This is a genomic window from Peribacillus frigoritolerans, from assembly GCF_040250305.1.
GTDB lineage: Bacteria > Bacillota > Bacilli > Bacillales > DSM-1321 > Peribacillus.
On the sequence record NZ_CP158190.1, the window covers coordinates 3,456,517 to 3,514,187 of the forward strand.

The 57,671-nt window shown below is 40.7% G+C and carries 57 protein-coding genes, 1 other RNA gene and 1 riboswitch (2 of these 59 only partly in view); of the genes, 8 read left to right on the forward strand and 50 right to left on the reverse strand.

What is annotated here, in order from left to right; genetic code table 11:
* The 12 genes from ABOA58_RS16875 to ABOA58_RS16930 form a co-directional block, all read right to left on the reverse strand.
* A protein-coding gene (locus ABOA58_RS16875) for a xanthine phosphoribosyltransferase (protein ID WP_350299316.1) crosses the window boundary here: on the reverse strand, positions 1-591 show its 5' portion. Its footprint begins 9 nt before the window's first position; 591 of the gene's 600 nt are visible here — the first part of the coding sequence; the start codon lies at positions 589-591; its stop codon lies off the left edge, out of view.
* A gap of 162 nt (positions 592-753) precedes the next feature.
* A riboswitch (purine riboswitch) is annotated at positions 754-855 on the reverse strand.
* 250 nt (positions 856-1,105) lie between these two features.
* Positions 1,106-2,623, reverse strand: a complete 1,518-nt coding sequence (locus tag ABOA58_RS16880) for a carboxypeptidase M32 (protein WP_350299317.1) — start codon at positions 2,621-2,623, stop codon at positions 1,106-1,108.
* A 132-nt stretch (positions 2,624-2,755) separates the two neighbouring features.
* Positions 2,756-4,672, reverse strand: coding sequence for an ATP-dependent DNA helicase (locus ABOA58_RS16885; RefSeq protein ID WP_434547740.1), 1,917 nt, complete (start codon positions 4,670-4,672; stop codon positions 2,756-2,758).
* Between the two features lie 215 nt (positions 4,673-4,887).
* Positions 4,888-5,088 (reverse strand): cold-shock protein, encoded by a 201-nt coding sequence (locus ABOA58_RS16890; RefSeq protein ID WP_034307871.1) that lies wholly within the window; start codon positions 5,086-5,088, stop codon positions 4,888-4,890.
* Between the two features lie 194 nt (positions 5,089-5,282).
* Positions 5,283-6,431 carry a THUMP domain-containing class I SAM-dependent RNA methyltransferase gene (locus ABOA58_RS16895; RefSeq protein ID WP_350299318.1) on the reverse strand — a complete coding sequence of 383 codons (1,149 nt, stop codon included), beginning with the start codon at positions 6,429-6,431 and terminating at the stop codon, positions 5,283-5,285.
* Between the two features lie 589 nt (positions 6,432-7,020).
* An RNA gene (gene rnpB / locus ABOA58_RS16900) (RNase P RNA component class B) lies at positions 7,021-7,410 on the reverse strand.
* Between the two features lie 80 nt (positions 7,411-7,490).
* Positions 7,491-7,802, reverse strand: coding sequence for a cell division regulator GpsB (gene gpsB, locus ABOA58_RS16905; protein ID WP_061463822.1), 312 nt, complete (start codon positions 7,800-7,802; stop codon positions 7,491-7,493).
* Between the two features lie 203 nt (positions 7,803-8,005).
* Positions 8,006-8,557: a DUF1273 domain-containing protein gene (locus ABOA58_RS16910; protein WP_101222367.1), complete on the reverse strand. Its 552-nt coding sequence runs from the start codon at positions 8,555-8,557 to the stop codon at positions 8,006-8,008.
* Between the two features lie 65 nt (positions 8,558-8,622).
* Positions 8,623-9,183 (reverse strand): CotD family spore coat protein, encoded by a 561-nt coding sequence (locus ABOA58_RS16915; protein ID WP_350299319.1) that lies wholly within the window; start codon positions 9,181-9,183, stop codon positions 8,623-8,625.
* 456 nt (positions 9,184-9,639) lie between these two features.
* On the reverse strand, positions 9,640-10,893 hold the full coding sequence (locus ABOA58_RS16920) for a ribonuclease H-like domain-containing protein (protein ID WP_350299320.1): 1,254 nt from the start codon (positions 10,891-10,893) through the stop codon (positions 9,640-9,642).
* A gap of 36 nt (positions 10,894-10,929) precedes the next feature.
* Positions 10,930-13,206, reverse strand: coding sequence for a DEAD/DEAH box helicase (locus ABOA58_RS16925; protein WP_350299321.1), 2,277 nt, complete (start codon positions 13,204-13,206; stop codon positions 10,930-10,932).
* Between the two features lie 125 nt (positions 13,207-13,331).
* Positions 13,332-14,096: an alpha/beta fold hydrolase gene (locus tag ABOA58_RS16930; protein WP_350299322.1), complete on the reverse strand. Its 765-nt coding sequence runs from the start codon at positions 14,094-14,096 to the stop codon at positions 13,332-13,334.
* Between the two features lie 141 nt (positions 14,097-14,237).
* On the opposite strand from ABOA58_RS16930, the gene ABOA58_RS16935 reads away from it, so the two are divergent.
* On the forward strand, positions 14,238-14,687 hold the full coding sequence (locus tag ABOA58_RS16935; RefSeq protein ID WP_350299323.1) for an Hsp20/alpha crystallin family protein: 450 nt from the start codon (positions 14,238-14,240) through the stop codon (positions 14,685-14,687).
* Positions 14,688-14,756: 69 nt separating this feature from the next.
* Here the strand turns inward: ABOA58_RS16935 and ABOA58_RS16940 are convergent, their stop codons facing one another.
* The 4 genes from ABOA58_RS16940 to ABOA58_RS16955 all read right to left on the reverse strand — a co-directional run bounded on the left by ABOA58_RS16940 (position 14,757) and on the right by ABOA58_RS16955 (position 17,490).
* Positions 14,757-15,395 (reverse strand): YppG family protein, encoded by a 639-nt coding sequence (locus ABOA58_RS16940; protein ID WP_350299324.1) that lies wholly within the window; start codon positions 15,393-15,395, stop codon positions 14,757-14,759.
* 77 nt (positions 15,396-15,472) lie between these two features.
* Positions 15,473-15,841: a YppE family protein gene (locus tag ABOA58_RS16945; protein ID WP_350299325.1), complete on the reverse strand. Its 369-nt coding sequence runs from the start codon at positions 15,839-15,841 to the stop codon at positions 15,473-15,475.
* A 69-nt stretch (positions 15,842-15,910) separates the two neighbouring features.
* Positions 15,911-16,186: a hypothetical protein gene (locus tag ABOA58_RS16950; protein WP_350299326.1), complete on the reverse strand. Its 276-nt coding sequence runs from the start codon at positions 16,184-16,186 to the stop codon at positions 15,911-15,913.
* A 356-nt stretch (positions 16,187-16,542) separates the two neighbouring features.
* Positions 16,543-17,490 carry a DUF2515 family protein gene (locus tag ABOA58_RS16955; protein ID WP_350299327.1) on the reverse strand — a complete coding sequence of 316 codons (948 nt, stop codon included), beginning with the start codon at positions 17,488-17,490 and terminating at the stop codon, positions 16,543-16,545.
* A gap of 142 nt (positions 17,491-17,632) precedes the next feature.
* On the opposite strand from ABOA58_RS16955, the gene recU reads away from it, so the two are divergent.
* Both recU and ABOA58_RS16965 read left to right on the forward strand, forming a co-directional pair.
* Positions 17,633-18,244: a Holliday junction resolvase RecU gene (gene recU, locus ABOA58_RS16960; protein ID WP_350299328.1), complete on the forward strand. Its 612-nt coding sequence runs from the start codon at positions 17,633-17,635 to the stop codon at positions 18,242-18,244.
* A gap of 27 nt (positions 18,245-18,271) precedes the next feature.
* Entirely contained in the window at positions 18,272-21,004 is a 2,733-nt protein-coding gene (locus ABOA58_RS16965) for a PBP1A family penicillin-binding protein (protein WP_350299329.1), read from the forward strand.
* A 42-nt stretch (positions 21,005-21,046) separates the two neighbouring features.
* Here ABOA58_RS16965 and ABOA58_RS16970 read toward each other — a convergent pair whose 3' ends face one another.
* The 4 genes from ABOA58_RS16970 to asnS form a co-directional block, all read right to left on the reverse strand.
* The gene (locus tag ABOA58_RS16970) at positions 21,047-21,586 is read right to left on the reverse strand and encodes a YpoC family protein (protein ID WP_350299330.1); all 540 of its coding nucleotides are present in this window, start codon (positions 21,584-21,586) and stop codon (positions 21,047-21,049) included.
* Positions 21,583-22,239 (reverse strand): endonuclease III, encoded by a 657-nt coding sequence (gene nth, locus ABOA58_RS16975; RefSeq protein ID WP_350299331.1) that lies wholly within the window; start codon positions 22,237-22,239, stop codon positions 21,583-21,585. Before nth ends, ABOA58_RS16970 begins: the two co-directional genes overlap by 4 nt.
* A gap of 22 nt (positions 22,240-22,261) precedes the next feature.
* On the reverse strand, positions 22,262-22,957 hold the full coding sequence (locus ABOA58_RS16980) for a DnaD domain-containing protein (RefSeq protein WP_350299332.1): 696 nt from the start codon (positions 22,955-22,957) through the stop codon (positions 22,262-22,264).
* A gap of 116 nt (positions 22,958-23,073) precedes the next feature.
* On the reverse strand, positions 23,074-24,366 hold the full coding sequence (gene asnS / locus ABOA58_RS16985) for an asparagine--tRNA ligase (RefSeq protein ID WP_350299333.1): 1,293 nt from the start codon (positions 24,364-24,366) through the stop codon (positions 23,074-23,076).
* A 433-nt stretch (positions 24,367-24,799) separates the two neighbouring features.
* On the opposite strand from asnS, the gene ABOA58_RS16990 reads away from it, so the two are divergent.
* From ABOA58_RS16990 to ABOA58_RS17000, 3 genes are read left to right on the forward strand one after another with little or no spacing between them, the layout of a single operon-like run.
* On the forward strand, positions 24,800-25,588 hold the full coding sequence (locus ABOA58_RS16990; RefSeq protein WP_350299334.1) for a fumarylacetoacetate hydrolase family protein: 789 nt from the start codon (positions 24,800-24,802) through the stop codon (positions 25,586-25,588).
* A complete protein-coding gene (locus ABOA58_RS16995; protein WP_350299335.1) occupies positions 25,585-26,373 on the forward strand; it encodes a fumarylacetoacetate hydrolase family protein in 789 nt (262 codons plus the stop codon). The genes ABOA58_RS16990 and ABOA58_RS16995 overlap by 4 nt, the downstream gene beginning before the upstream one ends.
* 17 nt (positions 26,374-26,390) lie before the next feature.
* Positions 26,391-26,777, forward strand: a complete 387-nt coding sequence (locus ABOA58_RS17000) for a 5-carboxymethyl-2-hydroxymuconate Delta-isomerase (protein WP_350299336.1) — start codon at positions 26,391-26,393, stop codon at positions 26,775-26,777.
* Positions 26,778-26,855: 78 nt separating this feature from the next.
* Here ABOA58_RS17000 and hpaB read toward each other — a convergent pair whose 3' ends face one another.
* Positions 26,856-28,328, reverse strand: coding sequence for a 4-hydroxyphenylacetate 3-monooxygenase, oxygenase component (hpaB, locus tag ABOA58_RS17005; protein ID WP_350299337.1), 1,473 nt, complete (start codon positions 28,326-28,328; stop codon positions 26,856-26,858).
* A 165-nt stretch (positions 28,329-28,493) separates the two neighbouring features.
* Here hpaB and ABOA58_RS17010 point away from each other — a divergent pair, with 165 nt between their 5' ends.
* A complete protein-coding gene (locus ABOA58_RS17010; RefSeq protein WP_350299338.1) occupies positions 28,494-29,363 on the forward strand; it encodes a LysR family transcriptional regulator in 870 nt (289 codons plus the stop codon).
* Between the two features lie 167 nt (positions 29,364-29,530).
* On the opposite strand, the gene ABOA58_RS17015 is transcribed toward ABOA58_RS17010, so the two are convergent.
* The 20 genes from ABOA58_RS17015 to ABOA58_RS17110 form a co-directional block, all read right to left on the reverse strand.
* On the reverse strand, positions 29,531-31,096 hold the full coding sequence (locus ABOA58_RS17015; RefSeq protein ID WP_350299339.1) for a solute symporter family protein: 1,566 nt from the start codon (positions 31,094-31,096) through the stop codon (positions 29,531-29,533).
* Positions 31,097-31,099: 3 nt separating this feature from the next.
* Positions 31,100-31,438, reverse strand: coding sequence for a DUF485 domain-containing protein (locus tag ABOA58_RS17020; RefSeq protein WP_350299340.1), 339 nt, complete (start codon positions 31,436-31,438; stop codon positions 31,100-31,102).
* 426 nt (positions 31,439-31,864) lie between these two features.
* Entirely contained in the window at positions 31,865-32,848 is a 984-nt protein-coding gene (hpaD, locus tag ABOA58_RS17025; RefSeq protein ID WP_350299341.1) for a 3,4-dihydroxyphenylacetate 2,3-dioxygenase, read from the reverse strand.
* 29 nt (positions 32,849-32,877) lie between these two features.
* Complete coding sequence (hpaE, locus tag ABOA58_RS17030; protein WP_350299342.1) at positions 32,878-34,392, reverse strand: 5-carboxymethyl-2-hydroxymuconate semialdehyde dehydrogenase; 1,515 nt, start codon at positions 34,390-34,392, stop codon at positions 32,878-32,880.
* Between the two features lie 78 nt (positions 34,393-34,470).
* Complete coding sequence (hpaI, locus tag ABOA58_RS17035; protein ID WP_350302905.1) at positions 34,471-35,391, reverse strand: 2,4-dihydroxyhept-2-ene-1,7-dioic acid aldolase; 921 nt, start codon at positions 35,389-35,391, stop codon at positions 34,471-34,473.
* Between the two features lie 106 nt (positions 35,392-35,497).
* The gene (locus tag ABOA58_RS17040; protein WP_350299343.1) at positions 35,498-36,175 is read right to left on the reverse strand and encodes a GntR family transcriptional regulator; all 678 of its coding nucleotides are present in this window, start codon (positions 36,173-36,175) and stop codon (positions 35,498-35,500) included.
* Positions 36,176-36,458: 283 nt separating this feature from the next.
* Entirely contained in the window at positions 36,459-37,643 is a 1,185-nt protein-coding gene (locus ABOA58_RS17045; RefSeq protein WP_350299344.1) for a pyridoxal phosphate-dependent aminotransferase, read from the reverse strand.
* A 19-nt stretch (positions 37,644-37,662) separates the two neighbouring features.
* Positions 37,663-38,139: a DUF5590 domain-containing protein gene (locus tag ABOA58_RS17050; RefSeq protein ID WP_048681612.1), complete on the reverse strand. Its 477-nt coding sequence runs from the start codon at positions 38,137-38,139 to the stop codon at positions 37,663-37,665.
* Positions 38,140-38,157: 18 nt separating this feature from the next.
* Positions 38,158-38,328, reverse strand: a complete 171-nt coding sequence (locus tag ABOA58_RS17055) for a YpmA family protein (RefSeq protein WP_064505144.1) — start codon at positions 38,326-38,328, stop codon at positions 38,158-38,160.
* Between the two features lie 151 nt (positions 38,329-38,479).
* On the reverse strand, positions 38,480-41,260 hold the full coding sequence (gene dinG, locus ABOA58_RS17060) for an ATP-dependent DNA helicase DinG (protein WP_350299345.1): 2,781 nt from the start codon (positions 41,258-41,260) through the stop codon (positions 38,480-38,482).
* A 161-nt stretch (positions 41,261-41,421) separates the two neighbouring features.
* A complete protein-coding gene (gene panD / locus ABOA58_RS17065) occupies positions 41,422-41,805 on the reverse strand; it encodes an aspartate 1-decarboxylase (RefSeq protein WP_048681619.1) in 384 nt (127 codons plus the stop codon).
* Positions 41,806-41,830: 25 nt separating this feature from the next.
* Positions 41,831-42,679 carry a pantoate--beta-alanine ligase gene (gene panC / locus ABOA58_RS17070; protein ID WP_350299346.1) on the reverse strand — a complete coding sequence of 283 codons (849 nt, stop codon included), beginning with the start codon at positions 42,677-42,679 and terminating at the stop codon, positions 41,831-41,833.
* The gene (gene panB / locus ABOA58_RS17075; protein WP_350299347.1) at positions 42,676-43,512 is read right to left on the reverse strand and encodes a 3-methyl-2-oxobutanoate hydroxymethyltransferase; all 837 of its coding nucleotides are present in this window, start codon (positions 43,510-43,512) and stop codon (positions 42,676-42,678) included. The genes panC and panB overlap by 4 nt, the downstream gene beginning before the upstream one ends.
* A 342-nt stretch (positions 43,513-43,854) precedes the next feature.
* Positions 43,855-44,835, reverse strand: coding sequence for a biotin--[acetyl-CoA-carboxylase] ligase (locus ABOA58_RS17080; protein WP_350299348.1), 981 nt, complete (start codon positions 44,833-44,835; stop codon positions 43,855-43,857).
* Complete coding sequence (locus ABOA58_RS17085; RefSeq protein WP_350299349.1) at positions 44,820-46,004, reverse strand: CCA tRNA nucleotidyltransferase; 1,185 nt, start codon at positions 46,002-46,004, stop codon at positions 44,820-44,822. Before ABOA58_RS17085 ends, ABOA58_RS17080 begins: the two co-directional genes overlap by 16 nt.
* A 13-nt stretch (positions 46,005-46,017) precedes the next feature.
* Positions 46,018-47,157: an N-acetyl-alpha-D-glucosaminyl L-malate synthase BshA gene (gene bshA / locus ABOA58_RS17090; RefSeq protein WP_137015988.1), complete on the reverse strand. Its 1,140-nt coding sequence runs from the start codon at positions 47,155-47,157 to the stop codon at positions 46,018-46,020.
* 4 nt (positions 47,158-47,161) lie between these two features.
* Complete coding sequence (gene bshB1, locus ABOA58_RS17095; protein WP_350299350.1) at positions 47,162-47,875, reverse strand: bacillithiol biosynthesis deacetylase BshB1; 714 nt, start codon at positions 47,873-47,875, stop codon at positions 47,162-47,164.
* Complete coding sequence (locus ABOA58_RS17100; RefSeq protein ID WP_137015992.1) at positions 47,859-48,284, reverse strand: methylglyoxal synthase; 426 nt, start codon at positions 48,282-48,284, stop codon at positions 47,859-47,861. Before ABOA58_RS17100 ends, bshB1 begins: the two co-directional genes overlap by 17 nt.
* A gap of 18 nt (positions 48,285-48,302) precedes the next feature.
* Positions 48,303-49,103 carry a 4-hydroxy-tetrahydrodipicolinate reductase gene (dapB, locus tag ABOA58_RS17105; protein WP_350299351.1) on the reverse strand — a complete coding sequence of 267 codons (801 nt, stop codon included), beginning with the start codon at positions 49,101-49,103 and terminating at the stop codon, positions 48,303-48,305.
* Positions 49,096-49,455 (reverse strand): nucleotide pyrophosphohydrolase, encoded by a 360-nt coding sequence (locus ABOA58_RS17110; RefSeq protein WP_350302906.1) that lies wholly within the window; start codon positions 49,453-49,455, stop codon positions 49,096-49,098. Before ABOA58_RS17110 ends, dapB begins: the two co-directional genes overlap by 8 nt.
* 165 nt (positions 49,456-49,620) lie before the next feature.
* On the opposite strand from ABOA58_RS17110, the gene ABOA58_RS17115 reads away from it, so the two are divergent.
* Positions 49,621-50,493, forward strand: coding sequence for a YitT family protein (locus ABOA58_RS17115; protein WP_350299352.1), 873 nt, complete (start codon positions 49,621-49,623; stop codon positions 50,491-50,493).
* A 103-nt stretch (positions 50,494-50,596) separates the two neighbouring features.
* On the opposite strand, the gene ABOA58_RS17120 is transcribed toward ABOA58_RS17115, so the two are convergent.
* The 9 genes from ABOA58_RS17120 to ABOA58_RS17160 all read right to left on the reverse strand — a co-directional run.
* Entirely contained in the window at positions 50,597-51,271 is a 675-nt protein-coding gene (locus tag ABOA58_RS17120; protein WP_350299353.1) for a zinc metallopeptidase, read from the reverse strand.
* Between the two features lie 85 nt (positions 51,272-51,356).
* The gene (gene ypjB, locus ABOA58_RS17125; protein WP_101222408.1) at positions 51,357-52,142 is read right to left on the reverse strand and encodes a sporulation protein YpjB; all 786 of its coding nucleotides are present in this window, start codon (positions 52,140-52,142) and stop codon (positions 51,357-51,359) included.
* 119 nt (positions 52,143-52,261) lie between these two features.
* Entirely contained in the window at positions 52,262-52,858 is a 597-nt protein-coding gene (locus ABOA58_RS17130; RefSeq protein ID WP_350299354.1) for a DUF1405 domain-containing protein, read from the reverse strand.
* Between the two features lie 177 nt (positions 52,859-53,035).
* Positions 53,036-53,803, reverse strand: a complete 768-nt coding sequence (locus ABOA58_RS17135; protein WP_137016001.1) for a menaquinol-cytochrome c reductase cytochrome b/c subunit — start codon at positions 53,801-53,803, stop codon at positions 53,036-53,038.
* A 56-nt stretch (positions 53,804-53,859) separates the two neighbouring features.
* Entirely contained in the window at positions 53,860-54,534 is a 675-nt protein-coding gene (gene qcrB / locus ABOA58_RS17140; RefSeq protein ID WP_034307974.1) for a menaquinol-cytochrome c reductase cytochrome b subunit, read from the reverse strand.
* A 3-nt stretch (positions 54,535-54,537) separates the two neighbouring features.
* Positions 54,538-55,044 (reverse strand): ubiquinol-cytochrome c reductase iron-sulfur subunit, encoded by a 507-nt coding sequence (locus ABOA58_RS17145; RefSeq protein ID WP_057276295.1) that lies wholly within the window; start codon positions 55,042-55,044, stop codon positions 54,538-54,540.
* Positions 55,045-55,204: 160 nt separating this feature from the next.
* Positions 55,205-55,666, reverse strand: coding sequence for a YpiF family protein (locus ABOA58_RS17150; protein WP_350299355.1), 462 nt, complete (start codon positions 55,664-55,666; stop codon positions 55,205-55,207).
* A gap of 162 nt (positions 55,667-55,828) precedes the next feature.
* A complete protein-coding gene (locus tag ABOA58_RS17155) occupies positions 55,829-56,380 on the reverse strand; it encodes a ReoY family proteolytic degradation factor (RefSeq protein ID WP_350299356.1) in 552 nt (183 codons plus the stop codon).
* A gap of 41 nt (positions 56,381-56,421) precedes the next feature.
* Positions 56,422-57,671: the 3' portion of a tetratricopeptide repeat protein gene (locus ABOA58_RS17160; RefSeq protein WP_350299357.1), read on the reverse strand. The gene runs 22 nt beyond the window's last position; only the last 1,250 of its 1,272 coding nucleotides appear in the window; its start codon lies off the right edge, out of view; the stop codon is at positions 56,422-56,424.

Genomic DNA, 57,671 nt, shown 5'->3' on the forward strand with positions numbered 1-57,671 from the left:
GACGGCTGCTCCTTCCTTTTCCTCAGCGAACGTTATCTCACCGAATTTCAACTCAGCAATTCGTGCAAGTGATTCCACTTGGAAACCTTGTTCCCTAAGATCCTTACCACCACTTTGAAATGCTTTTTCAATCACGATGCCGATTCCGGCCACTTCTGCTCCAACCTGCTTACAGATTTCCACCAAGCCCCTGGCTGCCTGTCCGACCGCAAGGAAGTCATCGATGATCAAGACCTTATCTCCAGCTTCAATATATTTATTGGAAACCGTAATGGTATTGGTTTCTTTTTTTGTAAAGGAATGAACGGATGCCGTCACTAAATCATTTGTTAAAGTAAGTGATTTACGTTTACGGGCAAAAATGAGCGGAACTTCCAATTCCAAAGCAGCCATCAAACCAGGACCAATGCCTGATGATTCAATTGTCAGCACTTTCGTGATTTCCTTGTGTTCGAAACGTTTAACGAATTCTTTACCAATTTCTTTCATTAGCAAAGGATCCATTTGATGATTTAAGAATGAATCTACTTTTAAAATATCTTCTGATAAAGCTTGACCCTCGGACAAGATTTTTTCCTTTAAAAGTTGCATGAAGGTTCCTCCCAATCTCGGATGTTTATTGACCCAAAAACCATACAATTATTTCCCGGCATATAAAAAAGCCCAAGAAACATTGCGGCACTTTTTTGGAGTGAAGCAATACTTCTTGGGCACGAATGAAAAATGAATCAGCAAAAGCCTTCATTTACGCAACAAGATCTATTACTCACCCATAGTCGAATTATTTACGGTAATCCGGTAGAAACTTGCAGGCCATATCCCTGCTATTATACGAGTGAAACATTATATTTTATTAATATATGAATTATACCAACGCTGACCCTATTTGAAAAGTAATTTTTAATAAAAAACCGAACTTTAAATTAGAAAAATAAATCATTATTCGTATTATTAGAAAATTGCGAAATCACCAAACCTAAATAACTTGGATTTCCTATCAAAAAAACATCATATTCCATTTTACTGGTATTATACCATGCGTTTTTGTAGCAACCCATAAAAAAGAAGAAGGGCTTGAGATTAATCCAAGTCCTTCTTCTTTGATTCATTTGATTTTATAAACTTCTTTATATTTATTTTCAAGATACTTTATCAAATACTGAACATTCAAGCCTTCCCCTGTCGTTTCTTTCAAAATCTCCAGAGGCTTTTTTGTTTTTCCGTATTTATGTATTTTTTCATTAAGCCATTTCCTGATTGGTTCAATATCACCCGCTTCCAACAGTTCATCAAAATCAGGCAAATCTATAAGCATCGATTGCTTGATTTGGGCTGCATACATATATCCCAATGCATAAGAAGGAAAATAACCAAAGCTGCCATCTGCCCAGTGTACATCTTGCAACACGCCCATTGCATCATTTTCAGGCACAATTCCCAAATAATCCTTGTATTTTTCATTCCAGACTTCCGGTAAATCCTTCACTTCAAGTTCCCCATTAAAGAGGGCCTTTTCCAGTTCATACCGAATCATAATATGTAGAGGATACGTCAGTTCATCTGCGTCAATACGGATGAACGATGGTTTTGATTCGTTAATGCCCCGGTAAAATTCATCCAGCGTCACATCTTGGAATTGTTCGGGAGCATATTCTTTTAATAAGGAAAATTTATTTTTCCAAAAGCTATGGTTCCGTCCAATGAAGTTTTCGAAAAACAAAGATTGTGATTCATGGATCCCCATTGATGTCCCGCTATCGAGAAGTGTTCCGGTTAACTCTTCGGCGATATTCTGCTCATAAATGGCATGTCCACATTCATGAATGGTACCAAAGATTGCCCCCCTAAAATCATTTTCATCGTATCGGGTCGTCACCCGGACATCGCCCCTATTTATTCTAATTTCAAAAGGGTGAACTGTTTCATCAAGCCTGCCAGCCTTGAAATCGTATCCTAGCTGTTTTAAAATTTCCAAGTTGAGTTGATGCTGTTTTTCTTTTGGAAATTCTTTATATAGGAACGCTGTTTCCGGTCTATGTTCGCTTTTTGCTATCTGTTTTACCAAAGGTACGATCCTCGACCGAAGCTCACTGAATACGCCATCAAGTATATCTACAGTCATGCCTGGTTCATATATGTCTAAAAGGGTATTATATTTCGTCCCTTCATATCCCCAGTACTCTACGAACCTGCGGGTATATGCTACAATTTGCTCCAGATAAGGTTGAAATAAAGAAAAATCAGCTTTTTCCCTTGCCTCTTCCCATGCACTTTCAGAACGCGATTGTAAAATGACGAATTCCTTATATTCGTTCGCAGGAATTTTCTTATTCCTTTCAAACTCTTTTTTACACTCTTGTACCATCTTATTCATCGATTCACTAAGAATGGCTTCATCCATCGAAAGTTCTGCAATGAAGGATTCCATTTCCTTACTTGTGCTCATATTAAACACTTCGGATGAAAGCATACCGATAACTTCGGAACGCTGCTCAACTCCCTTTTTAGGTGCACCTGTACGCAAATCCCAAAAAATTAACGCGAGAGCTTCATTATAAGCCGAGATTTTCTTTACATATTCTTTAAACTCTTTTTCTATCAGTTCTATACCCTTTTTTTTCATATTCACTGCTCCTTCCAACTACACTTTACCATATTATACAAAAGACTTTCATATTAGAACCACTCCGATTAATAAATTCAAATAAAAAGAGCCAAGGGATTCCCTTGGCTCTCATTATGAATTGGGTTTTATTTAAATCGTTACAGGAAGAATGGATACAATCTTCTCTTTCACATGTTCCGAAAGATCCTTTTCAATCAAAATCTGAACGGTTCCCGAATCATTGCTCGTCCTGATCAAACGCCCTATTCCCTGGCGCAATCGAAGGAGCATGTATGGAAGATCCACTTCTTCGAATGCATCGGTAACCGAGTTACGTTTGGCTTCGAAAACCGGATCGCGAGGCGGGAATGGAAGCGAGTGTATCACTACATTTTGTAATGAAGGTCCTGGTACATCAAGACCTTCCCATAAATGATAGGAGAAAAGGACAGATTGCTCATCCTCTTGGAACTTCTTAACAAGCTCGCTGATTTCCGCTTCCCCTTCAAAATAAAATGGATAAGATGATATTGGGCAGTTTTCCTTGAACCATTGCAATTCTTCTTTTGAATGGAATAACACTAGTGTTCGACCTTCATTTTCCTCAATTGTCTTCATTGTATATTGAAGTTTTGCCAATTGATCTCCATTTTCGAAGACCGGCATGTTCATTTTCATGACTTCATCGTAATCAAATGGTGATTCAACGGAAAAGCTGTCATACTTTTCTATCCCTAAACTATCTGCAATATATTGGAAGGATTTATTGTCCGATAATGTTGCCGATGAAAAAATGTAAGGGATTTTTTTCGAGAATACCTGTTCAGACAAGATATCCTGCACAAGCCTTGGCATGATGACCAATGTTTTGGTCATTTCATTTTCTTCAAACCAGGAAACAGCCTGTTCATCCTTCACAAATAGAGAAAGTGAGTAGCCCAGCTGCTCTAAATACTCTTCCGTCACTTTTAAATCATAATCATTGATCGTGTACATTTCCGCTTCAAAAACAAGGTTCTCCTCTAACTCTTCAACCTTTTTATGAAGCTTTTGAGCAAAGTTTGTTATTTCTTTTGACATCGGGATTTCATAACGATTAGATCCGCTGACATGTATCGCTTTTTCATCCAACAAATCAAAAAATTCTTCATTGATATCGATTAAGTCCTCGATGATGTATAAGGTTTCTTCACGAACCTGATTGGCTGTAAGCAATTCCAGAACCGAAGCAAGGGTTTGTTCCCCAACTTTATAAGTTAAAGCCTTTTGAGCAGCAAATTCCAAAAGATGACCTTCATCAAAGACAACGCAGCTATGATCAGGCAGTAATGGTAACTGTCCTTCACGCTTACGCTTTTCCTTAGTCCATACATGTTCCATGAAGAAGTCATGTGAACAAATGATCAAATCACTTGATTTTCGATAGTGGTCCCGTGATAGGGTTTGCCCACAACGATGGCGTTTATCACAAGTAAAACAGTTTTGAAGCTGATCCCAGCCAACTTTAGACCAGTCTTCATCATTTAAATATGGATACTGTTTACGGTCTCCATATGCTGTATAGGCGTTCATGGATGAGTTATCATGAACAAACTTGGGAAGTTCATCATAGAGCTGATCTATCCCTTCTGAATCCTCATGATTCACAGCATAATCCAATTTCTTAAGACATACATATTGATCGTGATATTTGGCAAGCCGAACATCCACTTCAATACCTAAAGCATTCTTGATTTTCTGGATGTCGCCTTCCTCTTTGACAAGCTGTTCAATCAACGTTTCATCTGCACATGAAATAATTGCCGGTTTATTCGTATATCTCGCATAACAAATCGCATATAGTAAATAGACCAAAGTCTTACCGGTCCCTACCCCTGCTTCAGCAAAACTTACATTTTTTTCTTTAAAAGCTTTTTCTAACTGAAAAGCCATGAAGATTTGTTCGTCACGCAGCTCAAATCCTTTTTCGGGAAGAATATCGTAAAAAACATCACCGATCCATTCTGAAAGCTTATCGTAAAAAGAATCTTCCTTTGTTACCGAAAAAGGCAGTGTTTTAAGCATCATGGTCTCCCCTTTTATCTATCATCATTATATAGAATCCGAATCATTATTATCTTAGGCAAAAGTATATTATCCTTTATTTCACATTAGTAGTCAAGATTTTTACCTATTATCAGAATGAAAGGTAATATGTATGTATGCATGCTGTCTGGTTGCCCGATTCGTAAAATAAAAGACAGGCTCCAAGAGAGCCTGTCTGTAAGTAATATAGGGTTGAATTAAGCTTTGTTTACGTTTGATGCTTGTGGTCCACGTTGACCTTGTTCTACATCAAATGTAACGTCTTGGCCTTCTTCAAGTGTTTTGAAACCTTCGCCTTGGATAGCTGAGAAATGTACGAATACATCGTCTCCACCTTCACGTTCGATGAATCCAAAACCTTTTTCTGCGTTAAACCATTTTACTTTACCTTGTTCCATTTTTGTTGCCTCCTAGTGTGTTCTCCACACATTATATTACTATCCTTGCTCAAAAGAATATTAAGGTATTCCTTAAATCTGAACAAAAATAATTCATTATTAGAATAACAGAAAAGGAAATGATAAGCAAGACTGGAACCTATTATGAATAAATCGTCCTGACTAGCAAAAATCCTCCATTATATTCTACCTACTCATTCACCTTGAGGCTGCCTTGGCGGCCTTTTCCCCCAATATTGATAAAGGTCAGCACGGATGAAACCATTGAACAATTTCCTTTTTTTCGTTGCAGGCTTACCGTAATGCTGTTCGAAGTCAGGATTGGAGGTAATCATGTATACCGACCATGTATCAAGCTTCTTGAAGGCTTGGCCCATTTCCCTATACATCTGCTCTACCGCTTTTTTCTCACCTAGACGTTCTCCATAAGGCGGGTTCCCGACAATGACACCATACTCTTTCCTGGTCGAGATATCCCTTACCTGCATTTGTTTGAATTCAATCAAATCACCCAGACCGGCTTCAAAACTATTCGCTTTAGCTATATCGACCATTCGATGGTCAATATCACAACCGGTTATGTCCAAGTATTGATCATAGTCGGCTAAATCTTCAGCCTCAATCCGCGCTTCATCCCAAACCTTGCTGTCCATCCATGACCAGGTTTCAGAAACGAATTCCCTGTTAAACCCAGGTGCTATATTCTGCCCAATTAAGGCCGCCTCGATGGGAATCGTTCCAGATCCACAAAATGGATCTATGAAAGGTTTATCCGGTTTCCAATTGGTCAGCATGATTAACGCAGCCGCCAATGTTTCTTTTAGGGGCGCCTCTCCCTGCCCTGTACGATAACCCCGTTTATGCAAACCAGCACCTGAAGTGTCTATGGTAAGTGTCACTACATCTTTTAAAATAGACACTTCAATTTTAAACAAAGGACCTGTCTCTGCAAACCAAGATACTTGCTTATATTTACTTTTCAATCTATCAACAATCGCCTTTTTTACAATAGCCTGACAATCAGGGACACTGTATAGCTTTGACTTAACGGATTTTCCACTCACGGGGAACTCGACATCGGCTGATAAGAAATCTTCCCAATTCAAGGCCTTTGTTTTTTCAAACAACTCATCAAATGAATATGCTTTGAATTCTGCGACTTTAATTTTCACCCTATCGGCACTGCGCAGCCATAAATTAGAGCGGGCAATGGCGGATTGATCCCCTTTATAGGTGATTTTACCATTTTCGACTTGACAATCGTAACCAAGATCCCGTACCTCCTTGGCAACAATTGATTCCAATCCCATTGCTGATGTTGCAATTATATCGAATTGTTTCATTAATCCTGCACCTTCTTTCCATTAATCCAAATCAATGGCACCTTTTCCCGAATTTCTTTCATTTATGTATTTAGAAACAGGCATTGATTTTTTACATGTAAACCTTATGGTCCACCGCGTTTTTATATTTCAGTAAGCCAATGTTTGCCTAGCTTATATCATGATCATGTAGCGTATTAATAACCGTGAAGTAAAGCTTTACTCAATACCTTAGGATACACGCTGCCATCCAACCAATTATGTATGCTTCCCATCCATTGTCCTGAATTTTGAAGTTCTATCTTGATACCTTCATATTAGGGCTAACAGAAGAGTTAAGGAACCTTTATAAATAGGATACCCAGAATCAAAGAAATGCTTAACATTCCAACACTATTTTTAAAAACGTTACCGACAGACTTCATTTAAGCCATTTCCCTAATCATTCGAACGCAATGAAAAACTTGCCAAGTTTTAAGTTTAACACAGCCGTGTTTCAGAAAACGAAAAATAAATGGAAATGCCCAATCTTTTTATAATAGTGCATTCTCCATAAACAAAAACTCCCCTTTTAAAAGGAGAGTTGTGCTTTTGGTGTTATATGATAACGTTCTGTAAGCCATGTTTTGTTCCTCAGTACTGCAAGCGACTCGCGTCTCGTACTTCGGCGGTAATCATCTATCTACAGAAGCAAGTGCTTCTGTCCTTCTCCTCGTTCAATTCCAAGGAAGAAAGCGCCCCTACCATTAATTTGGGTTTCTCGCTCGTGGGGTTTACCTCGTTCCACCCTTTACATTTCTGTAAAGGCTCCGTCACTGTGGCACTTTTATAGGTATTCATGCCATATCCAAAAGGACTTAGGCATTTTCCCAGCCGTCAGCAATCCAAGATTGCTGCCCAAGCTTATTTTTTCGCCAGGCACGAACACTACGGACATCGCAGTCCGTGCGAGCATGGACTTTCCTCTACTGCATAAATGCAGCAGCAATTACCCAAACGTTAACATAACATAATTGATTATACTCCATTATTCACGAAAACACAATACCAAAATCATTTTCACTTTTTCAATGCAAAATCTCAGTCAAAAAGCTTGTTACCAAAAACGTGCTTTTCCAAGTTGGATAACCGTTTAAGGATATCAAAGTTAGTGGTTCCCGGAGTGGCACTTGGAGCAGGTTGATTTGGACGTTTTGTACTCTCTTCGGCTTGTTTTTTCAATTTAAGATTTTCTTGTTTTAGATCTTCAATTTCCTGATGGAACACTTCATAATCTTTAATGATCAGATCCAGGAATTGATCCACATCTTCAGGTTTATAACCGCGCATGGCTGTTTTAAAATCTTTTTCAAGAATATCTTTAGCCGTTAATTTTATCTTATCGGATAGCATAAGACTTCACCTCAATACTTTCGCCAATACAATCGACTTTTTATTATTTTTTCAAATCTGCTTGGGTTTGTCAACGAAACACCATTTTGTAAGCTTACTGTTTCAGAGAACGATATGTAATCCCATTAAATCTGTATCTAAATTTCATCATAATATGATTATGCTTTAGAAACAACTTTTAATCCATAATTATTTTCACTCCATCATTCTTCGGACCAGCTGGCTTCTTCCGCAGCCAGTTGCAGATCATCAAAGTTTATCTGAAAGATGGGGTATGGCTGTGTTTCCGCCTTTTTCATTGCTTCGAAATAAGGATATCGGGCTGATCCTTCTTTTTCAGCTTCGAAAATGATGAGCATGGCATCGCTTTTATGGACCATATACCTATTTTTGGTTTTCAACTGTTGTGGCCCTTCATATGGTTTGTTGAAAATGGACTCAACAAAATCGGCACGGGCCAATATGGATCGGTAGTAATCTTGATTCGTCTCGTTCCATGACTCTTCCTGTTTCAGGAAAGGAGTAAGCACCCCTAATTTAAGCTGATGATATTCTTCCTGTAATTCGAACACCACTTCGGCACCCCATAGTTCCGTACCCAACTGCCCTGAGATGATCACCCATTCCAGCCCGTCTTCCACCAATGGCAGGAGACGCTCCTTCATCGCTTTCTTTATATATTTTACGGCTTCATGGTCATTTTTGAATATCCCGAATTCAAAAGCTTTGTAGCCCGTCATATACAAAACCTTCATCGCTAGACTAATCTCCTTTTAACATGATTATGTATGAAAACAAGGGCTTAATAAGCCCTTATTTTTTAGTATCCGAAATGCTTAGGTGGACAGCATGGGTTTTGCGGCGGCCTTCCACAAATCAAGTGTTGATTATAGCACTCGTTCACCACGGATTGAGTATGCGGGAAATAATGCTTAAACGTGTTCACATGTTTATTGACATTTGTAGTATGTGATGGATGAACGACAGGGATCACTGTGTTCGATACATTCGTATTGACATATTGCTGTGTTGGAGAGACTTGCGCTGGGGCAACTTGAGATGGAGATGTTTGTGTTGGACCATATTGCGCTGGAGATACAGCAGATGGACTATAGGCTCCCATTACGTTAGAGTTTTTACCAGCTGACGCTCCCATTACGTTGGAGTGTTTACCGGTTGATGCGCCCATTACTCCAGGTGCGTTCCCGTATGCTCCCATTACATTGGATGCTCCCATTACGTTGTTGGATGCTCCCATTACGTTGTTGGATGCGCCCATTACATTGTTGGATGCGCCCATTACATTGTTAGATGCACCCATTACATTGTTGGATGCTCCCATTACATTGGGGTTATTTCCTCCACAATTACGAAAATACATTTATAATACGTCCCCTTTCATCATGATAAGTTTAGTCTTACCATTACAGACTATGAAAAAAAGGGGATACGTGTACTGATGAAATGACCTATTTATACAGAATAAGTATAAAACGATGTATGGCTGTCAATAAGTACACTATCATTATTATATCTGGCTAACCTTCAAATGAAATGAGGAATATTCTATAAAAAGGAATAGAGACTGTCTTTTAATGAAGTAAACAAAACTATCGTTAAACAAAGGACTACAAAAAATAGAAATAAAGTCGTTTTATACATTTCTCCGCTCCGCTTTCACCTTAATTTTATATGATGTAAAGGCATGAAATGAACGCTTCGGAATTTCACCCTCAACTCTTTCCATTTTACACACAATAGTTGAAGGCTACAATAATTGTATACATATTTTTTATTTTCGGCCTTTTGCACTAAAAGAAGATTCTCGGTCCTTATCTTATACAGAAATATCCTTTGATTCCTCTTTCTTTTCGAGCCGCCGGATCCTCTTTTCCAATTCCAACTGTTTTTTCCCCAGGGCGGTCCCTTCCCTAACCATCTCTTGATGTGCGATTATTGAACATTTTAGAGCATGACCGACGTCCTTAAATTGATGTTCGTATAATTTTGCACATTCAATCTGTGCCTGTATCCTTATTTGCACATTCCCTTTTAAGGCGACTTCCTTCCAAATTTCCAAAGCTTCAGCGAATTGTTTTTGCTTCTTTTTCTGGAAGGCCAATGCATGGCCAGCTAATATCCGATCTTCCTCATTACCCGATTCCAATATTTTTTGATATGTCTCAACTGACTCCTCTTTTTTCCCCAAATAAGCAAGCCATCGTGCAATTTCCATTGACTCTTCCGTATATCCATCGATTTGGAGGATTTTTCGGGACAAATGAATATACAAAGTGATCAATGATAAGATATCCAATTCATTATGCTTCATGATTCCAAACAGTATTTCTGGATTCTTCCTCTCAACAAAATCAAAATAAATCATCGGTGCCAAATATCCAGGAATATCATCCTCCCTATGTACACCTAGAATATCTGTTTCGACAGCTGATAATTTCACTCGTTCCAATTTGTTTCTCCATAGGCGTCTTGAAGCATGATACAAATCGAAATGTCCGAATTCCGGTAGTTTCGGTACATGTTCCTTTACCAAGGTATGTCTCGTTTTTAGCTGGGGCCAATCAAAGGATTTACCATTATATGTGACAAGCGTTTCGTAATTGATGTTTTCCAGAAAGCTTTGATAAAGCGGTATTTCACTTCCAGGCTGCGGAAGGATATGTTGCTTCACGACTACTTCTTCACCTTCTAAATAGGCATACCCTAGTAAAAAAATGGTATTGCCGGCTCCGCCTCCTAGCCCTGTCGTTTCCGTATCGAAGAAAAACAGATCTTCACTTTTAACGCCCCTGGCGGAAAGTGGATGCTCCAATGAAGTTTGATTCCACTCTTTTACGACCTTTTTCAGCTCGGAAAATTCATATAACCCGTGTTTGTGATTTATAGGGTAACGGACTTCCCTAATGAAACAATAGTCATCGTCGAAATGAAAGGAAACGGTATCGTTCTCCAGCCACTTTTCAAAGTAAGGAATTTCTTCATTCAATGTCTGGTCTTCTTCTACTGGAGAAGGATGTTTTCCTAGGTTCATATGCGTTTTCATACGGTTCAATTTATTTTTTAAAGACATGAAATTACACCTCTTTTCACATATCACTGCAATCTATTAATGTTTTTGCTTACAAAATTGACCTAATAATTGTTTGGCATCACTCTTGGCTGTTTTCGTTGCGGATTCCGTACCGATACAGGAAGGACAGCCGCTTTCACAAGTGCAATTTTCGATCATTGATATTGTTTCCAGCAGAATGACTTCAGAGTTTTCATATACTTTATCACTTAACCCTATGCCTCCCGGATAACTATCATAGATAAAAATGGTCGGTTTTTCATTATGTGCTGCCTTAACCTGCGGATAAACATGAATATCATGCGGATCGCACATAACGTATAGCGGAATCATGTAATTCAGCGCATGCGACGCACCTATCATTCCTTGTTCTATTCGATTTTCGTCCCACTTGAATATATCAGGATCCATGGAAAGCATGGCCGAACTAGTGTGCAGTTCCATCTCAGGGAGACTGATTGGACCTGAACCAATATTTTCATGAGTTTCGAATTTGATTTTTTTGAAGATCGTGGGCATCGCCCTGATTGCGACATCACCAAAAGCAGCTGTTGTGGAAGCGAAAGTTCGCTGTTTATCGACTTCCAATACAGACAATTGGACAGCAAGGTTAGCATCCGTATAATAGTCCACATTGACTTCACGTACATAAGCCTTCTTTTCATCCCAATCAAGTTCTTCCACCTGAAATTGAATTCCCTGGTGTAAATAAATGGCTTCATCGTGAAGAAGGGTCATTGCACTGAACGTATCCATTTCCCCTATGACCCGATTAACCGGTGCATTCGTTTGGTCGATGATCACGACATTTTCCTGTGCCGCTGAGCGCAGGCTGATATTGCTTGCGGGAAAAGCATCATTCATCCAATGCCATTTGTCCCCATTCAGGTGTAAGACCCTTTCTTCCGTAAGGAATTCAAGAACGTCCATTATCTCTGTTTTCCCAAAAGTATCGCCTTTTTTAAAAGGCAGCTCATATGCTGCACATTTTACATGATCAACCAAGATCAAAAGATTATCCGGATTGATTCTTGCAGTTTCTGGATTTCTGGTAAAGAAATAATCGGGATGCTGTACGATATATTGATCAAGGGCACTGGAACTGCCGACCATGATGATCAAAGCTTCACCATGCCTTCTTCCTGCTCGCCCAGCCTGTTGCCAGGCACTCGATATGGATCCAGGGTAACCGGTCATTATGCAAACCTGGAGCTGGCCGATATCGACACCCAACTCAAGTGCATTTGTGGAAACTACCCCATATATGGAACCATCCCTAAGGCCTTGTTCAATTTCCCTACGCTGTGTTGGCAGATATCCGCCGCGATAGCCCCTGATCGATTTTGGCCCCAATTGCTTTGACACAAGTTCCTGTAAATAAGTCAATAGAATTTCCACTCGAACCCTGCTTCGCGCAAAAACGATCGTTTGTATTTTATTTTTCAAAAATTCATTTGCCAGCTTCCTAACTTCCAAAACCGCACTCCTTCGTATGTTGAGCGGTTTATTGACTATTGGGGGATTATAAAATACAAAATGCTTTTTCCCACTGGGTGCTCCGTTATTATCGATAAGGACCATTTGTTTTTCCGTAAGCTCTTCTGCTAACTCTTTTGGGTTATTAATCGTAGCGGAAGTACAGATGAATACAGGGTCGCTTCCATAAAACTTGCAGATCCTTTTTAACCTTCTTATGACGTTGGCTGTATGACTTCCGAAAACGCCGCGGTAAATATGAAGTTCATCGATGACCACATACTTCAAGTTTTCAAACAAAGAGACCCATTTCGTGTGATGGGGCAGGATTCCGGAATGGAGCATATCAGGATTTGTGATCACGATATGCCCGGCCTGGCGGATTTTTTGCCTGATGTTTGAAGGTGTGTCCCCGTCGTATGTATAACTATTTATCTTAGCATCCATTTCATCAATCATTTCATTCAATTCGCTTTTTTGATCATAGCTCAGCGCTTTTGTCGGAAATATATAAAGCGCCCTGGTTTTTTCATTTTCCAGTATTTTTTGAAGGACCGGCAAATTATAGCATAATGTTTTACCAGAAGCTGTTGGTGTGACCGCCACAAGGCTATTGCCACTGACAGCAGTATCAAATGCAGTTGCCTGATGGGTGTACAACCCATTTATCCCCCGTATTTCAAGAGCATGCTTGATCTTATCATTCATTGCAGCGGGAAAAGGGACATGTTTCGCCTCTTTCGCTTCAATTACTTGCCAATGTACGATGTTATCTTTAAAATCCTCATTTGTTTTTAAATCCTTAATAACTTCCTGTAAATTTTTTCGCAGTTTCATATAACCACCTCATACTCCTATTCTACCGAATGAACGTTCTATGCAAAAGGGAAACTATTTCCTATTCAAAAAAAAAAGCTGGAAACGGCAACATCCCGTCTCCAGCTCGGTCTTTTATCATTTAATTAATTCTCTTCAACAAAGCGAATGATTTCTTCGAGTAGTCTGCTTGGAGCTTCCAGCATTCCCATATGGCCGCTGCCCTTAAGTATAACTTCATGGATATGGCTCCCTTTTACAGAAAAGGTTTTTTCAACGGGAATTAGCTTATCCTCTTCACCTGCAACCAATAAAACAGGCAACTTTGTATCTTTGAGTACATGATTTCTGTCTATTCTGTTCCTCATGGCATGTAAAGACCCTATCGCACCGCTTTCACTGGTTTTATATCCGATTTCCTTAGTTTGTTCAATATTGGAATCTTCGGGATTAGCGAAAAGCTTTGGTATAAGTCCGTCAATGAAAGCTGGAATTCCATCACTTTTGATTTTCTCGACAGATTTTAAGCGCCCAGCCTTTCCAGTTTCATCGTCCGGCAAAGCCGTAGAATGTACCAATGAAAAACCAGACAATTTCCCAGGAAACCTTTCTGCGAACGCCAAGGTGATATATCCCCCAAGCGAATGACCAAACATATATACCTTTCCGATTTCCAGTTCGTCCAGTAATGAAGCAATATCAGCAGCCATATCTTCAATCGAGAACGATTCCCCTATTACCTCACTTGCACCATGCCCCCGTAAATCAACGGCAATAACCCGGTATTCATCCTTTAATTCAGCAATGATGTCACTCCAATATTCATGGCTTCCGCAAAATCCATGAATAAACAACAATGTTTCATTTCCTTTCCCGGTATCTATGTAGGAAAGCTTGCCATTATCTGTCATATAAATCCCTCATTTCCTTTTCTAATCATTCAGTAACGGTATTCCCTATAGTCCTTTATCTGAAACCCAACAGTGCATTCACATTTCTTAATTCCTCACATAGCCTATAGGCAAAGGAATTTTTTAGAAAGGAGCACCGCGATGACCTCTTCTGAAAAAAATAATAATCGGAGAATAGAACCCTTTACCCATTTCATTAACAAAATGGATCGGCTGTTTTCCGAAAGGCCTCCTAAAGGCATGCTGCAATCTCTTGACGATTTCTTCGGTTCGGCGAAAGAACGCAGCTTTCCGGTTGATGTTCACGAAACGCATTCAGATTATACCCTTACCGCCACTTTGCCTGGAATTGCACGCAGCCAAATATCAATTGATGTACTGGCCCATGCCGTAACCATAACTGCAAAGCAAGTAGATAGAAGACATAAAAATCAAGGAATGTTTCAAAAAGAAGTTTCAGCAGGTACTCTTTCAAGAACCATTTCCTTTCCAAAACCCATTGATGAAGCAAAAGTCACCGCTCGACATCGCGATGGCATCCTCACGCTTCATCTACCCAAAATCAGGGGGAATCGGATTGAAATCCATTAGACATGAATAAAAGCAGACTTAAAAAAGTGGCTGGGTCACTTGTAAGTCTGCTTTTCCTTTATTCACCATCTAAGCTTTGAAGAAGCCCCCAACTCCTTTGACCATTGAAGATACTTGAGAAACTGTATTCATCATTTGTCCAGCTGTATTCATCATCTTCGTTATATCCATCGAGCCATCTTGTGTTTTGAATTGATTCATGACCGATTTGAAACCCGATGGCTGGGGTTTTTGCATGAACTGCTGCTTAGGATATGGATTATGAGCCTGCTGCTGACCTTGCGGAGGTCTTTTAGCTGGCTGTAACGGATTTGCGAACGGGCTAAAAGCTTGCGGCTGCTGATTGGACTGGATTGGCTGCATTTGTGCCATTGGCTGCATTTGTGCCATTGGCTGCATTTGTGCCATTGGCTGCATTTGTGCCATTGGCTGCATTACACTGCTGCCCGGATAAGCTCCCACAGGCATCGCCTGCTGCTGGACTGATTGGAATGGATGATAGGCCGCTTGCTGATAAGGATCATGATATGGTGTCATATAGCCCCCTGTATCCTGGAGATGATATGGATACATAAATGGTTGTTCATGATTATGATTATTGGGCGGAGGATACGGCATTGGCTGCTGGTACCCTCCCCAATATTCCGTCATTGATTGAGGAAACTGTCCTTGATTTGGGGAGATTTGGTTAAAACCGGATCTCATCATGTCAATGAGCCCTCCTCTTTTTTCATTACATGGTTCTGATAATATATGAAAAAAGGGGTAATATAGTGTAGGTATTTTTATGATAAAATCCGATTGATTTCCGTTCTTACATTATTAAGGATGAATTCCACCGATTGAACATGGCTTTTAAATCGCTTATAACTTGTTTTAGGGAAAAATGCCTGTACGGCCACATCAGAAAGGTTATGGGCGGTTTGTTCGATTTGCTCGGGGAAAAGATGCCTAAATTCGGATTCTTTCATCCACTCCTTCATTCCGGTTTCCCATTCGATGCATGCGGTCCTTACCTGGTCTGCAAACGGCTTGACATCCGAAAAAAAATCCTTTTCCTTTCCTTCCTTCCGTACACCCTCATAGATATCATCCGCTTGGTCCGTGAATTTTATTAATTGTTCTGTTAATAGCTGCAGTTTTTCTTTTTGCACAATATATTCCTCCGCACAATTGTTTCCCTTATTATAATCCAGTTCATTATAAAATGATATTCTTCTGGCTTATACGTGCAATTCAGTGAGAACATTGTTCTTTATTATTGATTTTTTCGGGACAATGGAAAAGGAATGGTTTACACCTTCAGCATTTACCCAATAATCCTCGGCTTTCTCAATGGCTTCCTGGGCTTCGTTAACTAATGTATATTGCTCCGCCCATAGTTTACACCGCACTGTATTTACAGTTTCCCCATATGAAATTTCCAAACGATCCAGGCTGGTACTGATCTCAGCTATCATCCTTAATATCTCCTCTGTTGCGACACTTTTATTGACCATGCTGATCCCTCCCATTCTTTACCTGTACTATTCTTTTTTTTATCAGAAAGCCCTTCATGACTGACAAAACTAGAAGGGAATCGGCAAAGAAAGTGCAATTCACTTAATTTATTATGCCCTTCGACAACAATGGCAGAATGAAGAATGAAGTTTTAAACAAGAATACAGACAGGAGGTGATTTTATGCAGTCGAATGAAAGCAGACAGCAAAAAAACGAAAAACGACAAAAGCCGCCCACTAAAAAGGCAGGAACGGGAAACCCGAAGCTTAGCGGAGAAAACCGCCCCTCTACGTAAGACATAAATACTGACCGATAAAACAGGGAAGGCTTACACGACGCCTTCCCTGTTTGCTTTTATAATATCCAATTTTTGAGCATTGCTGCTGTATGCAGCTGCTTTTGTTTATGGTCATACCAATCAGTCAAATGCGGGTCTTCTTCCCATTTGGATTCAATGAACCATTTTTTTTTAACCTTTTTTTTCATATCCCATTGCTCTGTCATCCTTGCTTGATGATGAATCAATGGATATACTCCCCTCAGCATCGGGGTTTCATGGTACCTAGGATTTTTTCGATATTGTTCATAATCATATCTGGCCCCCGTTGGTTCTGTCCTGCAGGAAAATTCATAGAATAGCGGAAACAAATCTTCAGAAAATAAAAGGCCGGCCAACCTTTTCCCCAATTCAATCCTTTTATCGATATTTCTAAAATGAGAAACGGACGAGCCGTACAGTTCTCCATTGCAAGTAGGAAATAAAACGGTGCTAAAATGCATCCAGTCCTGCAGGAAAAATAATAGAGAATGAAATACGAAAGATTGTTTTTTAATAACTGGTTCTTCTATGATGTTTTGTTCATTTATGATAAGCGCAGTGACTAATTTTTCCCGATTTCCATGTTTCCAAAAGGAATACCATTCGTTCGTCATGAATTTGGTAATAAAAAAATAATGACATAAGTGAAACAAAGGACGTCCAAACTTCGTCGAATAATGATAGAGAAGTAATTGCGGATAAGCATCTTGGAATATTCTCCAGTTGGCTTCTTCATACGTCAGGAATAAGAGATGCCTGTATTTTTGGCCAAGCAAACGGGAAAACCAAATCCCTTCAAGATCACACATATTCCAGCCTGCATTTCTGGAAACCATCCCCGCTAAAAAAGACCATTGTATTTCGGGATGCATTTTGAAAAATCGTTCATATGCCTTTGTCCTTGATATATTATCTCTATTCCCTTTAGCGGTTTGGGCTTTTATGGAATGTAGCAATTGCTTTTCCGTCTTTAATAATCGCATCTATGTGTCCGCCTTTCTATAGCGATGAATTGTGACATATAGTTGTACATAAATCCTATCGTTCTAAGAAACAATTCTTTTTATTCACATTTTGGATTCTTTTTTTGCTAATATAGATAAGTGAAAAAAAGGAGGGGTAAAAGTGGCATTTCATTATCCCAACGGACGAAGATTTGTACCGCAGGCTATGGAAGAAAAGAAAAGCCCACTTAAAAAAATCAGTTACAGCAACCGGGGAAAAACATTGGAAGACGATTTGAACGAAACCAATCAGTATTATTTAGCACACGGCATTGCCGTCATCCATAAAAAACCGACACCCATTCAAATTGTCGATGTCCACTATCCGAAAAGAAGTGCTGCAGTCATTAAAGAAGCTTATTTTAAACAAGCATCGACCACCGATTACAATGGTGTTTATAAAGGAAAGTACATTGATTTTGAGGCGAAGGAAACGAAAAGCAGCAGTTCGTTCCCTCTGAAGAATTTTCATGACCATCAAATTGAACATATGAAACAAATCGTTCAGCATGACGGAATTGCATTTGTGATCATTCGGTTTTCCGCAATGGATGATATATATGTAATGAGTTCTGAACAACTGAGTTTTTATTGGAAGAGAATGAAAGAAGGCGGGCGCAAATCTATAACTCTTCAAGAGGTTGAAAGCAGTTCACGAAAGATTACTCTTGGCTTTCAACCGAGAATTGACTATATTAAAGTAGTAGATTCGCTCATCGCAGAAAATTTTTAGTTTTTTTAGAAAGGCAGGTTAGCTGTAATGGCTGAAAAATATAATACTAGAGAAGAACGCCGAAAGCAGGGGCAGACTCAAAAAAAGGGACAGAAAACAGGTCCTAAAAAGCCAACAAATATGCTTAAGCGAATTTTCCTTATACTTGTTACAATCGGAATAATAGGCCTTGTTGCCGGAGGAGCTGCAATGGCTTACTTTATCAGCGACGCTCCAAAGCTTGACCAAAAGCTTTTGAAAGATCCGGTCACATCCAAGATTCTCGATGAAAATGGTAAATTGCTAGCTGAAATCGGAAAGGAAAACCGGGATTATGTAAATTATGAAGACATACCCGACCTTGTCGAAGAGGCTTTCCTGGCAACGGAAGATTCACGATTTTATGAACACCACGGTGTCGATTTCTTACGTCTGGGCAGTGCCGTCATAGCCAACTTCAAAAACGGATTCGGCTCAGAGGGTGCAAGTACATTGACCCAGCAGGTTATCAAGCGTTCTTATTTAACACCTGATAAGACCATCAAAAGGAAAGTCCAGGAAATGTGGCTATCCATACAGCTTGAAAGGAAATATACAAAAGAAGAAATTTTTGAAATGTATGTGAATAAGATTTTCTTTGCAAACCGTGCAAACGGGATCTTAACTGCATCGCAAACTTATTATGGAAAAGATCTAAACGAATTAAAATTGAACGAAGCGGCCATGCTTGTAGGATTACCGCAAAGTCCAAGCAGGTATGACCCGTATAAATACCCTGAACGTGCGAAAGAACGCCGTGATATTGTCCTGCACTTAATGAATAAACATGGATATATCACCGAAACGGAAATGAAAAATGCGCAAAGCATAGATATAACAGAGGGGCTTCAAGAAATCGATAAGAGTCAAATCGATACGACGGCATACGATGCCTTCATCGATTTGGTAATTGAGGAAGTCGGGGATATGGGTGACTATAACGTCTTTACCGATGGTTTGGAAATCCAAACGACAATTGATAAAGATGCCCAAGAATATGTCTATAACATGTTGAATAGTGATGAAATCATTAATTATCCAAGTAAAGATCTCCAAGCAGGAGTCACATTACTCGATACAGAAACTGGTGAAATCAAAGCAGTGGGCGGCGGCAGGAACACGACGGTTAAACGCGGCTGGAATTATGCAACGGATGCCAAGCGATCACCTGGTTCGACCATTAAGCCTATTCTGGATTATGGTCCGGCCGTAGAATATTTAAATTGGTCCACCTACCATCAAATCAAGGATGAGGAATACACTTACAGTGATGGAACACCGCTTAAAAATGCTTCCGGACGACATTATGGTACTGTAACCACTCGTGAAGCACTTGCTCGGTCATTAAATATCCCTGCCTTAAAAACACTACAAGCAGTCGGCTTGGAGCGGGCACGTGATTTTGCCGTTGACCTTGGCATACCTTTTAAAGAGAAGATAAATGAATCTGCTTCACTTGGGAGTGGTCAGGATGTTTCCACACTCGAACTTGCCGGAGCCTACAGCTCATTCGGAAACAACGGTATTTATAATGAACCGCATAGTGTGAAAAAGATTGTATTACGTGATAAAACAACCATTAAAAACAAGACGGAATCAAAACCGGTCATGAAAGATTCCACAGCTTTCATCGTGACGGATATGTTGAAAAGCGTCATGAAAGAACCTTATGGAACAGGAAGGTTAGCCAATATACCTAGTCTCCCTGTAGCCGGTAAAACGGGTTCAACCAATTTCACGCCTGAACAGCGAGCAGCGAACAACATCCCATCTTCCGGTGTAAAAGATAGCTGGATGGCAGGTTATACAACCAATTATACAGTCGCGGTTTGGGCTGGTTATGATAATGCATCTGGTGAGAAAATGGAATATCTGGGTGAATCATCTCAAAGGATCCCTAAATACATCTTTAAGAATTTAATGGAACATATGGCTCAATCAAAAGAAACGAAAGACTTTGATCAACCTGACAGTGTTGTGAAGGTTGGAGTCATCAAAGGTTCGAATCCAGCTGTTAAAGCCAATGAATACACACCAAGCAGTAAAATCACTTATGAATATTATGTTAAAGGTCACGAACCAACACAAGTGACGACAGAATATGAAAAAATCGACTCACCTGGCATTAACGCTTCTTACAATCAGGAAAGCAATGAAATCAATCTATCCTGGTCATATCCTAAAGGAAATGGGGATACCCAATTCGAGGTTAAGATGTCCGTTGATGGCGGAGCAAAGAGCGTATTGAAAAAATCGAAGGATACTAGTTTAACGATCCCGAATCCTACCCCTGGTAGTAAATATACTTTCTCAGTGGTAGCTTTAGTGGATAACCAACAAAGTGATCCTGCGAGTACATCAGTCAAAATACCTGCTGAAGCGGAAGCTCCTGAGGATACTGAGGACGAGGAGATTGAAGATCCGGCCGAAGGTGAAGATCCGGAACAAGAAAAGCCTGTAGAAGGCGAAGAAGATAAGCAAGATGAAGACAAAAATAACAATGGCGAAAACGGCAATAATGGCAATGGCGAAAATAACGGCAATAACGGTAATAATGGTAATGGCAACAATGGTAATAATGGTAATGGCAATGGCAACAACACTGATGATGGCAATAATGGTGGTGATGAGGACGTCGAAGGCGGGGATGATGCCACTGACCCTGGAACGGGAGAAGAGGAAAAACCAGTCGAGACCCCTGACCCTAACCCTGACCCAGATCCAAACAAAGATACGGAATAAATATATATAAAGATTGACTTAAAAAACGTCTAAGCTAAAAGCTTAGACGTTTTTTGGGCTGTTCTTATTTTTGATCATGAACTTCACATATTGCTTTTCAAATTCTCGGAACAACTCACTAAGCTGTCTATATGAATGAAAAAAAGCGGGTCTAGCAAGGATGAAAGAAAGCCTTTCAGCAAGGTTCACCGGAATATTGGGAAAGGATTCTATTTTTGCCCGGAAATCTCTCAATACCACTGGCTTTCCATGCATCCAGAAGACTGCGGTTAAAAATAAACCGATCCCCTGCTTCATGAGTCCCAAAGTCTGTACCACTTTTCGCTCGGAAAATAGCAAACTGCATTCTGAATCAATTCCCTTCCATTTTTCCAGAAGTTCCTTTATATGCAATGCCCCCTTAGTCCAAGGAGCATACGTCTCAACGTTATTGTAATAAAGTAACTCATACGGGAAAGCTTCGAATGGGATCGTTCCACTCCAACCTGCAAAACGCTCTTTTTCCAAGATGGTTTCCTTTTCAGGAAAAAACAAAGGGTGGTCCAATTCTTCAGGGACTTTCAATGATATGGACTGCGTCAATTGGCTTCTTTCCTTTTCATTCTTTTTTTTCCTTCACGGCATAATTCAAGAAGCGGGCAGGTTTCACATCTTGGTGACTGGGCCTTGCAATGATAGCGTCCAAAGAATATCAGGCGGTGATGCGTAACGGACCATTCATCCTCTGGTATCTTAGCCATCAACGTTTTCTCAACATCGAGGACACTATCCTTCCAACGGCATAATCCCAGTCGCTTGGAAACACGCTCTACATGGGTATCCACAGCAATTGCAGGCACATCAAAAGCAACGGAAACGACTACATTCGCCGTCTTTCTGCCAACGCCAGGCAATTTAACAAGCTCATCACGATCTCTGGGAACTTCCTTACCGAATTCTTCGATCAGCATGCGCGACAACTTTTGTATATTCTTAGCCTTGTTACGAAACAAACCGATTGAGCGAATATCATTTTCCAGCTCTTCTATCGGAACGCTTATGTAATCCTCAGGCGTTTTATATTTTTGAAATAAATCCTTCGTTACTTTATTGACTAATACATCCGTACACTGAGCTGACAGGGCAACAGCAATCACCAATTCAAATGGATTGGAGTGATTCAGCTCACAATGGGCATCCGGAAACATTTCACCCATCGTATCCAGACAATATCGAATCTGAGCTTTATTCAACATATTGGTTCTCCTTCAATTTACATTACTGCTCGAGCCAGTTATAGAAAGGCACATCTTTCAATGGTCGTGCATTTTCCGTCTTTCGGTCCCTCTTTTGGTGAACTCTAAATTTTTGTCCTTGCTCCCTTGCCTGTTCCAAGGTTTTAATTCCATTCTTTTTCCACTCGAATAAAATTCGATCAATATATCGGAAATTCAATTTTCCGGAAATGACAGACTCCCTCAGAGCTGACTTAATGATTTCGGGTTGATGGTCATCCTCCATCCACATTGCCAATGTCTCACATTCATATGGAGATAAAGGGCGGCCGAACTCCTGTTCAAAAATCGTATAAAGGCTCTCCCCCGCTTTTTGGATTTCAGCAGACTCTGTCTGTTTCAAAGTTTTCAAGAAACAGTCCATCATTTTTTCATAAAGTGGAGACAACGAGTATTTTTCCTGTCCGATTTCTTGGCTCTCCTCAACCATCATTTCAATAAATCCCCTTTGGACCAAACGCTGGATCAAGAATAGACATTCCGTTTCCTGCAATGTCATTCGGTCAGAAAGTTGGGATGGTGCAGGGAAATGGTTACCTTTATCTATGAAGCTTTGCAATTGTAATAAAAGGACCATTTCTTGTTCATTTAGTCCCATTGTTCTATAGTTAGTCAACAAAAAGGATGGAATCGTTATCGTTCCTTCCTTAAACCACGCATATAAATGTTCTTTATTCATGTTTTTGGACACCTCTGGTTAAGTATAACATGAATACGGCTCCCCGAATAAGTTTATAATTTTAACAAAAAACGGTTATCTGCCAAATTTGGCAAGATAACCGCTTCATTACGGAATCAAGGATATAATCGATTTAATAGGCGTGGGAACGGGATGGTTTCACGGACATGCTCGACTCCACTGATCCATGCAACGGTGCGTTCTAATCCCAAACCGAAGCCTGAATGCGGTACAGAGCCATATTTTCTTAATTCCATATACCATTTGTAAGCATCCTCGCTCAAGCCATGCTCATTGATCCTCTGCTCAAGCAATTCCTGATCATGAATCCGCTCTGAACCGCCAATTATTTCTCCATATCCTTCTGGAGCGATCAAATCGGCACAAAGAACGACTTCTTCCCTGTCAGGGTCTGGCTGCATATAAAAAGGTTTGATTTTGGTTGGGTAATGGGTTATGAAAACGGGCTTATCATAACTTTCCGCTATCGCAGTTTCGTGCGGAGCCCCAAAATCATCACCCCATTGGATATCATCAAATCCTTGTTCATGAAGGAACTTAATGGCTTCATCATATGTAATACGCGGGAAAGGAGCTTGAATTTGTTCAAGCTTCGCTATGTCACGGCCCAGTGTATTCAACTCAAGCTGACAGTTTTTCAATACGGATTGGACGATCGAAGAAACGAATTGCTCCTGAACCTCCAGGTTTTCTTTAAATTCGATAAAAGCCATTTCTGGTTCAATCATCCAGAACTCGATTAAATGTCGTCTTGTTTTGGATTTTTCTGCCCTGAAGGTAGGGCCAAATGAAAATACCTTACCAAGTGCCATGGCAGCCGCTTCCATATAGAGCTGACCACTTTGTGAAAGGTATGCATCCTCATCAAAGTACTTGGTCGCGAACAATTCACTCGTTCCCTCTGGCGCGCTTCCAGTTAAAATCGGGGGATCCACTTTAACGAAACCTTCTTCATTAAAGAATTCATATGTAGCTCGGATTATTTCATTCCGGATCTTCATGACTGCATGCTGCCGTTTTGAACGCAGCCACAAATGGCGGTTATCCATTAAGAATTCAGGACCATGCGCTTTTGGTGTAATGGGATAATCCAATGATTCATGAATGATTTCAATATCTTTCACCTGTAGCTCAAAACCGAACGGCGAGCGTTCATCCTTTTGAATGACACCTGTTACATACAAGGATGACTCTTGCGAAACCGATTTCGCACGAGCGAAAATTTCTTCACCCACATCAGCTTTCACGACCACACCTTGAATGAAACCAGAGCCATCACGGATTTGAAGGAAAGCAATTTTCCCACTGGAACGTTTACTGGCAAGCCAGCCTCCAATGGTTACTTCTTGATCGACGAATTTGCTAGCATCTTTTATTGTAATTTTCACGGAATTTACCTCCAAAAATAACTTAACTTACTAATGAATTTACTCTACTTATTATACCTATAGCCCTGCTTACAAGCAAATAAATCAATTGAAGCGGAGGTTCCATGCCTTTTATATCATTCTTATTATGTTTTTTAGTGTATTCGCTAGATTACATGGTGGTTTACTATTCACGAACGCCCATGCTCTTACAGTAAAATCATCGTATATGATATCGATTGACTTTTCCATTTCCTAAACAAATTAACGAATGGTAATCATGAAATCCTAGCTTCATACTAACTATATGTTCAAGGCATTTTTCTATTGAAACACCTCTTTTTTCTAACATTTTTTGTCTAATTATACTGAATAATCTAAATATGTTGAACTTAAGCAAAAAATCATATACGATATCATATATGATTAATAAAAAATCAAGGGGTGAGTGTCCATGACAAAAGCAAGAGTGAAGCTCATTGAGTCAGATTATTCAGAAGAAATCGAAATACTGTCGAACCGCTACATATTAATGAATGGTGATAAGTATGAGGTATCACAAATCAAGTTGGATAACCCTATTTCAGGAACGGTATATGGAACATTATTAAACTATAAAGGATCATTGGAAGCATTGAAGGGAAAGCTCGACCATCCTCCCTATAATGAACCTCCTAAAGGGCCGATCCTTTATATTAAACCTAGAAACACATTTTCTTCTTTTTCAAATCCAGTTCCCCTTCCAAACAGCATACCTGAATTGGAAATCGGGGCAGCACTTGGAATTGTAATTGGTAAAACGGCCACAAGAGTCAAGAAAGAACATGCATTGGATTATATAGAAGGATTTACGATTGCCAATGATATCAGCATTCCTCATGAAAGCTTTTTCCGCCCTGCGATCCGCCATAAAGCGCGTGATGGATTTTGCCCGATCGGTCCCTGGGTCGTATCCAAGGAATCGATATCCAACCCCGATTCTTTAGGAATCCGTGTATATATAAATGGAGAGCTAAAGCAAGAAAATTCAACTTCAAATTTAATTCGCTCCATATCCCGCCTTATTGAGGATGTAACAGACTTCATGACTTTGAGTACAGGTGACGTCCTTCTAGTTGGAGTTCCAGAGAATGCACCGCTGGCAAAAGCCAATGATCATGTCAGAATAGAAATTGATGAAATCGGATATTTGGAAAATACAATCATTTCCGAGGAAAAACTATCACTGGAGGGGATTTTATGAAGAGAGCACGTGTAGCCTATGCAGGTGCCATACATCCAGCATTTGAATATCATGGCCAGCTCCAATTGGCGGATGGCCGGATTGTCAATGAGCAGGATGTTGTCTGGCTTCCCCCAGTGGAACCACGAACTGTCTTCGCGCTTGGCTTGAATTATGCAGACCATGCGAAGGAGCTTGCTTTTAAAGCCCCGGAAGAACCCCTTGCGTTCTTAAAAGGCCCCAATACCTTTATCGGCCACCGGGGACAGACAAAGCGGCCTGCTGATGCAGCTTTTATGCATTATGAATGTGAACTGGCAGTCGTCATCGGGAAAAAGGCGAAGAACATAAAAAAGGAAGAAGCCTTTATGTATGTAAGTGGATATACGGTTGCAAATGATTATGCAATACGGGATTATCTGGAGAATTACTACCGGCCAAACTTAAAGGTCAAAAATCGCGATACCTGCACCCCCATTGGACCTTGGCTAGTCGATGCCGAAGATATTCCAGATCCTTCGAATCTTGCCATCAAAACTTACGTCAACGGAAAATTGACTCAGCAAGGCAACACGAAAGACATGATTTTCGGCATTGCTGATTTAATTGAATATTTCAGCAGCTTCATGACATTGAGTCCAGGCGATATCATTTTGACAGGCACACCTGAAGGATTGGCGGATACTGCTGTAGGCGATGAAATCATCACTGAAATTGAAGGAATCGGGAAACTCGTCAGCACAATAGTCGGTGACGATGCATTTACTGAAGGCGGGGATCGGCCGCATCTAAAAATCCATAATTAACAGAAGGGACTAATCACATGCCTCATATTATTATTGAATATACGGATAATATCAAAGATGAAATCCAGATTGATGGCTTATTAAGGAAGGTGAATGATGTACTGATATCTTATCCTTCCATCTTTCCAATTGGCGGCATTCGATCCCGGGCCATTGAATTGAAGCATTATCGTGTTGCCGATGGTACAGAGGATGATGCCTTTGTTCATGCCATCCTAAAAATTGGTGCTGGACGCCAGGACAGTGATAAAACCAAAGTATGTGACCAACTATTCAAAACGATGGAATCCCATTTGGCATCCCTCTTTTCAAAAAGATATCTTGCACTCTCCATGGAACTTACGGAATTCAGTGATTTTGGCACATATAAAAAGAATAATATCCATGATCGATACAATAAATGAACAAGATTCCATATTTAAAGGCCTTCCACATCATTGGGGAGGCCTTTAAATTATAATGTTTTGCCACTGCTGCCGCGCTCAGTTGATTTCTGCAAGGTTTTCAGTACGGTTCAAGAACTCCTTGACACGATCCACATATTCCTGTTTATCATAGCCGTTATATAAAGCACTCGCCATACGGACCGGATCTCCAAAAAAGAATCTTTCGTACAGCGTTTGCCTGGATCCAAATGAACTCATGCATACATCCCATGCGAGACGATACAATTTGACCCTGTCATATGCTCCACCATTCGCAGCTTGAAGATATTTATCCAAATCCGGTCGAAGCTCCGAATTGAAATCGGCTTCATTTGGAATCGCCATTAAGCCGCTAGCTCCAAGAAGCTGCATTATTTCACTGAATCTAGGGTAAATCTTCGGATAATAATTACGGGCAATGTTTAATGGTGTAAAATCAGGTGTCATCATTCCCCATTTATCCAATTTCGCGTTTGCCTCCGAAGCTGTTATGAAAGCCTTTAGCGTTTCAAGCGCCATGATGACTTCCGAGATTTTCTCCTGAACATGCTGGTATTGCCCGATATTGATGGTTTCCGCCATAAGTTGTAAAATCCCCAGAATGAACTCGGTTTTGGCGATATTCTTCGATACCACCTGATGGGTCATATGAACAACTGCATTGCTTTCATTATAAGCCTGGTTACAAATTCCGACATCCCCATATGCAAATACCCGATTCCAAGGAACGACTACATCATCAAAAACGATAATCGTATCCATCTCCTCAAATCGTGAACCAAGTGGATGATCAAAATGTGATTTGCCATAGTCGAATGATTCACGACAGATGAATTTCAACCCCGGTGTATTATTTGGTATGGAGAATGCGAATGCATAAGGGTTTTCTTCTTCTGATTGTTTTAGCAATGTCGAAGGGAAAACCATGATTTCATCCGTTATTCCTCCTTGTGTAGCTAATAATCTGGCTCCCTTTATAATAAGCCCTTCTGAATTCTTGCCAGCAATCCGTGCAGCGATGTAAGGGTCCGGAAGCTTTGCGGCACTAACTCCCCTATTAACCTGTGGTTGAATCAAGGTATGTGTCAACGACAAATCCTTTTCCCGGCAGAGCTCATAATAATCCTTCATATTTTTTGCAAATGCCGAATCCTGAGTGCCGAACATATCCGCTGCAGTACCGTACGCCATCATCCCACTGTTGATATAATCAGGGGAACGTCCCATCATTCCATTATTATGTCTTGCCCATTCTTGAATCATCATCCTCCTTTTTTCAAGGTCTTCCTTAGTCCGCGGCTGCATGAATGAGGTCCCTACTCTTTCGTTTGAAGTTGGTGAAATATAAGTCATGATGTCATTTTTCGCGGTATCATGCTGCAAATCATATAATTCAGCCTGTGTTTTCATGACCCCTTTAAAAGCTGGGTGTTGACTGATCTTATCTTTTACTTGCTCTCCATTGATCCATACATTCGCCTTTGCTTTGTCTACCCTATCGATATATTCTTTACCTGTTTTAGCCGGCATGCTTGCATCCCCCTTAAAAATCGATATAAATGAAGCGCTTACAATTAAATAAATTCCAAATATTTAATTAATTCCTATAACAAAATATACCATGTGTTATGATATATATAAAATACTTTAAAAATTCAAAATGTATATGTAAATCATATGTATGAGGTGTATATAATGGACATCCGGCAGTTAAAATATTTTGTGACAATCGTTCAGGAAGAACAAGTAACCAAAGCCGCAAAAAAATTACATATGGCTCAACCGCCTCTTAGCCAGCAACTTAAATTAATGGAAATGGAAATCGGTGAAAAACTTTTCGATCGGAATGGAAAGAAACTTGAACTCACAGAAACTGGCAAGGTCCTTTATAAAAAAGCTGAAGCTCTATTGAATCAGTTTGAAGAAACACTTCTGGAAGTGAAGGAAGTCAGTAAAGGGGTAAAGGGCACTCTTTCCATAGGCTCTGTAAAAACTTGCTTTTCTTACATTCCGCAAAGGATGAGAACCTTTAGAGTTAAATACCCTGACATACGTTTCAAGTTAATGGAAGGTGATACGTTCCGTTTGACAGAAGGGTTAATAAACAGGGAAATCGAGTTGGCCATTGTACGGCTTCCTATTAACGGTAAGCAATTCTCATCAATTAACCTTCCGCCGGAAGATTTTGTGCTTGTCACCCCAAAAGATTGGGATATCCCAGACTCCATCGAATTCAAACAAATCAAAGAATATCCCCTCTTATTGCTGCATAGGGTAAGCGGTCAAGGTACTTACGAACTTATAGTGAATGAATGCTTCAGACATGGATTTGATCCTACGATTGTATGTGAATGTCCTGATGCTGCAATGATATTATCTTTAGTGAAGGAAGGAATAGGCGCTACCATCATGCCACGTACCACATCCAAATCGTTTTCAACCCAAGGGATAAAAATAGTCGAATTGATAGATTGTGAAGTACAATCGGAAGCCGCCCTTATTTGGCTAGAAGAACGCTATCTTTCCAAAGGCGCCGTCAAATTTCTAGAAACTTTTTCTGAATGAATGGCCAGTTATCCTTAAATCTTCATTTCATTTGCACCTTTTCTAATAATCTATGGTGTTGGTTTGAATTTCTATTTCAATGAAAAGATAAAAAACAACCTGGATGGCTGCTTTTTAAAATCGATTCACAAGTTCGATGACCTGCCCTTTATTTATAGGCATATCATTCAATGTCGCAAAACACCCTTAACATCATGACCGGTATTGGACTTTACGAGGATTTCATTATAATTGTCTTTTGTAACCGTTTTAAAACCAGTCCTGCGATTACCGATCAGGGCACCTAAATAGCATGCGAGGAATCCAAGCGGAATGGAAACGATTCCTGGTGAATTCAAAGGGAAAATCGGGTCACCTGTCATAATGGTTGCTCCGGGGACCGGGTTCCAGACATTTGGACTGAGGGCCACGAGCAAAAGTGTACCAAAAAGACCTGTCATCATACCGACTATTGCTCCGGTTTTATTGAATTTTTTCCAATAGATAGTAAGAAGGATTACTGGCAAATTCGAACTGGCGGCCAATGTAAAGGCAATCGATGCCAGAAACGCTACATTGAATTCCTGCAGACCTAATGATAAAACAATCGCAAGTGCAGTCACACCAATGGAAGCCCATCTAGCCATCGTCATTTGCTGTTTTTCCGTCGCTTTTCCATCTTTTAATATTTCATTATAAAAATCATGTGAAAATGCCGTAGCACCTGTTAAAACGATTCCCGCAACAACTGCGAGTATCGTAGCAAAGGAAACGGCTGCAATAAAGGCGAATAAGATGTCCCCGCCCACAAGTTGGGCCAATAAAGGTGCAGCCATGTTACCCGCTGGATTAGCGTTCATGATATTCGATGTTCCGACCAACTTCGCAGCACCGAATCCGAGAAAAATGACCATGATATGAAAAGCACCCATAATCCACATCACCCAAACAACAGACTTCCTTGCCACTTGTGCATTCGGGACAGTCAAAAAACGTATTAAAATGTGCGGTAGACCTGCCGTTCCCAGAATTAAGCCCAGGGACAAGGAAGCTGCATCCCACCCACTGGCATATTTAATACCTGCCTTCAGGTAATCTGCACCCATGGGTGTCGCTGTTTTCATTTCCGTGAAAATTCCAATGAAACTAAAATTCAACTTCCACATGACGATCATGAATAATATAAACACGCCGCCAATCAGCAGGATGGCTTTAATGATCTGCACCCAGCTCGTCGCCGTCATCCCCCCAAATAGTACAAATACCAACATTACAATACCTACGATGATGACAGAGGTATTATACGGGATGTCTAAAAGCAATTTAAACAAAGCACCTGCCGCAACAAGTTGACCCAGCATGTACATGACTGATATCACCAAGGTATTAAAAGCGGTCACTCCCCGGACCTGTTTATATTTAAACCTTGTAGTCACCATATCAGCCAATGTGTATTTCCCTAAGTTCCTTAAAGGTTCAGCCACCAGGAATAACACGACAAGGAATGAAACAAGTGCTCCGTACATCAGGAAAAATCCATCATACCCCGTTAAGGAAAATGCTCCAATCAATCCTAAAAATGTGGAAGCCGACATAAAATCCCCAGCCAATGCAAGTCCATTTTGCCTAGCGGTCAAACCGCCCCCAGCCGTATAAAAAGAGCCTGCCGTTTTAGTTTTTTTGGAAGCGAAATACGTGATGAAAAGCGTACCTATCGACATTAGTGCAAAGAGAATAATAACTGTCCAATTCATGAATCAAAGCCCTTCTTTCTCGATGATTTCTTTTATTTGTTCATCGATTCTTTCGGATTTCCTTACATATACGCTGCAAACCCATACAGACATAACCGTGATGGAAACACCGTACACCCACGCCCATGTTATGTCTCCAATGAAAGGGTGATCCAGGATATCAGTGTAAAAAACTAAGAAGGGCAAAAGCAGGGAATATCCCATAAAGAATATCGTATAAGGGATGACGAATTTCTTTTTATCGGAAAGCATATTCTGAAACTCTTTGGAAGCAACAATCCTTTCATAATCCACTAGATTAGTTTGTTCCGAATCTTGAAGGTTTTTTTCCAACCGAACCATCTCTTCACACCTCTACTGATATTTATTTTTCAAAGGACGGTAGTATTGAGCCTCTCCATTGTCAGAAATCCCCAAAAAATCCAAATAACTCATCTGCACAAGAAGGTCTAAGCCCATCCCTAAGCTTTCCGTACGCATTTTATCTACCCGGTGACACTTACAGACAGGGCAGCAGTTAGTTCCCACTGCTGCCCTGTCCCAGACCATATCTTTTAGAAGGCTTGCACTTTCGCAATAGACTTGGCTCGCATATCCCTCATCCGTTTCGGCTTATTTATACTTTCACGTTTCAAATGATATCCATATCCATCTACCAGTTTTCCATCAACTATTCACCAATTGCACTAGCACCCTTTCGAAAAGACCAAGAGAGTCAATGTATGTTTTGCCGAAACACTCGATCATTCATCCTGAATCCCGCTTTTTTCAGATGATGAATTCAGGCTTGCTTTTTGCCAGGATCGGTTCTTTAAGAGGAACTTCTTCTCCTGATATTATATCAAGTACAGAAGATGCCTCATCAAACCATGAATCCGGGGCTTTGGCTCCCCAGAATGTCTGGCGTCTTGGATCATTCAAATCCCAATGAATCGGTTCGATATCCGGGTCAGATGTTAAGTAATCCCCATTGTATAATTCGATTCTGTGACCGTCCGGATCTCTTAAATATAGGAAGAATGCATTGGATAGACCATGCCTTCCAGGTCCGCGTTCGATGGACTGTGCATATCCAAGTGATGCCAGTACATCACAGGCATGGATAATTGCAAGGGGGTCAGGCAGAAAGAAGCCTACATGATGAAGTCTTGGGCCGATTCCGTTCATGAATGCCTGGTCATGGACCGTTTGCTTTCTATGTAGCCACGTTGCCCATAATTGGCCCGACTCATCCACTGTATCTTCCGAGCAGGCAAAACCCAATTCCTTCACATAAAAATCATAGGCTTTTTGCACATTTGTTACATTACAATTCACATGATCGATCCTTTGGACCCTTGAACCCCTATGCATATCGAATCGTTGCAGCAATCTCTCTGCTTTATCCATTTTGCTGAAAAATTCGATTGGCAATCCGGAAATATCCTGAACTCGGAGCGATTTGCCTAGTGCATGCTGTGTTCCTTCCTTCATCCACTTCATTTTCATTCCCTTGGACAGCAAGAAAGATTCCAATTCTTCAAGGTCTTCCTCTTTTTCAACCTTGTATCCTATCGCTTCAACACTTGGCTTTTCTGCCTTTTGCAAGACAAGCGAGTGATGATGCGCTTCCTCTAAACCACGTAAATATATGTGATCATTCGTTCTTTCCGTTTCAATAAAACCTAAAGCATCCACATAAAAGGCTCTTGATTTATCTAAATCTGTTACATTAAGTATCGTTCTCGCAACACGAATAATAGAAAAATTCATAGTATTCTCCCCTTCTTTTGACACCCGGATTATTTTTCAGCAGAAGAAACGGCATTTTGTTTTACGTCCCCAAATTTCGGAATGTGATGTTCTCCAATTGCTACGTGGATAACTTGTGTTTCCGTATAGAATTCAAAGCTATAATGGCCACCTTCACGTCCTACCCCACTATATTTCGATCCTCCAAACGGTATCCGCAAATCCCTTACGTTTTGGGAATTCACCCATACCATCCCACTATCGACAGCTTGAGCAAACCTATGTCCCCGTTTCATATCATTTGTCCATACATAAGCAGCAAGCCCATACTTTACATCATTAGCCATTCTCAGTACTTCCTCTTCAGTCTTGAAAGGAATGACTGCCATGACTGGTCCAAAAATCTCTTCTTGTGCCACCGTCATATCATTTGTACAGTTCAAAAGAAGCGTCGGGGCAATATAATTCCCTTCCTTGAACGCACTAGGTATGGCACCGCTTACAATTTCCGCCCCTTCATCTTTTGCTATATCCAGATAACGGGAGACATTATTAAAATGGCTACGATGGATCAGCGGTCCGATTTCCGTGTCTGGATCCATTGGGTTTCCAATTTTGATATTATGAACACGTTCCTTCAATTCTGCAACGAACTGGTCTATTATCGATTCATGGACAAATAATCTGGAATTAGCTGTGCAGCGCTCCCCATTGAATGAATAGATTCCCCATACCACTGAATCCAGGGCCTTCTCTAGATCGGCATCTTCAAAAATGACTGCTGGTGATTTACCTCCAAGTTCCATGGAAAAACGTTTCATCGTATCCGCACCATTTTTAATGATTTCAGCACCGGTTGTCGTTTCTCCGGTAAAGGATATCAATTGGACTTCAGGATGGGCAACCAAGGACGCCCCCGCTGTCTCCCCAAAACCGTGAACGATATTGAATACGCCTTTTGGCAGACCTGATTGATCAATGATTTGTGCTAATTTATTGGCAGTCAATGGAGACCACTCCGCCGGTTTAAGGACACATGTATTACCTGTAGCCAGGGCCGGGGCGATCTTCCAGGTTTCTAACATGAAAGGCGCATTCCAAGGAGTGATTAATCCTGCCACTCCTATCGGTTTATGAATCGTATAATTGATGAAAGTGTCATCCACTTGATATGACTCTCCTATTAGCCTGCTTTTCACCATTTCAGAATAAAAACGGAAATTCTCCGCTCCCCTTGCCGCTTGTTTTTTTGTCTGGCTAATCGGCAACCCTGTATCAAGGGATTCCAAAAAGGAAATTTCTTCGGCATTCTCTTCAATTAAATCAGCAATCCTATTAATGTACTTCAATCTTTCTTCCACTTTCATCGTTCTCCATGGACCATTACTGAATGCATCTCTTGCGGCAGCGACCGCTTGATCAATATCCTCTTTAAACCCTTCTGCCACATTATTGATTGCTTGATTATTAAAAGGGCTTAGATTTTCAAATGTTTTTCCTGAGATACCATCGACAAATTGACCATTGATGTAATGCTTCACATCTTGCACGGGAAAAGTTTGCATGATAAATCCTCCTTTAAAAATTAATTCGGGAAGATGACAATAATCGTTTGGATTTGTGCAATCTTCCCAATTTAGCAATTATGACTGGATTTTTTGGTCAATCAACCCGTATGATTGAAGGGTTTCACGCAGTTCTTTTTCCAACGGCTCCGAAGGCGGCCCCATTGGCGGCCGTAATGCAGGATTGATTTTCCCCATCATCCCCATCGCAGCTTTTAATGGTCCTGGATTGGTTTCTTTAAACAAAACATCATTCAATGGCATTAATTTGTAATGGAGGTCAAGTGCCTTATCCACATCACCCTCCACCCAATGGTTATAAATTTCCGCCACTTCTTTAGGAGTGATATTGGCTGTAGCACTTATATGTCCTGCCCCTCCAATAGTCAACATCGGATAGCATAATAATTCGATGCCCGAATATAAGAGAAAATCCCTTCCACAATTCAATAAGACACGGTTCACATGTTCAAAATCCTTATTTGATTCCTTCACACCAATAATATTTTCACAGTCTTCAGCAAGACGTGCCAATGTCTTCACTTCCAAATTCGTCGCCGTTCTTCCGGGAATGTTATAAACGATAAGCGGGATATCAACGGAATCGGCCACCGTCTTAAAATGATTGTAAAGTGCCTGTTGATTCGGTTTATTGTAATAAGGAACGATGACTAATGCAGCATCCGCGCCCATTTCCTGTGCCCTTTTTGTCAAATGCAACGTTTCTTTCTGATTGGCAGATCCAGTACCTGGTGCAACCGGAACACGGGCTTTTGCTGCTTTAATCGCCGTCTCCATCACTAATTCCCGTTCCTCAATCGTTAGTGAACTCGGCTCGCCGGTAGTCCCGCATACCGAGACACCATGGGAACCGCTTTCAATATGCCAGTTTACTAGATTTTCAATTGCCTTTACATCCACTTCCATCTTGTCATCAAACGGAGTGATAATGGGAGCGATGGATCCTCTTAAACGACTTTTGATTTCCTCGTACATTATTTCTACCACCTTTTCATTATTTGAATATTCCGAATAATTCAAGTGAAAAAATCGGCTTTGATTTTATGAATAATCGTTCGACTATTATAAAATAAAGCCTGGGTCATCAAAGTGCCTGATCGTGATTAGTTTCCGCCCTCTGCTTGAATGTACTGATGGCATTCAGTTTATGCTTTCTCACCAGAGATTCAATTTCTTCAAAAGATGCTTTTTCCTTTAAAAGCTTTATGATGCTTTCATGTTCGCGAATCGATTGGACTGCGCGTTGCGGTACCATGGTGAACATGGACTTTCTGACTCTATTCATTCTTTGTTGCGCCTGTTTAATTTCCTCCTTTAAAAAGGAATTTCCGCACTTTTCATAAATTTCCTCATGGAAACATTCGTTTAACTTACCAAACAGCTCTAATTCAAAGTTATGGAGGGCTTTTTCCATTTCTTTGTTTAAATTAATCAGATTTTCAAAATCATCATCTTTCATCGTCAAAGAACTAAGGGCAGCTGCATATCCTTCAAGCAAAGATAGAACAGAAAGAGTTTCAATGTATTCGCTCTCATTAATGCTTGTAACCACTGCTCCACTATAAGGCTTATATTGAATAAGGCCGTCGGATTCCAGTTGTCTGATCGCTTCCCTGACAGGAATCGGACTTAGACTAAGTTCTTTTGCCGTTTGATCGATAATGATCCGCTGTCCAGAACCATATGTTCCATCCAAAATTAATTTACGAAGGTGCTCATATGCTATTTGTTTTTTGCTGGGTGTTTTGTTTTTCTCTTCCATATTTTCATCATATATGAAATCATATATGATTGCAATCGGTTTTAATTAAAAATCATATATGATTTTCTTATTTCTTTATATACTGTTTCTCTGCAGGACTTAATGGGACAAAAAACTCCATTGTTAAAAAGGGAGATCAGTAATCCACCTTTTCCTATGCCATAGAGAAGTGAGCCAAATGCTTATCATGTCTACTTCCCGAATGTATCATATCAAAATAAAATTCAACTAAAATAACCTGCAGACCCTGTTGTAGCCAGGTAGTCTGCAGGTTATTAAAAAATTATGCCATTTTTGATTTAACGAATGAATGTATTCTTTCAACTGCTGCTTCCAACAGCTCCAGTGAAGTTGCATAAGAGAGTCTGATGTTATCAGGTGCACCGAACCCTGAACCTGGAATAACAGCCACTTGAGCTTCTTCCAGCAACGCAGTCGTAAAATCTTCGACATTGCTGTACCCTGTTAATTCAACTGCACGTTTAACGTTCGGGAATAAATAAAATGCCCCTTGTGGTTTAATGCAGCTAATGCCTGGAATTTCAACCAATTTATCATATATCTTATTCAAACGGCCTTCAAATGCCTGACGCATTTCTTCAACAGGTTCTTGTGTACCTTCATAAGCGGCAATCGCACCATATTGAGCAGTTGTGGTAGGATTTGATGTGCTATGGCTGGCAAGGTTCGTCATTGCTTTAATGATGGACTCTTCACCGACTGCATAACCAATTCTCCAGCCAGTCATCGAATGCGATTTAGATACACCATTGATGATGATCGTTTGCTTTTTCAATTCAGGTGAAATCTCTGCAATGGATGTATGTTTAGCATTTCCATAAACCAATTTTTCGTAAATTTCGTCGGAAACGATCAAGATATCATGAGCCAGGCAAACTTCCCCGATAGCAGCCAATTCTTCCCTGGAATAAAGCATGCCCGTTGGATTGCTTGGCGAGTTTATGATAACCGCTTTCGTTTTTTCGGTAATTGCTTGTTCTAACTGTTCTTTAGTGATTTTATATTGATTTTCTTCCGTACCGACTACATAAACTGGCTTTCCGTCAGCAAGTTTGATTTGCTCAGGATAACTTACCCAATATGGTATCGGAACAATGACTTCATCTTCTTCATCCAGGATAGCTTGAAACAATGTATAAAGCGCGTGCTTTGCACCTGAGCCAACTACAATTTCAGACGGTTTGTATTCCAAGCCTTGATCACGCTTCAATTTAGCCGCAATTGCTTCTTTTAGCTTCGGCAGACCAGCGGATGGCGTGTATTTAGTTTGACCTTCATTCATGGATAGAAGTGCTGCATCTATGATATGTTGGGGTGTATTATAGTCTGGTTCACCAGCACCCAAACCAATTATATCCAGACCTTGTGCCTTAAGCTCCTTTGCTTTTGCCGTAATGGCCAATGTAGTTGATGGCGTTAATGACTGAACGCGGTTCGCTAATTTCATTTTAAATTAATCCTCCATTCTAAATGCTTCGATAATACTTTAGCCATTCCCCAGTTTTAAAATCATAATAGTCATAGTTAAAACGCTCGGATTCATCAAGATACGTTACTTCCCAAAGCGGAACGTTCTTTTCCATGCCTAGCTTAACCGAAATGATTTTTTGGGGATTAAGCTTTTCTTTGACAATGTTCATAATCTCTTTTTTTGATTTACCATCTTTATAGTTTTCCACTACTATTTCTTTCTTCTTGTCCTCAGGAAGCCAGACTATTTTCTTAGTCCCCTTTTCACCTTCACCAATGATGACGGAGTATGAATCCTGCCCATTATAAAGGTAGAATTCTTCCATGGTCACAAGGCCGCCCTCTTCCTTTGCCTTTTTAAAAGCCTCATTACCAGCCTCTTTTTTAGGCTGTAACGCTTTAATATATGCCCCGCTGACAAATCCGATAAAACAAAGGACTAGGATAGAAGCAATAATCAACCATTTTTTCAAAGCTGCTTTTCCCTCTTTCTATGTACGATAAATTGTAAATATCGCTTTTTCTTGATCTTCGGAATCCAATGCGAGACCGAACATCAAGTCATCTTTTTTCAATGTTCGGTTCAAGGAATCCACAATTTTATACAGATCAGGAGAATGTTGCAACCTGACTGTTGAAATTACTTCGATTTTACTTTCCATGAAAATGCCCCTCCATTTTAATAAATTGTCAACAACCACTGGTATGAATAGGATTTGAAGGCTTTACCACCTATCACATTATACCAGTTCAAAGGTTATTTTTCTTTATAAATTCATAAAAATTCCTGGATTAATGAATTATCAAGATCCTTTAAATCCACTTCTCTATCATTTCAGCCATTTCTGTTATTGAGGCTTGGTGCCAGTCCACTTCCGGAATGGCCTTTTGAAATTCAGGGCCGTATTTGGCAGTGATTATGCGGCGATCAAGAATAACCAAAATCCCTTTATCTTCTGGAGTGCGTATAAGCCTGCCGAAACCTTGTCGGAACCTTAATAGGGCTTCAGGTAAAGAATACGCAGAGAATGGATTGCGCCCCTGCTTCTCGAGAAGTTGGCATTTTGCAGCTGTCACTGGTTCATCCGGCGGCGAAAAAGGCAACCTGACAATGATTAAACAAGATAAATCCTCGCCAGGGATATCGACGCCCTCCCATAGGCTGGTTGTCCCAAACAGGACCGCTTTCTCGAAGTTTTGGAAATTCCTGAGCAGCCTCATCCGGCTTCCGCCAGAAATCCCTTGTGCAAACAGGGTGAACTCATCCAGGACCCCACTATCTTTGATGGAATGATAGGTCGCCCGCAGCATTTCATGCGAGGTGAATAATACCATCATCCTCCCTTTCGCTGCTTGAGCGGCAGCAATAATATGGTTTGCCGCGGTTTCGGAGAATTCCTCCACCGATAAGCAATTGATATCTGGTAGATCATTTGGAACCAGTACCTTTACGAGTTCCTTATAAGGAAAGGGTGAAGGAAAACTTGCTGTCTGCATTGGCTCATTCTCCAAACCGAGTTGTTCTTTAAAATACTTGAAAGAATCCTTCACCACGAGGGTTGCCGATGTCATGACCACACTTTTTTGGCGCCCGAAATAGGAATCCCATAGCCGTTTGCTTCCTGCAATCGGCTGAACCGTCAATGTCACCCCATGCTGGGGTGCTGCATTCGTATAATCAAGCCAATAAATATTTTCTTCATGCGGCTTGATGAAGAATTCATGCAAGGAGTCCCTGGTATCTTGTAAATGTCCAAGCAGCACCTCGATATCATTCAAATGAAATAATGAATTTTTTCCTAAAGGGGACTCATTATTCAATAAAAGAGCCAATCTTTTCTCTAACTCCGTGATGATGTATCCTAATAAATCCACCAATCGCTCAGCGACCAGAATCGCTTTACCCCATCTTCCATCATCTATTTTGAATGAAAGCCGTTTCGGACTCATGGAACGTGAAAGTTTTTCCGCCTGATTGGAAATGTAATAAAAAAGCTGTTCGAATTCATAGGAAAAATCACTAAGCTTTTGATCTAATTCATGTGAAGACTTTCCATCCGTCAGTCGGTTATTTAAGAGCATCCTGTCCAATTTATATAATAATTGCTTTTGATCTGATGTCCCTAGTCTGTTCAAAATCGTCTTCACCGAAATGTAATTAAGCCTGCTCCCAAGCTGTTTGGATGCTGCCTGTTCCAAATGATGTGCTTCATCGAGTATCAAATACCCTTTTTTTGGAATCAAGGCATCTTCTGTAAGCAAATCCGTCATTAAAAATGAATGGTTAGTAATGATGATATCCGCCTTGGCAGCTGTTCTTTTTGCCCGTTCAAAAAAATCCAATTCAAGCCAGGGCTGTTTTAATCCGGCGTATGTAAGACCATCACTTTGAAGCCTATTCCAAAATAGCTGACCGCCGCTTGTAAGATTCAATTCATCTTTATCGCCTGTTACGGTTTCAGTAAGCCATACCAATATCTGCATTTTCGTTAATGCCGTTTCATAATTATCTTCCTTCTCACGCAATGCCCTTTCGAACTTTGCCAAACTCAAATAATTACTTCTCCCCTTTAGCAAAACAGCTTGAAAGGTAAAGGGAAGTATTTTTTTAAGCTTGGGAACCTCGTTTTGAAGTAGTTGATCCTGTAGCTGAAGCGTGTATGTCGAAACGACGACAGGTTTATGATGTTTCTTTGAAAAATAGACGGCCGGAAGCAGATAGCCTATGGATTTCCCAATCCCAGTCCCAGCTTCAATGATTGCATCCTGGCTCGATTCGAAGGAGTGGTGAATCATGTTCATCATATCAAGTTGTCCGCTTCTTGCTTCAAAGGCAGGATATGCACTTTGAAGCATGGCTATTTTTTTCTCATCATCGAGCGGAAATTCCGCCCCCATATCTTTTTGATCACTTTCGTCTTCGGCCTTTTTAAATGCAAGGCCCCTATAAGTGATAAGATCAGGGGAATGGACTTCTGTTTTAGCAAGTTTGCTTGCAATGCAAGCATCTATCAATTCGGAAATCTCACTTTGTAAGGAATATGATAATCGATATAACTGTTTAAGTGTCATCACTGGAAGATTCATCAGCTTTTTTTTCAATTCCAACAATAATAAAGCGGTCGCATATGCATCACTATCCGCTTGATGGGGCCTGGAATGATCCAGGTTTTCTTCTTTAGCCAGCTGGTGCAGCTTATATCCATCGGATGTTGGTTTTAATATTTTCGCTAATTCCACTGTATCAAGGGTGGAACCATAAAACGGCTCAAACCCGCATCGTACTAGTTCTTCCTGTAGAAAAGATAAATCAAATAAAACATTATGGGCAACAAAACAAGCCCCCTCTATAAGCCGGGCAATATTTTCTGCAACATCTTCAAAGTCAGGTGCATTTTTTACCGTCTCGTTGCTTATTCCGGTCAATTCTTCAATAAACAAGGAAATTTCCTGTCCAGGGTGGATATATGTCGAGTATTCATCCACAATTTGGTCATTTTCGATGACCACGCCAGCAAATTGAATAATCCTATCCCCTTTTTTCGGAGAATTCCCTGTTGTTTCCAAATCGACCACTACATATCGTTGCATCATGAATTGTACACCTCAAACTTCACTTTCTCCACTTCCTGATGGAATTCTCTTATCTTTTTTATACCATAATAATCGTAATAAAGGAAACAAGCGGTTCATCGACGGACGAAAAGGGCCGGCACCTGTATGCATGATCCATGCATATTGTGCCGGCCCTCCGCTTACATGATTGTAGCTGCAGGTTCGTTTGAAATCAGATCAATGATTTTGTTATTTTCATCCATGATCGCAACTTTTGGTTTATGATCCCCCAGTTTTTCCTCTGAAACCATCACATAAGAAATGATTATCACGATATCATCCGGCTGCACCAGTCTTGCTGCCGCTCCGTTCAAACACACGACACCGCTGCCCCGTTCACCCGCAATCACATACGTTTCAAGTCGTGCACCATTATTATTATTCACGATGGCGACTTTTTCATTAGGCAGAATACCAACCGCATCAATTATGTCTTCATCAATCGTAATGCTGCCTACATAGTTCAAATTAGCCTCAGTTACCCTTGCACGGTGGATTTTTCCATTCATCATCGTTCGAAACATCTCAATTCCCCCTGATCTTCATGAATTATTCTACATATAAAGTGATATTATCAATTAGTCTTGCATGCTTGAACTTTACAGCCATTGCAATGATGATGTTTCCAGCCAGCGATTCAAGCGGTTTAAGTTCCGGGTATTGATAGACTTCAATATAGTCGATCACTCCACTTGTGTGGGCTCCAATATGTTCACTTACTAGAGCCGTGACGGTTGCTGCATTTCTTTCACCTGATTCAACCGCCTTTTTGGCCTTCAATAAACTTTGGTACAGCTCTTTAGCCTCCAAGCGCTCCTGATCTGATAGGTTCACATTTCGCGAGCTCTTCGCTAACCCATCTTCTTCACGTACGGTATCTACAGCGATAAGCTGGATAGGGAAATTAAAGTCTTTGATCAGTCCATCTATCACGGCGACTTGCTGGGCATCCTTCTTACCAAAGTAAGCTCTATCAGGAAGAATGATATTGAAGAATTTCGTTAAGACTGTCGCAACACCATCAAAGTGTCCAGGCCTTTGTCTGCCGCATAAAACATCCGTCCTGCTTTGGACAGCAACTTTTACAGATGGTTCTTCACCGTACATTTCGTGGACTGTTGGATAGAAGAGATAATCAACTCCGCCATTGGCTGCGACTTTTTCATCCCGTTCCAAATCCCGCGGATATGTTTCAAAATCCTCATTGGGTCCAAATTGCGTCGGATTGACAAAAATACTCAATACCACAATGTCATTTTCTTTGCGCGCCTTTTCTAAAAGGGTTGCATGCCCCTCATGTAAAAACCCCATTGTCGCTACATAGCCAATGCTTTTGTTATTGTTTTTTTCCTCTCTAAGTGCCAATTGCAATTCAGCTGCTGATGTAAATGTTTTCATCTTTTCCCTCCGTAAAGTTCAGAAAGCTGCTCTTCCTTCATCGTGAATGTATGTTTCTCCGACGGAAAAACTTTAGATTTCACTTCATTCACGAAGCTTGTAATCGATTGGCCAATCAGTTCATTTGCATCTCCATAAACTTTTACGAATTTCGCCAGCCGGTCTACGCCATACTTGATGACATCATGGTAAACGAGGACTTGACCATCCGTTTCAGCACCTGCCCCAATTCCAATGGTTGGAATGTCAAGGTTCCGTGTGACGAGTTCTCCCACTTGATATGGAACACATTCTAAGACTACTAGCATCGCCCCCGCAGCTTCACACTTTTTCGCATCTTCCAAGAGCTGTGCTGCACTTTCGGCATCTTTTCCTTGCACTTTATATCCGCCCAGAACGCCGACTGATTGAGGAGTCAAGCCAAGATGGGCTACAACCGGGATGCCCGCCTTGGTCAATGCTGATATTTTTTCAACAACATCATCCGCTCCCTCAAGCTTCACGGCATCCGCATGACCTTCCTGCATGATCCGGGCTGCATTCTTGAGTGTTTCATCCATAGAAAGGTGATAGCTCATAAATGGCATATCCGTCACGACAAATGTATTTGGTGCCCCGCGTTTTACTGCCTTTGTATGATGGATCATGTCATTCACCGTAACTGGAATCGTTGACTCATATCCCAATACGACCATTCCTAAAGAATCTCCGACTAAAATCATGTCTACACCTGATTGTTCGGCTAACTTTGCTGACGGGTAATCATAAGCCGTCAGCATGACAATTTTCTCTTGATTTTGTTTCATTTTCAAAAAATCTCCGGACAATTTCATTACGTTTCCTCCTTTTAATGGAGGAGATGAAAACATCAGCGAAAACTGGTGTCTATACATTCATGCGCAAAAAAAGGACTGACTAAAAAAGTATCTGTTTTGCTACGAAAAATGGCATGAAAAGCCACAATTCGATCAATAAACAGCACTTAGCTTTTTAGTCAATCCCTTTGTTTCATCAGAAGTTTCATCCCTCCGTCCCAGTCCAGTTCTCTGGATCAAGGCAGATTTTCAAATAATTTGGTATTTATGGGGGTGCAGTTCACATGAGATACTGCCCACTTGCATTATATCAAGCCAAATTGAATATTTCTATTTAATTTTCACGAATTTGACAAAAATCTACTGAATTTCAATATCTGCAGAATATATCGAATGTACGGTTCCGTTGCCGTCTTCAAGAAGTAAGACGCCTGAATCCGTTATGCCCAATGCTTTTCCGACAATCGTGTCATTAACGGTACTGGCTTTGATTACCTGTCCAAGACTGATCGCATAACTCTCCCATAAATCCTTTATTGGCATGAACCCTTGATTTAAATAGAGTTCGTACAAATTTTCCAGACGAAATAATGCTCGTTGAATGACCTTGGACCTTGAAACCGTCCCTCCACTTTCTATGAGAAGGGAAGACGCTTTTTCCTGCAGTTCTTCAGGAAAATCCTCCAATTGCTGATTGATATTCATTCCAATTCCGATAATGACAGAATGGATCCTATCTGATTCCGCCTGCATCTCCGTCAGGATGCCCACCACTTTCTTTCGATTCACCAAAATATCATTCGGCCACTTTATTTGCGGCTTCAAATCAGTGGTATCCTCTATAGCCTGAGCTACAGCGACCGCGGCCAATAATGTAAGTTGTGGAGCCTCATGAATCGGGATTTTCGGCCTTAGGATGAGACTCATCCATATGCCGCTGAATTTTGGGGAATGCCAAGATCTCATTAGCCTTCCTTTTCCGGATATCTGCTCCTCGGCAACGACGAGGGTCCCCTCCTGAACGCCTTCATTTGCGAGTTGATGCGCAATTTTTTGCGTGGATTCTACAGTTTCCTGATAGTGGATCATCTTGCCGATCGTTTTTGTTTCCAAGCCAAGCTGTATTTCACTCTCGGACACTTTTTCCGGCGCTGATATGATCCTGTAGCCTTTTTTCCTTACGGCTTCAACATTATACCCTTCACTGCGCAGGTCTTCTATATGCTTCCAGACAGCTGTGCGCGAACAGCCAATGTATTCAGCAATTTCCTGACCGGATATAAACGCACCATCCGCTTTTGAGAGGGCTTCCATCAGCTTTGTTCTTAACTCAGATTGCATTTCACCAGCCACCTCTTTATTTCTTCTTTATCATTTTTTAATTCTTCATTCAAGACAGCTTTCAATATTTTTTCCAAGTATTCCTTGACCCATGGACCTGGCTTTTCTTGATGCCAAATCAATAAATCCGTCCCCGTGACGGCAAGATCCGACATTTGTTTAATAATAAGTCCATTATAGCTTTGATGCGCATTCTCCTCCGCATCCGCTACATTACCGCCAGTCATCGCCGCCCTGACTTTTGCAGCTTGTACAGTTACGCCATGACCTGCCTGAAATACATCGATGGCTGATGGATCTTCTTTCTTCACTAGCTGTATCGTACGTTGAACGTTTCTTATGTTTTTCAATGGCAGCTTCCATTCCCTCAAAGCCTCTTCCATTTCTTGATCCTTTGTGTGAATCATGATGATAGACCATATTTCTGCCGCATTCAGTTGATGAAGCGGCAGGTTCAGTAAGTCAATTAGATGATCTTTTTTACTTGAGAATAGAGGCAGGTATTGATATAAACCGCTTTCCAGCAAGAGTGAAAAAGCCCTTATCTTATTGGGGCCTGCCAATAGCTTCTCAAATTCAACCAGGATTCTTTCGACAGCAATTTCACTGATGATCTGGGCGTTCTCTTTAAGGGAATCAAAGGTTTTCTGATCCAGTTCAAAATCAAGTTGACTGACGAACCTTAAAGCACGCATCATTCTCAATGCATCCTCATGAAATCTTTCATGCGGGTTACCAACCGTGATAATCCTTTTTTGTGCCAAATCGCGCTTACCATTAAATGGATCGATGATCTTACCGCTCTTATCCATTGCCATTGCATTCATCGTAAAATCTCTTCTTTGCAAATCTTCAGTCAAAGAACGGACAAATTGTACAGCATCGGGTCTGCGAAAGTCCGAATACCCGCTTTCCGTTCTAAACGTCGTAATTTCGTATGTTCCCGTATCCGTAATGACGAGCACTGTTCCGTGGTCAATCCCGATATCAGCCGTATTAGGGAAAATCCTTTTGATTTCCTGGGGTGTTGCGGAAGTGGCGATGTCCACATCGTTAATGGGCCTGCCAAGGATATAATCCCTTACAGAGCCGCCAACGAAATAAGCCTCGTATCCTGCTTCTTCAATCAATTCCAGAATGGGTATTGATTTTAAGAATAACCGATCCATCAGCATACCCTCCCTATTCCATGGATTTACCTTCAAGTGCTTGAATGTAGATTGCTTCATACTCAGCCATAATCGTATCACTGTGAAATTCAGTATTGGCCCTTTCCAGCGCAGCTTCAGAAAAACGTTTATGTAAAACCGGGTCGCTTAAAAGTCCAATCGCTTTTTCAGCAACCATTTTGACATCTCCCAATTCACAAATATAACCAGTCTCCCCGTCAACGATGACTTCAGGAATTCCCCCGATATTTGTCCCTATACAAGGAACTCCACATGCCATCGCCTCGAGCAGCACAAGTCCGAAACTCTCTTTTTCCGATAACAGGAATATCAAATCACTGATTGAATATAATTCGGCAAGGTTATCCTGCTTACCAAGAAACAAGACCGAATCATCGATTCCAAGATCATTAGCCAATTTCAAAACGGTTGTCACTTCCGGCCCGTCCCCTACGAGGAGAAGCTTTGCAGGCATTTTCTTTTGAGTTAGATAAAACGCTTGGATGACGTCTTTCACTCGCTTGACCGAACGGAAATTCGAAACATGTATGATCACTTTTTCATCTTCACTGATTCCGTATTCATCCTTAAGGTAATCGGAATTGGATTTATGGTAATCTCTTTCATCAATGAAATTATAAACGGTTTTGATTTCCTTATCCGGTGCGATTAATTCATGCGTCTGTTGAACAAGGGAATTAGATACTCCTGTAACGACATCCGATTGCTCTATCCCGAATTTTATCAAATTGGTCAATGAGGGATCATGGCCTAATACGGTTATGTCCGTACCATGCAGTGTAGTAACGATCTTTACTTCATTACCTGACATCTGTTTTGCAAGGATTGCACATACAGCATGGGGAATTGCATAATGAACGTGGAGAATATCTAATTTCTCCCGTTTTACGACATCCGCTATCTTGCTCGCAAGCGCCAGGTCATATGGTGGATATTGAAAGACTGAATACGAGTTCACTTCAACTTGGTGATAAAAAATATTACAGTACATCTTATTCAAGCGAAAAGGGAGGCTTGAAGAAATGAAATGTATTTCATGTCCTTTTTCTGCAAGCATCTTTCCTAATTCAGTTGCTACGACACCAGAACCCCCAACTGTAGGGTAACAGGTAATTCCAATTTTTAATTTCATAAGATTATTTTTCTCCTAACAAGTCGGCATCGATCAGTAACGGTTTTTTAGTCATGAATCCCTCCGCATAGGCGACACCCACTTCTTTACCGAACATCCGCTCCCGTGCCTCGACAGTCTCGATATAGCCATTAACCAGCGGTGTTTCTACAGATACTTGACTTTCTTCGAATTGGCTGCGATATGCCCTAAGGCTATCCAGCTTTTTCGATATTGTGGAACTGATGTCCACGACGAAGTCCGGTTTGTGAAACCCATTGATCATATAATAGTACATATTTTGGACACGATGATAATCCATGCCTGCTTCTTCCATATACTTTCTTACTCCTGCCGAAAAAACTGCTTCCTCCACTAATTTTGCACAGTTACCATGATCGGGATGGCGATCTTCCAAAAATGGTGCAAATACAAGTGCAGGCTTATATTGGCGAATGACCGTAATGATTTGATTTATGTATTCCGCTTTCATGTATAGGCCCCGATCGGGTAAATCAAGGGAAATCCTCTTCACCCCAAGGATTTCAGCAGCCTTATGCGCTTCCTCTTGCCGCAATGGAACGGTTCCATTGGAAGACATTTCAGCTTTTGTCAAATCACAAATGACAATTTCCATGCCTTGTTGCGCATATTTGGCGATCGTGCCACCCATACCGATTTCAACATCATCCGCATGTGCACCGAAAGCCAGAATATCTATGTTACTTTTGTTTATCATTAATCTCACCTTGTTTTTGCCGTAGTTTTAGCCAGTCCATATACCCATGCTTCAAACCTTGTATCAGCACTTCTGCCGTGCCCATATTTGTCGCCAAGGGAATTTCATAAACATCTGATAGTCGTATAAGCGCCGATACATCAGGTTCATGTGGCTGTGATGTCAATGGATCGCGGAAAAATAGGACCATGTCCATTTCTCCGCGCGCGATCATTGCACCTATTTCCTGATCCCCGCCAAGAGGTCCTGAATGAAAACGATGGACAGGCAGCGATACTTCTTCCATGATTCTTTTCCCGGTCGTTCCTGTAGCATATAATTCATGCTGCTCAAATACATCTTTATAGGCTGTTACAAATTGAATGATATCTTCTTTTTTCATATCATGGGCAATTAAGGCAATTTTCATCGTAAATCCTCCTGATCCCTATTCAATAATATTTTCCAGGCCGTATACAAGAACATCCAATTTCATGACGGTATCGACAGCAAGTTTGACTCCTGACATGAAGGAAGCTCGATTAAAGGAATCATGCCGAACCGTCAATAACTCTCCATCACTTCCGAAAAGCACCTGTTGATGGGCAACCAATCCAGGCAGCCGGACACTGTGGATATGCATGCCATCTACATTTGCGCCTCTTGCCCCCTGGATGGTTTCTTTTTCATTAGGGTGCCCCTGTTGTTTCGTTTCACGGACTGCTGCAATCATGTCTGCCGTTTTGGAAGCAGTTCCAGAAGGTGCATCCAGTTTTTGATCATGGTGCATTTCTATGATTTCCACATCCGGGAAGTACTTTGCGGCCATTTGGGAAAACTTCATCATCAAAATGGCTCCAATTGCAAAGTTTGGCGCGATGATGCAACCAATGCCCTTTTCTTTTGTTAATGAATCCAGCTTTGCTAAATCTTCCTTAGTAAAACCAGTCGTTCCCACTACAGGGCGGATGCCATGATTAAGTGCCGTTTCGGTATGAAGCATGCCCACTTCCGGTGTGGTCAAATCGATCAATACGTCAGCCTCTACAGAAGAAAAGCATTCATTTATATCAGAAAAAACCGGTGCTTCAATCCCATGAAAACCTTCTATTGCGGAAAGGCTTTCCCCGTTATGCTTGCGATCTATGACAGCTGCCAATTCAAACCCTTCTGTCCTATGTACAAGCTTCACCGCTTCATTTCCCATTCTGCCTCGTGGACCTGCTACAATCACTTTGACTTTACTCATCTTTACCTTCCTCCTCCATTTTTTCTTCTATTCTTGTCCATCTATCTTTATCACGGGTTGTGAACTTTTCCATGACCAAATCATGCGAGTTTTGAAGGTCAATCCCTAAAGAATTGGCAAAACAAATCAACACAAAAAGCATGTCACCCAATTCCGCTTCAATCGTATTCTCTTCTTCTGTTGCCTTCTTTGGTTTTTCACCATGGTAATGATTGACTTCCCTAGCCAACTCCCCAAGTTCTTCAGACATACGGGCCAGCATGGCCAGAGGGCTGAAATATCCTTCTTTAAATTGTCCTATGTATTGGTCGACTTCCGCTTGCATTTGTTGGATCGTCTTATGCTTTTCCATATAGTCACCCATTCTTGATTTCGTTTTAAACATCATACCTTCTCCATGTTAGCTAAAAGTGAAACAGATGACAACAGATACGTTTGCGAATCAAAATTGCCCATAGTTGGTTAATTAGTTATAATAAGTAAATTAATGCTATGCAAACCTTTGGAGGTATGGGACATGCTTTTGGGCTTAAAATTGAAAAATATCATATTCATCCTTTTTGGGGCTGGAATATTCGCCTTTGGCCTCGTGCATTTTAACATGCAGAACAACTTGGCCGAAGGCGGATTCACCGGTCTCACCTTGATTATATATCAACTTATCGGGTTAAATCCTTCTTATTCTAATTTGATTTTGAATATTCCCTTATTTTTAATAGGGTGGAAATATTTAGGGCGAACATCTTTCTTATATACGATTATCGGAACGGTTGGCCTCTCCGTTTGGCTATGGGTTTTCGAGAGATACGAAATCGAAATCGATCTCGGAAACGATTTGATGCTTGTGGCATTGTTTGCCGGGGTCTCTGTTGGTGTCGGGCTGGGCATCATCTTTCGTTACGGCGGGACAACAGGTGGAGTGGATATCATTGCCCGTTTTGCCCATCGTTACTTAGGAGTGGGCATGGGACGGACGATGTTCATCTTTGATGCCGTCGTCATTGGCCTGTCCATCCTTACCTACCTGGATTACCGTGAAGCGATGTATACCCTCGTTGCCGTATTTATAGGTGCCAGAGTAATCGACTTTATGCAAGAAGGAGCCTATGCTGCTAGAGGTGCAATGATCATTAGTGATAAAAACATGGAAATTGCAGAAAAAATCATGAATGATATGGAGCGGGGAGTAACTGTATTAAGGGGATATGGATCCTTTACACGCAATGACCGGGAAGTACTCTATTGTGTTGTTGGGAAAAATGAGTTAGTCCGCTTAAAAAATGCCATAACATCGGTGGACCCTCATGCATTTGTATCAGTAAGTGAAGTTCATGATGTATTGGGTGAGGGCTTTACCCTTGATGAGAACAAGAATCCCATTGAAAGGTAATCCATTGATTAATGTTGCCCCGTCTAACTGCATTTTATTAGCAATGTGCAGCAAAAACTCAAATGAAAAGGACCCCATCCCAAGATGGAGTCCTTTTTTCAAATTAATCTTCTTCCCTCATTCCTGTATACATAAGCAGAAGACGAACTAATTCCAGTACGGCTACAAGAGCGGCAGCAACATAAGTCATTGCAGCAGCACTTAATACTTTTTTCGTTTCCCGTTCTTCATCATTCCGGATGACCCCAGCGGAAATGAGTTGATCCATAGCCCTAGAAGAAGCATTGAATTCAACCGGCAGTGTTATCACTTGGAACAATACAGCGGCTGCCATAAATACGATACCCGCCAAAAGCAAATTAGGAAGTGAAGCTAGCATCCCGATTAAAATCAAAATCCAAGATATGTTAGAGCCAAAATTAGCTACCGGTACTAATGCATGGCGGAAACGCAAGAATGCATATGCTTCTTTATCTTGAATCGCATGTCCAACTTCATGGGCTGCAACAGCTACGCCGGCAACTGAATGGCCGTGATAGTTATCCGTTGATAAACGCACCGTTTTATCCCTTGGGTCATAATGGTCCGAAAGCATTCCAGGTGTCTCTTCGACCCTGACATTGAACAGTCCATTTTGATCCAAAATGGCACGAGCCGTCTCAGCACCATTCATTCCGGAAGAGGCCGATACCTTTGAATATTTTTTATACGTGCTTTTCACTTTCATTTGTGCAAAAATCGGGATTATAATAATAATCGCCAAATAAATGAAATACATGGTATCCTCCTATAACTCTTATTACCCTTAATTCTATGGATTGAAGGCACCCCTGTCAAATATAGTGTTCTCTACCCGTGTCTTTTTAATCATTATGCTCTTTCCTTGGTTTTTCCCTATCACCTTTATATTTTCTCCAGCCTACATAAGAAAGCGTCATGATTATGATTGAGCCTGTCGAAATGATGACCCACCAAAGGGAAGGATCTGCATCATCTTCACCCATATCATCAAAAATCGAGGTTAGTTCGTTTTGCAACGCATCCAGTTCCTCTTGATTATCTCCATCACTGATTACCTCCGGGCGGTATTGGTTGATGTATTGAATCCTCGTGTCCAGTTGCTGCATCGTTTCTTTGGAAAGGTCGACTTTCAAGCTTGGATATATCATTTCATATTGTGATAGGAATAAGTTCAATTGGCTATTGAATGTAATGGTGTCTTGTTTGATGGCGGCATTCTTTGTCTGCTGGAAAGAATTCATCATTTGATCCTCCATCTCTGTCCAAAGTGGCTGATGAGTAGACTTGACCGCATCAACAACAAGCCGGAACTTTGTAACAGAATTAACCTTTTCGGAATCTCCCTTGTTCATATCCTTTATTGTCATTAACGCTTCATTATGAGCTACAGTGATAATTCGAAGTTCGTCCATGTCAAGGATCTGCTCTTTCGCTGTATCTTTTAAAAACCGGTCAGAAAAAAACGTCAGCATCTTTTCCGAATCTCCATATCGCTTCAACTTGGTCATTTCCAAGGCTCTATCGGAAATGTCATCTAATTGCTCCAAACTTGAAGAGGATTCTGCATAGACAGGGAAATGTAAGACGACAAATAAAACAGCAATGGTTAATATGAATTTTTTCAACATGCTACTCGTCCCTCCTCATATCTCTACTAAAACGATATGAAAGAAAAAACATGAGTAGACCTCGTTCAACATAAAAAAGTTAACCATGCTTTTACAAAGCTGTATTTAGAGTTAACTTTTTAAGAAATGAAGGACAGAGTGAACCGCTTTTTTCTATATCCAAAGTACCAGCCGACAAAAATGGAAAGTATGCTGAGCCAAAAAGTGAAATAACCTATCGAGTCCATATACACCAATAAATCACGGTATATTGGCATCATTTCAAAAACATAGTCGATTATGTCATTATGTATGGTCCAAATCCCTGCCGCTATCAAGTGCCAAGGTTTTATTCGATAAAATGGTGCATATAATATTCCTTGAATCGCCATCCCCAAATGAGAAGCCATTAACATATAACCTTCCCAAGGCAGTGAGCCTGTAGTCACGAAGGTCATCAAATTCATTACAACTGCCCATATGCCATATTTGAATAGTGTCATTATCGCCAACGCTTCCATAAGTCCGAAATTCCTTCTTAAAAGGAACCCCAATAAAACAAAAACAAAAAACAGGCTAGCTGTCGGGCTGTCCGGTACAAATGCCAAAAAAATAGTAGGAGTGTTTTCCAATTGACTTCCATACCAATAATATCCATAGGCAGTTCCGAATATATTTATCATTAATAACAAAACGAGCATTTGCCGATTTGCAAGCCAACTGTAGATAACATTCATTCTTTTACCCTCACTTACATTCTCATGTATACTCATTTTACAGGCCATCAACCAGAAAACCAAGCATTCATTTCAATTTCTTCTCATTTACGCTTCAATTTACCAATAAAAAAGCCGACAACCGTAGTCGTCAGCTTCATTTGCAGCATATGAAAGAAAATGCTGTGGATGGCTATTTTATTTTGCCGATAAACCAGATACAAATTCAGCTAATGTTGCCAATTCTTCATCTGTACCTTTGAACATGCCAGCTGGCATTGCGCCCTGGCCTTTGACTGCGATTTTAGAGATTTCTTCTGGGCTCAAGCCAGTGTCAATTAAGCTTGGCGCTCCTGCTCCACCAGTTAACTCTGCTCCGTGACAGCTAATACAGCCACTGGAATCCATCAGTTTGTACCCATCACTCTCTTTATCAATGTCTGCACCTTCCACGATCGCTCCTTGTTTCTTGGAAGCTTCCCAATCGTGGTGGGCTGCTGACTCCCATGTTAAATAGAAAACGCCAGCAATTGCCAAGAGCATGAAACCTACAGCAAAAGGACGTTTTGCCGGGCTCCGCTCTGGACCACGATCTAAAAAAGGCGCCAAGAGCAAAGCTCCAAAAGCCAAACCAGGTATTACTAAAGCCCCGATTGCATTATAAGGGCCTGAAGCATAGGTATACTTAAGTAATTGGTAAAGGAATAGGAAATACCAGTCTGGCAGCGGAATATACGCTGTATCTGTAGGATCTGCTATCCTTTCCAATGGTGATGGATGTGCGATTGTCAGGCATAGATAACCTACAAGAAATACAGCTCCTACCATCCATTCTTTTAAAAGGAAATTAGGCCAAAATGCTTCAGTTTTCCCAGGATATTCTGAATAATCTTTCGGAATATTCGGTTTACGGTCCGCGGAGATACGCGAGTCACCTACGAATTTCATACCTTTCCCACGATGCATTGAACAATTCCCCTCCTTTATGAAAAGGTTTATTTGGTTCTTGGTTCACCATTCTTTTAAAGTGGACCTGAAATACCTTGTTTTCGGATCATCAGGAAATGAGCCGCTAGTAAAGCAAATAATGCTGCAGGCAGGAAGAATACATGAATTGCAAAGAATCGTGTCAATGTCTGTGCTCCAACGATCGTTGGATCTCCTGCTATCAATGTCTTGAGTGCCGGTCCCATTAACGGTACCGATTCGACAATTGTCAAAGTAACTTTCGTTGCGAATAGCGCTTTCATATCCCATGGCAATAAATAACCAGTCAAGCCTAATGCCAGCATGATGAAGAAAATCAATACGCCGACCATCCAGTTCAATTCACGCGGTTTTTTGTAAGCTCCCTGGAAGAAGACACGAAGAGTATGTAAAAACATCATAACTATAACTAGACTTGCTCCCCAGTGATGCATACCACGGACAATTTGACCGAAGGCAACTTCATTTTGTAAATAATAAACAGATTCCCAAGCGTTTTTAATGTCTGGGACATAGTACATCGTCAAGAACATGCCTGACAAGATTTGGATGACCGTAATAAAGAAAGTTAACCCACCAAAACAATATACGAATGCAGAAAAATGATGTGCGGGGTTAACATGTTCAGGAACCTCATGGTCAGCAATATCCCGCCATAACGGCGTAATATCTAAACGCTCGTCCACCCAGTCATATAACTTTGTTAGCAATGTTTACGCCTCCCCATGCGGTTTTAGTTGACCCAAATAAAGTATTCCATCTTTTTCTTTCGTGTCAAAGACATCCAATGGTGAAACCGGCGGTGTCCCTTTCACATTCACTCCATCTTTCGTATACCTGCCATAATGGCAAGGACAGAAAAATTGATTCGGATTAGTCTTATCCGTATTCCAGCCTACCGTACAGCCTAAATGTTTACAGATTGGAGATAAAGCAACGATCTTACCATCATCCGTTTTGTAAACCCAAGCCGTATTTGTTTCTTCAGATTCATACCACCCATCGACCTGTTTAAAACTAAAGTCGACACGGGTTGGTTCGGTAGTCAGTTCACCTACCTTCTGCTTAGTTGCAACGTAATCCCCGCCTTTATCTGCTGATAATACAGGATCAATTGCAAACCTAACCATAGGCATCAACATACCGGCCGCCATAAATCCACCAACGCCAGTAAGTGTGTAATTAAGGAATTGACGTCGTGAAACATTATGCTTGCTCATGCGTTTTCCCCCCCTCTATTACTATACTGAGAGCCCAAAGGACCAATAAATAGCGACACTATAAAACTAGGACATTTCCATGATATCTCAATAATTTACCAAGGTCAATATTTGTAAAACCCAAAAGGTGGCAACTATGTGTCAAATAATGCGAAAAATCCTACTTTTTTTCATTTTTCCAATTATAAGAGAAAATATCAAGGATTTGGAGAACTTGCTGGTTAATCATTTCCCTTGCTTGTTCAATTTCAAGCCCTTCCAGGGGGATGGCAGGAATCCATACTAAATTATTTTCTAATTCCCGCTCTTCCTTTTTCCACTCAAAATCCGATGTAAGAAAAAAAACATGCTCGAAATTATTTTCTTTCACTTCATTTGCCCAACGCTTTAACCGCTCAACCTTATCCAATTCACCACTTAAATAATGAAATGTTGGCAATAAAAGAATCCTTCCTTTCATCTGCTTTTCAATTTCCAAGCTTAAGATGGTAAGAAATTCATTCATTGAGCCCGTTTGCTTCATTTGCCCTTTAAAAGATAGGGGAACCAAAGGAATCAATACGGTATCCACATACTCTTTTGACTGCATATACATGTCAAGATCTTTTGCTGTCCACTTCATGTTTTTACTTCACTCCCGATTTTTTAAATCAACTCCTTATCATTTTACCATTATTTTTATAACATCTTTACCATATACCCATAGTCTTTACAAAAATGTGGATTTTATCAATGTTTTATAAAAAATAAAAACCTTTCCTGATTACGGAAAGGTCAATTTATTTCATCCAAGTACTTTTAATTGATTCAATTGTTCGGTTAAGTTCTTAAATGCTTGTTCATCATGCTTATCGAGGGCTTCATCGATTTCCTTAAGCAAACGGTCCCTTTGAAAATACAACATGCTTCTTTCCAAAAATTGTTCAGCCAGCAGCTGGTCTTTTTCATTCGATGCCGTTGTTTTCGGCATGAAGGGGTTGTTCTCGAGTACCGCTGCATATTGATAGGAAGAATAAGAAGATTTAAAATTAAGCTGAATATAAATGTCTTCATCCCGATTTAAACGGATATCATGAAAAGATTTCTCTGCATCGGTCGTCATGATATTGGACTTATAGAACCTGAAAGGGACCTCATCCACACAATGTGTCGACATAATCAGTCCACGTGGGCAATATTGTGCATTTTCTACAAAATGAACCTTTTTCATTAGTTGATCATGACTCATTAAGTAATTCAATATCCACACACATTCTCTTCGTTTCAGTTGATAATGATTTAAAAACCACCGAATAAAATCCTTCTTCTCATTCACAGAAACAGGGGCAGCCACCATGAATTCCCTCCTCTGTCTAGATTTAGTTTCGTTTCACTTATCTACATTTCATCTGTGCTTTCACCTAGCCGCTCCAAAATCATCGCATACTCATCATTCGCCGGGTTCATCTCTAGGAGCTTATTAAATACTTCTCTAGATGTGGCTCTGTCTCCTTCTTCAATTAAAAAGAAACCATAATCTTCAAGGAAATCTTGATTGTTCTTGAATGAATTATATGCATTATGATAGCTGGTTAATGACTCTTTAAATTGTTCAGTATGCTGATATGATACAGCAGCTATCCATTCAAACTGCGGATCATCCTCTCCATATCGCCTTACTTCACCAATACACTCCAATACATCTTCATACCTTTCGTGGTGCATATACAATTTCAAGAGGGTGAGTGCAGCTTCCAGGTATCCCGGATCAATGGCTAGTGCTTCTTTAAATAGATTTTCCGCCTCTTCATCAAGCCCGCTTTTCAAGGCAATTTTTCCACCGAAGAAGTAAAGTTCCTTATTGAATTCATCAGCCTTGATTCCTTCTTTGACTGTTTTCAAGGCATTTTCCAGATCTTCAAGATGTTCATAACTCTTTGCCAAGTACAAATATAAAGAGTGGTATTCATGATCTAATTCTTTCAGTTCAATGAACTTACGTACGGCTGTGTCATAAAGACCTGCCTGAAAAGCTGTAAATGCATATTCAAATAGGGTGTTGATTTCAAGTCCATCCTTTAAGGCCTTTTCAAAGTGCGGAAGGGCCTCCTCGAACTTCCCCGAACTGCTCAATGCTTCAGCAAGCCTCTGATTGACATTAACACCAGCGATTTCTTGTTCCTGTTCCAAAACCTTTATGTAATTTGCAATGGCTTCCTGATCCCTTCCTTGATGAAAGAACAGTTCAGCTAGTGCAAAATCAATGATGATCTCATCTGGAAGCATTTCCTTAGCCTGCAGTAATTTCCTTTCGCTGACCTCGTCCATCCCCTGTAATTGATAGAGGTCCGCTTCCAAAAGCAAAGCACTTGGATATACTTCATCATCTGCACTTACTTTTTCAAGCATCAGCATCGCTTCATCTTCCTGGTCCATGTCAATCAGGATTTCCGCCAACGAAACAATTAATTCTCCTTCATTGGGATAGAGTTGCAGCAGATGTTCAAAAAGATCCTTTGCCTCCTCCGCAAAACCAAGCTGGAGCATTTCTTCGGCCAGCAACAATATGTCCTCTGCTGACTCTGATGATTTAATTCGATTTATATGTTTAAGAGCTTCTGTTAATTCCCCTTTTTTTAAATGCTGTA

What these genes read in the sequence shown, in the direction of transcription:
- ABOA58_RS16880 (WP_350299317.1), bottom strand. Translation starts at nt 2,623, where the DNA reads ATGAAAAAAAAGGGTATAGAACTGATAGAAAAAGAGTTTAAAGAATAT.
- ABOA58_RS16885 (WP_434547740.1), bottom strand. Translation starts at nt 4,672, where the DNA reads ATGATGCTTAAAACACTGCCTTTTTCGGTAACAAAGGAAGATTCTTTT.
- ABOA58_RS16890 (WP_034307871.1), bottom strand. Translation starts at nt 5,088, where the DNA reads ATGGAACAAGGTAAAGTAAAATGGTTTAACGCAGAAAAAGGTTTTGGA.
- ABOA58_RS16895 (WP_350299318.1), bottom strand. Translation starts at nt 6,431, where the DNA reads ATGAAACAATTCGATATAATTGCAACATCAGCAATGGGATTGGAATCA.
- gpsB (WP_061463822.1), bottom strand. Translation starts at nt 7,802, where the DNA reads ATGCTATCCGATAAGATAAAATTAACGGCTAAAGATATTCTTGAAAAA.
- ABOA58_RS16910 (WP_101222367.1), bottom strand. Translation starts at nt 8,557, where the DNA reads ATGAAGGTTTTGTATATGACGGGCTACAAAGCTTTTGAATTCGGGATA.
- ABOA58_RS16915 (WP_350299319.1), bottom strand. Translation starts at nt 9,183, where the DNA reads ATGTATTTTCGTAATTGTGGAGGAAATAACCCCAATGTAATGGGAGCA.
- ABOA58_RS16920 (WP_350299320.1), bottom strand. Translation starts at nt 10,893, where the DNA reads ATGTCTTTAAAAAATAAATTGAACCGTATGAAAACGCATATGAACCTA.
- ABOA58_RS16925 (WP_350299321.1), bottom strand. Translation starts at nt 13,206, where the DNA reads ATGAAACTGCGAAAAAATTTACAGGAAGTTATTAAGGATTTAAAAACA.
- ABOA58_RS16930 (WP_350299322.1), bottom strand. Translation starts at nt 14,096, where the DNA reads ATGACAGATAATGGCAAGCTTTCCTACATAGATACCGGGAAAGGAAAT.
- ABOA58_RS16935 (WP_350299323.1), top strand. Translation starts at nt 14,238, where the DNA reads ATGACCTCTTCTGAAAAAAATAATAATCGGAGAATAGAACCCTTTACC.
- ABOA58_RS16940 (WP_350299324.1), bottom strand. Translation starts at nt 15,395, where the DNA reads ATGATGAGATCCGGTTTTAACCAAATCTCCCCAAATCAAGGACAGTTT.
- ABOA58_RS16950 (WP_350299326.1), bottom strand. Translation starts at nt 16,186, where the DNA reads ATGGTCAATAAAAGTGTCGCAACAGAGGAGATATTAAGGATGATAGCT.
- ABOA58_RS16955 (WP_350299327.1), bottom strand. Translation starts at nt 17,490, where the DNA reads ATGCGATTATTAAAGACGGAAAAGCAATTGCTACATTCCATAAAAGCC.
- ABOA58_RS16965 (WP_350299329.1), top strand. Translation starts at nt 18,272, where the DNA reads ATGGCTGAAAAATATAATACTAGAGAAGAACGCCGAAAGCAGGGGCAG.
- nth (WP_350299331.1), bottom strand. Translation starts at nt 22,239, where the DNA reads ATGTTGAATAAAGCTCAGATTCGATATTGTCTGGATACGATGGGTGAA.
- ABOA58_RS16980 (WP_350299332.1), bottom strand. Translation starts at nt 22,957, where the DNA reads ATGAATAAAGAACATTTATATGCGTGGTTTAAGGAAGGAACGATAACG.
- ABOA58_RS16990 (WP_350299334.1), top strand. Translation starts at nt 24,800, where the DNA reads ATGACAAAAGCAAGAGTGAAGCTCATTGAGTCAGATTATTCAGAAGAA.
- ABOA58_RS16995 (WP_350299335.1), top strand. Translation starts at nt 25,585, where the DNA reads ATGAAGAGAGCACGTGTAGCCTATGCAGGTGCCATACATCCAGCATTT.
- ABOA58_RS17000 (WP_350299336.1), top strand. Translation starts at nt 26,391, where the DNA reads ATGCCTCATATTATTATTGAATATACGGATAATATCAAAGATGAAATC.
- hpaB (WP_350299337.1), bottom strand. Translation starts at nt 28,328, where the DNA reads ATGCCGGCTAAAACAGGTAAAGAATATATCGATAGGGTAGACAAAGCA.
- ABOA58_RS17010 (WP_350299338.1), top strand. Translation starts at nt 28,494, where the DNA reads ATGGACATCCGGCAGTTAAAATATTTTGTGACAATCGTTCAGGAAGAA.
- ABOA58_RS17015 (WP_350299339.1), bottom strand. Translation starts at nt 31,096, where the DNA reads ATGAATTGGACAGTTATTATTCTCTTTGCACTAATGTCGATAGGTACG.
- ABOA58_RS17020 (WP_350299340.1), bottom strand. Translation starts at nt 31,438, where the DNA reads ATGGTTCGGTTGGAAAAAAACCTTCAAGATTCGGAACAAACTAATCTA.
- hpaD (WP_350299341.1), bottom strand. Translation starts at nt 32,848, where the DNA reads ATGAATTTTTCTATTATTCGTGTTGCGAGAACGATACTTAATGTAACA.
- hpaE (WP_350299342.1), bottom strand. Translation starts at nt 34,392, where the DNA reads ATGCAAACTTTTCCCGTGCAAGATGTGAAGCATTACATCAATGGTCAA.
- ABOA58_RS17040 (WP_350299343.1), bottom strand. Translation starts at nt 36,175, where the DNA reads ATGGAAGAGAAAAACAAAACACCCAGCAAAAAACAAATAGCATATGAG.
- ABOA58_RS17045 (WP_350299344.1), bottom strand. Translation starts at nt 37,643, where the DNA reads ATGAAATTAGCGAACCGCGTTCAGTCATTAACGCCATCAACTACATTG.
- ABOA58_RS17055 (WP_064505144.1), bottom strand. Translation starts at nt 38,328, where the DNA reads ATGGAAAGTAAAATCGAAGTAATTTCAACAGTCAGGTTGCAACATTCT.
- dinG (WP_350299345.1), bottom strand. Translation starts at nt 41,260, where the DNA reads ATGATGCAACGATATGTAGTGGTCGATTTGGAAACAACAGGGAATTCT.
- panD (WP_048681619.1), bottom strand. Translation starts at nt 41,805, where the DNA reads ATGTTTCGAACGATGATGAATGGAAAAATCCACCGTGCAAGGGTAACT.
- panC (WP_350299346.1), bottom strand. Translation starts at nt 42,679, where the DNA reads ATGAAAACATTTACATCAGCAGCTGAATTGCAATTGGCACTTAGAGAG.
- panB (WP_350299347.1), bottom strand. Translation starts at nt 43,512, where the DNA reads ATGAAATTGTCCGGAGATTTTTTGAAAATGAAACAAAATCAAGAGAAA.
- ABOA58_RS17080 (WP_350299348.1), bottom strand. Translation starts at nt 44,835, where the DNA reads ATGCAATCTGAGTTAAGAACAAAGCTGATGGAAGCCCTCTCAAAAGCG.
- ABOA58_RS17085 (WP_350299349.1), bottom strand. Translation starts at nt 46,004, where the DNA reads ATGGATCGGTTATTCTTAAAATCAATACCCATTCTGGAATTGATTGAA.
- bshA (WP_137015988.1), bottom strand. Translation starts at nt 47,157, where the DNA reads ATGAAATTAAAAATTGGAATTACCTGTTACCCTACAGTTGGGGGTTCT.
- bshB1 (WP_350299350.1), bottom strand. Translation starts at nt 47,875, where the DNA reads ATGATAAACAAAAGTAACATAGATATTCTGGCTTTCGGTGCACATGCG.
- ABOA58_RS17100 (WP_137015992.1), bottom strand. Translation starts at nt 48,284, where the DNA reads ATGAAAATTGCCTTAATTGCCCATGATATGAAAAAAGAAGATATCATT.
- dapB (WP_350299351.1), bottom strand. Translation starts at nt 49,103, where the DNA reads ATGAGTAAAGTCAAAGTGATTGTAGCAGGTCCACGAGGCAGAATGGGA.
- ABOA58_RS17110 (WP_350302906.1), bottom strand. Translation starts at nt 49,455, where the DNA reads ATGGAAAAGCATAAGACGATCCAACAAATGCAAGCGGAAGTCGACCAA.
- ABOA58_RS17115 (WP_350299352.1), top strand. Translation starts at nt 49,621, where the DNA reads ATGCTTTTGGGCTTAAAATTGAAAAATATCATATTCATCCTTTTTGGG.
- ABOA58_RS17120 (WP_350299353.1), bottom strand. Translation starts at nt 51,271, where the DNA reads ATGTATTTCATTTATTTGGCGATTATTATTATAATCCCGATTTTTGCA.
- ypjB (WP_101222408.1), bottom strand. Translation starts at nt 52,142, where the DNA reads ATGTTGAAAAAATTCATATTAACCATTGCTGTTTTATTTGTCGTCTTA.
- ABOA58_RS17130 (WP_350299354.1), bottom strand. Translation starts at nt 52,858, where the DNA reads ATGAATGTTATCTACAGTTGGCTTGCAAATCGGCAAATGCTCGTTTTG.
- ABOA58_RS17135 (WP_137016001.1), bottom strand. Translation starts at nt 53,803, where the DNA reads ATGCATCGTGGGAAAGGTATGAAATTCGTAGGTGACTCGCGTATCTCC.
- ABOA58_RS17145 (WP_057276295.1), bottom strand. Translation starts at nt 55,044, where the DNA reads ATGAGCAAGCATAATGTTTCACGACGTCAATTCCTTAATTACACACTT.
- ABOA58_RS17150 (WP_350299355.1), bottom strand. Translation starts at nt 55,666, where the DNA reads ATGAAGTGGACAGCAAAAGATCTTGACATGTATATGCAGTCAAAAGAG.
- ABOA58_RS17155 (WP_350299356.1), bottom strand. Translation starts at nt 56,380, where the DNA reads ATGGTGGCTGCCCCTGTTTCTGTGAATGAGAAGAAGGATTTTATTCGG.